At 66.1% G+C, this 55312-nt stretch carries 57 protein-coding genes and 1 riboswitch (1 of these 58 running past the window's edge); of the genes, 32 read left to right on the top strand and 25 right to left on the bottom strand.

Annotated features, from left to right (window positions below):
• From NDB2M1_RS02905 to NDB2M1_RS02890, 4 genes are all read right to left on the bottom strand, one after another.
• A protein-coding gene (locus NDB2M1_RS02905; RefSeq protein WP_072379364.1) for a 2-oxoglutarate dehydrogenase E1 component crosses the window boundary here: on the bottom strand, positions 1 to 1146 show its start. It extends 1695 nt beyond the left edge of the window; only the first 1146 of its 2841 coding nucleotides appear in the window; its start codon is at positions 1144 to 1146; its stop codon lies beyond the left edge, outside the window.
• A 222-nt stretch (positions 1147 to 1368) separates the two neighbouring features.
• A complete protein-coding gene (gene mdh / locus NDB2M1_RS02900; RefSeq protein WP_054120541.1) occupies positions 1369 to 2331 on the bottom strand; it encodes a malate dehydrogenase in 963 nt (320 codons plus the stop codon).
• A gap of 218 nt (positions 2332 to 2549) precedes the next feature.
• Positions 2550 to 2819 carry a hypothetical protein gene (locus tag NDB2M1_RS02895; RefSeq protein ID WP_231624868.1) on the bottom strand — a complete coding sequence of 90 codons (270 nt, stop codon included), beginning with the start codon at positions 2817 to 2819 and terminating at the stop codon, positions 2550 to 2552.
• Positions 2820 to 3115: 296 nt separating this feature from the next.
• Positions 3116 to 4159: a cell wall hydrolase gene (locus NDB2M1_RS02890; protein ID WP_231624867.1), complete on the bottom strand. Its 1044-nt coding sequence runs from the start codon at positions 4157 to 4159 to the stop codon at positions 3116 to 3118.
• A 486-nt stretch (positions 4160 to 4645) separates the two neighbouring features.
• Positions 4646 to 4856: riboswitch (cobalamin riboswitch) on the top strand.
• A 105-nt stretch (positions 4857 to 4961) separates the two neighbouring features.
• Between NDB2M1_RS02890 and NDB2M1_RS02885 the strand changes: the two genes are divergently transcribed.
• The 7 genes from NDB2M1_RS02885 (at position 4962) to NDB2M1_RS02855 (ending at position 14473) form a co-directional block, all read left to right on the top strand.
• Positions 4962 to 6818: a TonB-dependent receptor plug domain-containing protein gene (locus NDB2M1_RS02885; RefSeq protein ID WP_072379357.1), complete on the top strand. Its 1857-nt coding sequence runs from the start codon at positions 4962 to 4964 to the stop codon at positions 6816 to 6818.
• A gap of 89 nt (positions 6819 to 6907) precedes the next feature.
• Positions 6908 to 7882: an ABC transporter substrate-binding protein gene (locus NDB2M1_RS02880; RefSeq protein WP_072379355.1), complete on the top strand. Its 975-nt coding sequence runs from the start codon at positions 6908 to 6910 to the stop codon at positions 7880 to 7882.
• Entirely contained in the window at positions 7879 to 8841 is a 963-nt protein-coding gene (locus NDB2M1_RS02875) for a FecCD family ABC transporter permease (protein ID WP_072379353.1), read from the top strand. Before NDB2M1_RS02880 ends, NDB2M1_RS02875 begins: the two co-directional genes overlap by 4 nt.
• The gene (locus NDB2M1_RS02870) at positions 8838 to 9563 is read left to right on the top strand and encodes an ABC transporter ATP-binding protein (RefSeq protein ID WP_072379351.1); all 726 of its coding nucleotides are present in this window, start codon (positions 8838 to 8840) and stop codon (positions 9561 to 9563) included. Before NDB2M1_RS02875 ends, NDB2M1_RS02870 begins: the two co-directional genes overlap by 4 nt.
• 214 nt (positions 9564 to 9777) lie before the next feature.
• Positions 9778 to 12774 carry an excinuclease ABC subunit UvrA gene (gene uvrA / locus NDB2M1_RS02865; RefSeq protein ID WP_072379349.1) on the top strand — a complete coding sequence of 999 codons (2997 nt, stop codon included), beginning with the start codon at positions 9778 to 9780 and terminating at the stop codon, positions 12772 to 12774.
• Positions 12775 to 12978: 204 nt separating this feature from the next.
• A complete protein-coding gene (locus tag NDB2M1_RS02860) occupies positions 12979 to 13839 on the top strand; it encodes a MipA/OmpV family protein (RefSeq protein WP_072379347.1) in 861 nt (286 codons plus the stop codon).
• 163 nt (positions 13840 to 14002) lie between these two features.
• Positions 14003 to 14473 carry a hypothetical protein gene (locus NDB2M1_RS02855; protein WP_072379345.1) on the top strand — a complete coding sequence of 157 codons (471 nt, stop codon included), beginning with the start codon at positions 14003 to 14005 and terminating at the stop codon, positions 14471 to 14473.
• A gap of 268 nt (positions 14474 to 14741) precedes the next feature.
• Here NDB2M1_RS02855 and NDB2M1_RS21925 read toward each other — a convergent pair whose 3' ends face one another.
• Positions 14742 to 15770 carry an NACHT domain-containing protein gene (locus NDB2M1_RS21925; protein ID WP_143146596.1) on the bottom strand — a complete coding sequence of 343 codons (1029 nt, stop codon included), beginning with the start codon at positions 15768 to 15770 and terminating at the stop codon, positions 14742 to 14744.
• Positions 15673 to 16587, bottom strand: a complete 915-nt coding sequence (locus tag NDB2M1_RS02850) for an NACHT domain-containing protein (protein ID WP_072379343.1) — start codon at positions 16585 to 16587, stop codon at positions 15673 to 15675. The genes NDB2M1_RS21925 and NDB2M1_RS02850 overlap by 98 nt, the downstream gene beginning before the upstream one ends.
• Before the next feature lie 125 nt (positions 16588 to 16712).
• On the opposite strand from NDB2M1_RS02850, the gene NDB2M1_RS02845 reads away from it, so the two are divergent.
• Positions 16713 to 18005, top strand: a complete 1293-nt coding sequence (locus tag NDB2M1_RS02845; RefSeq protein ID WP_143146595.1) for a hypothetical protein — start codon at positions 16713 to 16715, stop codon at positions 18003 to 18005.
• Here the strand turns inward: NDB2M1_RS02845 and NDB2M1_RS02840 are convergent.
• The 12 genes from NDB2M1_RS02840 to NDB2M1_RS02785 all read right to left on the bottom strand — a co-directional run bounded on the left by NDB2M1_RS02840 (position 17959) and on the right by NDB2M1_RS02785 (position 28831).
• Entirely contained in the window at positions 17959 to 18816 is an 858-nt protein-coding gene (locus tag NDB2M1_RS02840) for a type II secretion system minor pseudopilin (protein ID WP_072379339.1), read from the bottom strand. The genes NDB2M1_RS02845 and NDB2M1_RS02840 overlap by 47 nt on opposite strands.
• Entirely contained in the window at positions 18813 to 20873 is a 2061-nt protein-coding gene (gene gspD, locus NDB2M1_RS02835) for a type II secretion system secretin GspD (RefSeq protein ID WP_171955304.1), read from the bottom strand. Before gspD ends, NDB2M1_RS02840 begins: the two co-directional genes overlap by 4 nt.
• Positions 20866 to 21393 carry a hypothetical protein gene (locus NDB2M1_RS22535; RefSeq protein ID WP_072379334.1) on the bottom strand — a complete coding sequence of 176 codons (528 nt, stop codon included), beginning with the start codon at positions 21391 to 21393 and terminating at the stop codon, positions 20866 to 20868. The genes gspD and NDB2M1_RS22535 overlap by 8 nt, the downstream gene beginning before the upstream one ends.
• Positions 21359 to 21904, bottom strand: a complete 546-nt coding sequence (gene gspM / locus NDB2M1_RS02825) for a type II secretion system protein GspM (RefSeq protein WP_072379332.1) — start codon at positions 21902 to 21904, stop codon at positions 21359 to 21361. The genes NDB2M1_RS22535 and gspM overlap by 35 nt, the downstream gene beginning before the upstream one ends.
• A complete protein-coding gene (locus NDB2M1_RS02820) occupies positions 21901 to 22911 on the bottom strand; it encodes a PilN domain-containing protein (RefSeq protein WP_072379330.1) in 1011 nt (336 codons plus the stop codon). The genes gspM and NDB2M1_RS02820 overlap by 4 nt, the downstream gene beginning before the upstream one ends.
• Positions 22908 to 23594 carry a PulJ/GspJ family protein gene (locus tag NDB2M1_RS02815; protein ID WP_072379328.1) on the bottom strand — a complete coding sequence of 229 codons (687 nt, stop codon included), beginning with the start codon at positions 23592 to 23594 and terminating at the stop codon, positions 22908 to 22910. The genes NDB2M1_RS02820 and NDB2M1_RS02815 overlap by 4 nt, the downstream gene beginning before the upstream one ends.
• Positions 23591 to 23962 carry a prepilin-type N-terminal cleavage/methylation domain-containing protein gene (locus NDB2M1_RS02810; protein ID WP_072379326.1) on the bottom strand — a complete coding sequence of 124 codons (372 nt, stop codon included), beginning with the start codon at positions 23960 to 23962 and terminating at the stop codon, positions 23591 to 23593. The genes NDB2M1_RS02815 and NDB2M1_RS02810 overlap by 4 nt, the downstream gene beginning before the upstream one ends.
• 3 nt (positions 23963 to 23965) lie before the next feature.
• Positions 23966 to 24388: a type II secretion system protein gene (locus NDB2M1_RS02805; protein ID WP_072379324.1), complete on the bottom strand. Its 423-nt coding sequence runs from the start codon at positions 24386 to 24388 to the stop codon at positions 23966 to 23968.
• Between the two features lie 3 nt (positions 24389 to 24391).
• On the bottom strand, positions 24392 to 24820 hold the full coding sequence (gspG, locus tag NDB2M1_RS02800) for a type II secretion system major pseudopilin GspG (RefSeq protein ID WP_072379322.1): 429 nt from the start codon (positions 24818 to 24820) through the stop codon (positions 24392 to 24394).
• A complete protein-coding gene (locus NDB2M1_RS02795; RefSeq protein WP_072379320.1) occupies positions 24817 to 26022 on the bottom strand; it encodes a type II secretion system F family protein in 1206 nt (401 codons plus the stop codon). Before NDB2M1_RS02795 ends, gspG begins: the two co-directional genes overlap by 4 nt.
• A gap of 5 nt (positions 26023 to 26027) precedes the next feature.
• The gene (locus NDB2M1_RS02790) at positions 26028 to 27707 is read right to left on the bottom strand and encodes a GspE/PulE family protein (protein WP_072379318.1); all 1680 of its coding nucleotides are present in this window, start codon (positions 27705 to 27707) and stop codon (positions 26028 to 26030) included.
• 419 nt (positions 27708 to 28126) lie between these two features.
• Positions 28127 to 28831: a DsbA family protein gene (locus tag NDB2M1_RS02785; protein WP_072379316.1), complete on the bottom strand. Its 705-nt coding sequence runs from the start codon at positions 28829 to 28831 to the stop codon at positions 28127 to 28129.
• Between the two features lie 128 nt (positions 28832 to 28959).
• On the opposite strand from NDB2M1_RS02785, the gene modA reads away from it, so the two are divergent.
• From modA to NDB2M1_RS02770, 3 genes are read left to right on the top strand one after another with little or no spacing between them, the layout of a single operon-like run.
• Entirely contained in the window at positions 28960 to 29754 is a 795-nt protein-coding gene (modA, locus tag NDB2M1_RS02780) for a molybdate ABC transporter substrate-binding protein (protein WP_083554612.1), read from the top strand.
• A gap of 21 nt (positions 29755 to 29775) precedes the next feature.
• Entirely contained in the window at positions 29776 to 30465 is a 690-nt protein-coding gene (gene modB / locus NDB2M1_RS02775; protein ID WP_143146594.1) for a molybdate ABC transporter permease subunit, read from the top strand.
• Entirely contained in the window at positions 30455 to 31081 is a 627-nt protein-coding gene (locus NDB2M1_RS02770; protein ID WP_072379312.1) for an ATP-binding cassette domain-containing protein, read from the top strand. Before modB ends, NDB2M1_RS02770 begins: the two co-directional genes overlap by 11 nt.
• Here NDB2M1_RS02770 and NDB2M1_RS02765 read toward each other — a convergent pair.
• The 5 genes from NDB2M1_RS02765 to NDB2M1_RS02745 form a co-directional block, all read right to left on the bottom strand.
• A complete protein-coding gene (locus NDB2M1_RS02765; protein ID WP_083554611.1) occupies positions 31078 to 33057 on the bottom strand; it encodes a potassium transporter Kup in 1980 nt (659 codons plus the stop codon). The two genes, NDB2M1_RS02770 and NDB2M1_RS02765, sit on opposite strands and share 4 nt — an antisense overlap.
• Positions 33058 to 33124: 67 nt before the next feature.
• Positions 33125 to 34876 (bottom strand): TolC family protein, encoded by a 1752-nt coding sequence (locus NDB2M1_RS02760; protein WP_253185747.1) that lies wholly within the window; start codon positions 34874 to 34876, stop codon positions 33125 to 33127.
• Between the two features lie 11 nt (positions 34877 to 34887).
• Entirely contained in the window at positions 34888 to 36237 is a 1350-nt protein-coding gene (locus tag NDB2M1_RS02755) for an HlyD family type I secretion periplasmic adaptor subunit (RefSeq protein ID WP_072379308.1), read from the bottom strand.
• A complete protein-coding gene (locus tag NDB2M1_RS02750) occupies positions 36234 to 37958 on the bottom strand; it encodes a type I secretion system permease/ATPase (RefSeq protein ID WP_231624904.1) in 1725 nt (574 codons plus the stop codon). Before NDB2M1_RS02750 ends, NDB2M1_RS02755 begins: the two co-directional genes overlap by 4 nt.
• Positions 37959 to 38265: 307 nt before the next feature.
• Positions 38266 to 38637: a hypothetical protein gene (locus tag NDB2M1_RS02745; RefSeq protein ID WP_054121060.1), complete on the bottom strand. Its 372-nt coding sequence runs from the start codon at positions 38635 to 38637 to the stop codon at positions 38266 to 38268.
• Positions 38638 to 38820: 183 nt separating this feature from the next.
• On the opposite strand from NDB2M1_RS02745, the gene NDB2M1_RS02740 reads away from it, so the two are divergent.
• Both NDB2M1_RS02740 and NDB2M1_RS02735 read left to right on the top strand, forming a co-directional pair.
• Complete coding sequence (locus tag NDB2M1_RS02740; protein WP_072379304.1) at positions 38821 to 39264, top strand: protocatechuate 4,5-dioxygenase subunit alpha; 444 nt, start codon at positions 38821 to 38823, stop codon at positions 39262 to 39264.
• Positions 39264 to 40106, top strand: a complete 843-nt coding sequence (locus NDB2M1_RS02735) for a class III extradiol dioxygenase family protein (protein ID WP_072379302.1) — start codon at positions 39264 to 39266, stop codon at positions 40104 to 40106. Before NDB2M1_RS02740 ends, NDB2M1_RS02735 begins: the two co-directional genes overlap by 1 nt.
• 17 nt (positions 40107 to 40123) lie before the next feature.
• Here NDB2M1_RS02735 and NDB2M1_RS02730 read toward each other — a convergent pair whose 3' ends face one another.
• On the bottom strand, positions 40124 to 40750 hold the full coding sequence (locus NDB2M1_RS02730) for a response regulator (RefSeq protein WP_054121063.1): 627 nt from the start codon (positions 40748 to 40750) through the stop codon (positions 40124 to 40126).
• Positions 40750 to 42390: a sensor histidine kinase gene (locus NDB2M1_RS02725; protein WP_083554610.1), complete on the bottom strand. Its 1641-nt coding sequence runs from the start codon at positions 42388 to 42390 to the stop codon at positions 40750 to 40752. The genes NDB2M1_RS02730 and NDB2M1_RS02725 overlap by 1 nt, the downstream gene beginning before the upstream one ends.
• A 221-nt stretch (positions 42391 to 42611) precedes the next feature.
• Between NDB2M1_RS02725 and NDB2M1_RS02720 the strand changes: the two genes are divergently transcribed.
• The 19 genes from NDB2M1_RS02720 to rpsQ all read left to right on the top strand — a co-directional run bounded on the left by NDB2M1_RS02720 (position 42612) and on the right by rpsQ (position 55296).
• Positions 42612 to 43253 carry a helix-turn-helix domain-containing protein gene (locus NDB2M1_RS02720; protein ID WP_083554661.1) on the top strand — a complete coding sequence of 214 codons (642 nt, stop codon included), beginning with the start codon at positions 42612 to 42614 and terminating at the stop codon, positions 43251 to 43253.
• Positions 43254 to 43325: 72 nt separating this feature from the next.
• Positions 43326 to 43703: a hypothetical protein gene (locus NDB2M1_RS02715; protein ID WP_253185746.1), complete on the top strand. Its 378-nt coding sequence runs from the start codon at positions 43326 to 43328 to the stop codon at positions 43701 to 43703.
• A gap of 38 nt (positions 43704 to 43741) precedes the next feature.
• Entirely contained in the window at positions 43742 to 44188 is a 447-nt protein-coding gene (locus NDB2M1_RS02710; RefSeq protein WP_072379298.1) for a hypothetical protein, read from the top strand.
• Positions 44185 to 44772, top strand: coding sequence for a winged helix DNA-binding protein (locus NDB2M1_RS21685; protein ID WP_253185745.1), 588 nt, complete (start codon positions 44185 to 44187; stop codon positions 44770 to 44772). Before NDB2M1_RS02710 ends, NDB2M1_RS21685 begins: the two co-directional genes overlap by 4 nt.
• 385 nt (positions 44773 to 45157) lie before the next feature.
• Entirely contained in the window at positions 45158 to 45529 is a 372-nt protein-coding gene (gene rpsL / locus NDB2M1_RS02700) for a 30S ribosomal protein S12 (protein WP_054121067.1), read from the top strand.
• 140 nt (positions 45530 to 45669) lie between these two features.
• The gene (rpsG, locus tag NDB2M1_RS02695; RefSeq protein WP_072379296.1) at positions 45670 to 46140 is read left to right on the top strand and encodes a 30S ribosomal protein S7; all 471 of its coding nucleotides are present in this window, start codon (positions 45670 to 45672) and stop codon (positions 46138 to 46140) included.
• Positions 46141 to 46285: 145 nt separating this feature from the next.
• Positions 46286 to 48358 carry an elongation factor G gene (gene fusA / locus NDB2M1_RS02690; RefSeq protein ID WP_054121069.1) on the top strand — a complete coding sequence of 691 codons (2073 nt, stop codon included), beginning with the start codon at positions 46286 to 46288 and terminating at the stop codon, positions 48356 to 48358.
• Positions 48359 to 48513: 155 nt separating this feature from the next.
• Positions 48514 to 49704: an elongation factor Tu gene (gene tuf, locus NDB2M1_RS02685; protein WP_054121070.1), complete on the top strand. Its 1191-nt coding sequence runs from the start codon at positions 48514 to 48516 to the stop codon at positions 49702 to 49704.
• 155 nt (positions 49705 to 49859) lie between these two features.
• Positions 49860 to 50171, top strand: a complete 312-nt coding sequence (gene rpsJ, locus NDB2M1_RS02680; RefSeq protein WP_028639306.1) for a 30S ribosomal protein S10 — start codon at positions 49860 to 49862, stop codon at positions 50169 to 50171.
• Between the two features lie 269 nt (positions 50172 to 50440).
• Positions 50441 to 51202 carry a 50S ribosomal protein L3 gene (gene rplC / locus NDB2M1_RS02675; RefSeq protein ID WP_072380052.1) on the top strand — a complete coding sequence of 254 codons (762 nt, stop codon included), beginning with the start codon at positions 50441 to 50443 and terminating at the stop codon, positions 51200 to 51202.
• 3 nt (positions 51203 to 51205) lie between these two features.
• Complete coding sequence (gene rplD, locus NDB2M1_RS02670; RefSeq protein WP_072379294.1) at positions 51206 to 51835, top strand: 50S ribosomal protein L4; 630 nt, start codon at positions 51206 to 51208, stop codon at positions 51833 to 51835.
• Positions 51828 to 52133, top strand: a complete 306-nt coding sequence (locus NDB2M1_RS02665; RefSeq protein WP_072379292.1) for a 50S ribosomal protein L23 — start codon at positions 51828 to 51830, stop codon at positions 52131 to 52133. The genes rplD and NDB2M1_RS02665 overlap by 8 nt, the downstream gene beginning before the upstream one ends.
• Positions 52134 to 52145: 12 nt before the next feature.
• Entirely contained in the window at positions 52146 to 52982 is an 837-nt protein-coding gene (rplB, locus tag NDB2M1_RS02660; RefSeq protein WP_054121073.1) for a 50S ribosomal protein L2, read from the top strand.
• Positions 52983 to 52988: 6 nt separating this feature from the next.
• Positions 52989 to 53267 carry a 30S ribosomal protein S19 gene (gene rpsS, locus NDB2M1_RS02655; protein ID WP_054121074.1) on the top strand — a complete coding sequence of 93 codons (279 nt, stop codon included), beginning with the start codon at positions 52989 to 52991 and terminating at the stop codon, positions 53265 to 53267.
• Complete coding sequence (gene rplV / locus NDB2M1_RS02650) at positions 53267 to 53653, top strand: 50S ribosomal protein L22 (protein ID WP_054121075.1); 387 nt, start codon at positions 53267 to 53269, stop codon at positions 53651 to 53653. Before rpsS ends, rplV begins: the two co-directional genes overlap by 1 nt.
• A gap of 2 nt (positions 53654 to 53655) precedes the next feature.
• Positions 53656 to 54351 (top strand): 30S ribosomal protein S3, encoded by a 696-nt coding sequence (gene rpsC, locus NDB2M1_RS02645; RefSeq protein WP_054121076.1) that lies wholly within the window; start codon positions 53656 to 53658, stop codon positions 54349 to 54351.
• A 15-nt stretch (positions 54352 to 54366) separates the two neighbouring features.
• Positions 54367 to 54801 (top strand): 50S ribosomal protein L16, encoded by a 435-nt coding sequence (gene rplP, locus NDB2M1_RS02640; RefSeq protein ID WP_054121077.1) that lies wholly within the window; start codon positions 54367 to 54369, stop codon positions 54799 to 54801.
• Positions 54798 to 55016 (top strand): 50S ribosomal protein L29, encoded by a 219-nt coding sequence (gene rpmC, locus NDB2M1_RS02635; RefSeq protein WP_304437615.1) that lies wholly within the window; start codon positions 54798 to 54800, stop codon positions 55014 to 55016. The genes rplP and rpmC overlap by 4 nt, the downstream gene beginning before the upstream one ends.
• 10 nt (positions 55017 to 55026) lie before the next feature.
• On the top strand, positions 55027 to 55296 hold the full coding sequence (rpsQ, locus tag NDB2M1_RS02630) for a 30S ribosomal protein S17 (protein ID WP_072379290.1): 270 nt from the start codon (positions 55027 to 55029) through the stop codon (positions 55294 to 55296).
• Positions 55297 to 55312 lie beyond the last annotated feature (16 nt).

Raw genomic sequence — 55312 nt, 5'->3', positions numbered from 1 at the left:
GTTGATGATGAAGTGCAGGCACCCGCCGGTGTTGTAGCCCTTCACGCCCGAAAAGCCGAGGCACTCCCACACGATGCCTTGCCCTGCGAAAGCCGCATCGCCGTGGATCAGGATGGGCAGCACCTGCTTGTGCTTGCCCGGCCCGATGTCCTCGCGGAACGCCTGCTGCGCGCGCGTCTTGCCCAGCACCACCGGGTCCACCGTTTCCAGATGGCTCGGGTTCGGCTGCAAGCTCATGTGCACCTTGATCCCGTCGAACTCGCGGTCCGTGCTGGTGCCGAGGTGGTACTTCACGTCGCCCGAACCGCCGACATCCTCGGGGTTCGCGCTGCCGCCGGAAAACTCGTGGAAGATCACGCGGTAGGGCTTGGCCAGCACGTTCGCCAGCACGTTGAGCCGCCCGCGGTGCGCCATGCCGTAGATGATCTCGCGCACGCCCAGCTGGCCGCCATACTTGATCACCGCCTCCAGCGCCGGGATCATCGATTCGCCGCCATCCAGGCCAAAGCGCTTGGTGCCGACGTATTTCTTGCCGAGGAACTTCTCGTACTGCTCGCCGCGCACCACCGCCGCGAGGATCGCCTTCTTGCCGTTGGGCGTGAAGTCGATGCTCTTGTCGCCGCCCTCGATGCGGTCCTGCAGGAACTTGCGCTCCTCCACGTCGGAGATGTGCATGTATTCCAGGCCGACCTTGCCGCAGTAGTTCTTCTGCAGCACCGCCACGATCTCGCGCGGGGTGGCCCATTGCAGGCCCAGCACGCCGCCGACGAAGACCTTCTTGTCGAGGTCGGGGCCCACAAAGCCGTGGTATTCGGGGGTGATGTCCGCCGGCAGCTCCTGCCGCGCAAGGCCCAGCGGATCGAGGTCCGCCGCCAGATGCCCGCGCACGCGGTAGGTGCGCACCAGCATCATCGCGCGGATCGAGGCGCCCGCCGCGGCTTCCAGCGCCGCTTCATCGAGCGGTGCACCCGCAGCCTTGGCCGCCTTGGCGATTTCCTGCTTCAGCGCCATCGGATCGAGCGCGCGGGTGAGATCGTCGCCCGCTGCCGGGTCGCTTACCGGCCAGCGCTTCGAAGCCCACGAAGGCCCCGCCTGCGGACCCTCCTGCAGAAGGTCCACCTCGAACGAGCGCTCTTCATAACCCATATGTCACTCCTCTCGCCCCGGGGAGGTTGGGGCTTCGGAAAACCATGCTTTCCCACGGACGGAATGCGCCGCCCGATCCGCTAACCACGCAAACCCCTCAAGACTGGCCGCTTTAACCATGTCTCTGCGAAGGGAGCCCGCACCGGGGCCTGCGTAAAACCACTTATCTGAACGGGGCGCGAACCTGCTGCGGGCAGGCCATCCGCGCCCCGTTCGCCAGAATCACGCCAGCGAGCTGTCGATGCCCTTGCAGGCCACCAGCAGTTCCTTCACCGCGTCGACCGAAACCTGCAGGTTCGCCTTCGCCGTGTCGTCGAGCGCGATCTCGATCACCTTCTCCACGCCGCCCGCGCCGATCATCACCGGCACGCCCACGTAGAGCCCGTCCACGCCATAAGCGCCGTCGACATAGGCCGCGCAGGGCAGGATGCGCTTCTGGTCATTGAGATACGCTTCCGCCATCGCGATGCCCGAAGCGGCCGGCGCATAGAACGCCGAACCGGTCTTGAGCAGGCCGACGATCTCGCCGCCGCCGCTGCGCGTGCGCTGCACGATCGCATCGATCTTTTCCTGCGTCGAGGCGCCCATCTTGATGAGGTCGGGCACCGGAATGCCCGCCACGGTCGAGTATTCGACCACCGGCACCATCGTGTCGCCGTGCCCGCCGAGCACGAACGAGGTCACATCGCGCACCGAAACGCCGAACTCCCAGGCGAGGAAGGTGCTGAAGCGCGCCGAATCCAGCACGCCCGCCATGCCGACGACCTTGTTGTGCGGCAGCCCTGAAAACTCGCGCAGTGCCCACACCATCGCGTCGAGCGGATTGGTGATGCAGATCACGAAGGCGTCGGGCGCGTGGGCCTTGATGCCTTCGCCCACGGCCTTCATCACCGAAAGGTTGATGCCCAGCAGGTCATCGCGGCTCATGCCCGGCTTGCGCGGTACGCCCGCGGTCACGATGATCACGTCCGCGCCGGCGATATCGGCATAGTCGTTGGTGCCGGTGATCTTCGCGTCGAAACCCTCGACCGGGCCGCACTGCGAAAGGTCGAGCGCCTTGCCCTGCGGCACGCCTTCGACCACGTCGAACAGCACGATGTCGCCGAGTTCCTTCTGCGCCGCGAGGTGGGCCAGCGTCCCGCCGATGTTGCCGGCGCCGATCAGCGCGATTTTCTTGCGAGCCATGCCTTTGCAATCCTTTCCCGGATACGCGGGACCTGCGACCCATGCGGGCCGCCCAAGAGCTGCCGCCGTTAGGCCTCCCGCGTCCCGCAATGACGGGAAGGATTCCAGACGGATGGGAGCGACCTAAGCCTGCGGGATGGTGATTGCAAGGCGCAAAAACCCGCACTGCGCGGGTTTTTGTGATAACAGTTCGCAATATCAATAAGAGGGTGGAGGCGTCAAGCTTGCGAGGATGCCCGCGCTGCAAACCGGCGCTGCAGCGCCTTTGCCAGCGGCCCGTCCAGCATGGCGCAGACCGCGATCCACCATTCGGCAGCCGCATTGTCGCCGCCTTCGGCAGCAATCTGCGCCGCCTCGCTCGCACGCTGCGCCGCCGACAGGCCATGCGCGCCAAACAAGCGCAGCGCTGCTTCCAGCAGGGCATCGTCTTGCGCGCTGCCGGGGTTCGTGCCGGCCCTGCGCTTGGTTACAGCATCATTGTCGTTCACCGGTCGCGGCATCCGCAGGGCGCGCGGGCGCACCGCGTTTCGGCTCGGGCCCCAATGCAGGCAAGGCGAAATGATCCCATAACGCGGGGCAAAATGCAGCATGGCGAGCACTCCTCGGTTGGGCGATGCACAGGGTATAGCAGGCGGGAGTGAACAGCGCGTTCGCCCTTAGGGTAAAGGACTCAATAACCCTGCCTAGCGAAGAATAACTATATAAAAAACATAGATTTATAGGAGTTGTGGGTGCCTGCCGAAATGGACCTTTCCGGGCAAACTAACCCCGAATCGGACTAAATCTAGCCACCTGGCTGGGCAATCCACTTGCCCGCATTTTCGTAAGCGGGATTGACCGCCGCACCGCCCGGCAACTGCCCGGCACGATACAGTGCATCGCCGCCGCGCGCCTCGACTGCGGGCGCAAACTTCGGTGCCGCCGCGCGCGGCTGCGTGTAGTCCGGAAGCGGCGTCTGTCCGAACGCGGCGGTATTGCGCCCCGGTGCGGCCTGCGCGGCTTGCATCGATTTCAGGGCCTCGATCCGCCCCGCCTCGAATGCCTTTTCCAGCTGGATCGGATCGGCCACGTCCGCCGCCGCCGGGGTCCATGTGCGCGGATGCGGCGCCGCCACCGGCTCGCCGCCCGCATAGACCGCGTTGAACGCCATGGGCCGCCCGGCCGCGCCGCTCCAGCGATAGAACCGGTGCGCGCCGATCGTGCCGATGAAGCTCAGGCTGTCCGCCCAGTAGGGATGCACCGCGCTGGTGTGGTAATGCGTCGCCAGCCCCACCGGCGCATAGACATAGCCCGCCAGCGCATCCGCCGCCACCCGCCGCGCCCGTTCCCAGAACGCCGCCATTGGCCGCCGCGCCATCGATCCGTCGCAGGCAAAGCTGAACTGGCAGCCCGGCCGCTCCGATCCCTGATAGACCACGCCGCACACCGTCTTGGGCCAGGCCGGATGCGCCACGCGGTTGAGCACCACTTGCGCCACCGCGCGCTGCCCCGCATCGGGCTCGCTCGCCGCTTCATAATAGATCGCCGCCGTCAGGCACTGCAGCGCGCGTCCCTGATCCAGACTCGTCCCCCGGGCGAAAATCGGCCGCGCCGCCGGGCCGCTCCCCGTCACCGGAATGGAATCGTCCCGATGAATCTGCGCATCCCACGCAGTGCGCGCCGCATCGGGCGCCAGCAGCCCCGTGTCATCGTTCGCCAGATAGTAGAACGCCGAGCCGGGAAAGCTGTCGCCCGGCCGCTCGAACGGCTGGAGCCCATCGCGCGCCGCTGCCGTCGGCACTCCCGGCGCGATCCACCCCGGCCCCGCGAGCCACAGCGCAAAGCCCATCACGGCAACACCCGCGATTCCCGCCCAGCGCTTGAAGCTCCCCTTCCGCTCATCCTGAGCCTGTCGAAGGGGGGAGGGGTCTTCCCTATTGCTCCCCTCCCGCTTGCGGGAGGGGTTGGGGGAGGGCCTGTCAACCTCAACATGAGGCCGCTCGACCACCGGCGCAACAGGCACCACCACCCGCCGAGGCGCCAAGGCCTCGGGCGGCAGTTTCACCGGCCGGTAGTCGATAATCAGCGGCATAGCTCAGGCAGACTCACAAGGCGGCCACCCAGCGCTAGACCCTCTCCCTGCGCCCCGCATCCCGCCATTTCACCCCGTCCCGCTAAGGCACACCCCCCTGCGAAGCCGTTAACACCAAACCTGCGGCAGTCTTCCTTCCCTCCCCATTTTTCCCGCAGGGACAAATGGGGAGGTGGCCCGCGAAGCGGGTCGGAGGGGTTCTTCCTTCGCTTCCATCTTGCCCCAAAGTGCAGGTCCCGCTACCAAGCCGGCGACGCCACCGGTGCCCGCGAGAGCGGGCTAAGAGGGAATCCGGACGCCAAGCTGTTCTTGGCAAACCCGGAGCTGCCCCCGCAACTGTGCCCGGATAGCGCCCTGTCCACTATGCCACTGGGCCCGCAAGGGTCTGGGAAGGCGGGCAGGGGGCGATGACCCCGGGCGAGCCAGGAAACCTGCCGGTGTGTGGTCGTTCCGCGGCCGGGCGGGGTGTACCGGGCGCATGCGTGAGATGGCGCGCCATGAAGGCCCCGCGCCCCCTCCCGCCATGGACGGCAACGTCCATGGGCCGTGGAGAACACACGTGAAGTATCTTTATCTCGCCGCCGCAGCGACAAGTCTCGCCGCCACCCCCGCACTCGCCCAGCAGGCCGACCAGATCACCGTCGTCGCCACGGGCAGCCCCCAGCGCATCGACCAGACCGGCCAGCCGATCACCGTCCTCACCGCAGACGACTTGAAGCGCCTGCAGGGCCCCGACATCACCCGCGCACTCGAACAGGTCCCCGGCCTCACGCTCAGCCGCAACGGCGGTCCCGGCGCCTTCACCGGCGTCCGCCTGCGCGGCTCGGATAGCGAGCAGGTCCTCGTCCTCATCGACGGCGTCCGCGTCGAGGATGTCGCTGCCCCCGGCGCCGGCTTCGATTTCGGCACGCTGACGACCGGCGGCATCGAGCGCATCGACGTGCTGCGCGGCTCCAACTCGGTGGCCTGGGGCAGCGCCGCATTGGGCGGCGTCATCGCCATCCAGACCCGCGAGCTCAACGGCCTCGAAGCCAGCGCCGAAGGCGGCAGCCGGGGCAGCTTCGCCGGAGAAGCGTCCGCCGGTCTCGCCACGGACAAATACGCCCTCTCGCTCACCGGCGGCTACACCACCACCGATGGCATCTCTGCCGCCGCCACCGGCACCGAACGCGACGGGTTCCGCCAGTGGCGCCTCGGCGGCAAGGCGCGCCTCGATCTCGTGTCCGGCCTCGCGTTCGTGGCCAATGCCCGCTACGCCGATACCCGCACCGATATCGATGGCTTCCCGCCGCCCAACTACAGCTTCGCCGATACGTCGGAATACCAGATCACCCGCCAGTTCTCCGGCCGCGCGGGCCTGCGCTACGAAGGCGCGTGGCTCACGCTCAACACCGGCTTCGCGCTTTCCGACACCAAGCGCGACTACTACGACCCTACCTTCGGCACCGCGCCGTCTTATGGCTACCGCGGCCGCAGCCACCGCGCCGATCTCACCGGCCGCGCCACGCTGCCTGCAAACTTCGCGCTCGATTTCGGCGCGGACAGCGAATGGACGCGCTATTCCGGCACCTTCGATGCCCGCCAGACCGCGCGCCAGACCAGCGGCCACGCCATGCTCGGCTGGTACACCGATGCCGCCTCGCTCGCCGCCGGTGTCCGCTACGACGACCACAGCCGCTTCGGCAACGCCACCACGCTCGGCGCCAACGGCACGGTCAAGCTGACCCAAAACCTCCGCCTGCGCGCCAGCTACGGCGAGGGCTTCAAGGCCCCCACGCTGTTCCAGCTCCTGTCAGACTTCGGCAACGCCGCACTCCAGCCCGAACGCAGCCGCAGCTACGACGCCGGCCTCGAGTACCGCAGCGGCCCCGTCACCGCCGCCGTCACGCTCTACCGCCGCGACAGCCGCAACCTGATCGCCTTCGTCTCCTGTTTCGGCCAGACGAGCGCGATCTGCACCAATCGCCCCTTCGGTACCTACGACAACGTCGGCAAGGCGCGCGCCGAAGGCGTCGAGGCCGAACTCACCCTGAAGCCGGTCCCCGCCTTCACCCTGCGCAGCCTCTACACCTATACCAAGGCGCGCAATCTGACCCCCGGCAGCGCCCAGTTCGGCAACGATCTCGCCCGCCGCCCGCGCCACGCGCTCACCGTCAGTGGCGATTGGGAAACGCCGCTCGCCGGACTCGCGCTCGGCGCGGACCTGCGCCTCACCAGCACCAGCTTCGACAACGGGTCGAACACCACGAAGCTCCCCGGCGGCCCCGTCGCGACGATCCGCGCCAGCCTGCCGGTCTACCGGAGCGTCTCCCTGTTCGGCCGCGTCGAGAACGTCTTCGACAACCGCCTCCCCACCGCCGCCGGCTACAACGCCCTCGGTCGCGGCGCCTTCGCGGGCCTCAGAGTGAGCTACTGATGCACTGGCCCACCCCCAACCCCTCCCGCAAGCGGGAGGGGAGTAGAAAGCGCTCCTTGCTCCCCTCCCGCTTGCGGGAGGGGTCGGGGGTGGGCCTCGCAACGCTCGCCGCGCTCACCATCCTCACCGCCTGCTCCCCCCAGCCCAAAAGCGAGGCCAGGCGCGACACCACCCACTACCTCCCCACCATCGTCAGCCTGAACCCCTGCGCCGACGCCATCCTCGCCGAAGTCACCCGGCCCGGCCAGCTCCTCGCCCTCTCGCACTACAGCGCCGACCCGCGCGCCGCCTCGATGGACGCGGCCAAGGCAGCACAATACCCTAAGACCCGCGGCACGCTCGAGGAAGTGCTCGCCCTCCATCCCGACGTCGTGGTCGACGGCACCTTCGTTCCTCCCGCCACCGCCGCGGCTTACCAGCGCCTCGGCCTCCGCCTCGAAACCCTTGGCATCGCCGGCACCGTCGAGGAAAGCCGCGCCCAGATCCGTGCATTGGCCGCGCTCGCCGGAAACCCCGCCAAAGGCGAAGCGCTGATCGGGCGCATCGACGCCGCGCTCGCCGCCGCCGCCCCAGCCGATCCCGCCCGGATCCCCGCGCTCGTCTGGGAGCCCGGCGGCATCGTCCCCGGCGACAGCACCCTCATCGCCGAGCTCCTCCGCCGCACCGGCTTCACCAATTTCGCCGCCGCGCGCGGCCTCGGCCAGGCCGACCAGCTCCCCCTCGAACGCGTCCTCGCCGACCCGCCCCGCGTCATCCTCGCCGCCGGCTCCGACCGCGCGCTGAAGCATCCCGCGCTCGCCCACCTCAAGGCCACCACCCGCGCCCCGCTTGATCCGCGCCTGCTCTACTGCGCCGGCCCCACCATCATCCCCGCCGCCACGCGCCTCGCCGAAGTGCGCCGCTCCCTCCAGCCCACCCCCGACCCCTCCCGCAAGCGGGAGGGGAGCCAAGTCGCCCTTTCATCTCCCCTCCCGCTTGCGGCCAGTGTTTCCCTATCTTCCCCCCTCCCGCTTGCGGGAGGGGCTGGGGGTGGGCCGCGGCAAACGCCCCGCCAGCCGCAATGACCCGCCCCATCGCCCTGCTGCTGGCCGCGCTGGCCATCGCCATCCCCCTGTCGCTCCTCGCCGGGCAGGTCTGGCTAAACCCCTTCGCGCCCCAGGCGCCAAATGCGATCACCATCCTCGCCGAACTGCGCGCCCCCCGCGCCGCGCTGGCTCTGGTCATCGGCGCCGGCCTCGGCGGGGCAGGGGCCGCGATGCAGGGCTACTTGCGCAATCCGCTGGCAGACCCCGGCCTGTTCGGCGTCGCCCCCACCGCCGCGTTCGGCGCCGTGCTCAGCCTCGCGCTCGGCCTCGGCGTACTGCTCCCCGTCGCTGCCTTGCTAGGCGCCGCGCTCGCCATGGCCGCACTCGCGCTGATCGCGGGCAATGCCTCCGGCCCCAACAGCACCACCCTGTTCGCGCTCGCCGGCCTCATGCTCGCAAGCCTGTCTGGCGCGCTCACCAGCCTCGTCATCAGCCTCGCGCCCAATCCCTTCGCGCTCAGCGAGATCGTCACCTGGCTGATGGGCAGTCTCGAGAGCCGCAGCTGGCATGATGTGGCGCTCGCCGCGCCCCCCACCGCGCTTGGCCTCACTCTCCTCGCCCGCGCCGCCCCCGCGCTCGATGCGCTCACCTTGGGCGAGGAGACCGCCCGCTCGCTCGGCGTGGACCCCGTCCGCCTGCTCTCGCTGATGGTCCTCGGCACCGGTCTTGTCGTCGGGGCAGGGGTCGCCGCCGCCGGGATCATCGGCTTCGTCGGCCTCGTCGTCCCGCACTTGCTGCGCCCTTGCACCGACCAGCGCCCCTCCAGCCTGATCCTCCCCAGCGCCCTCGGCGGCGCGCTGCTGCTGCTCCTCGCCGATTGTCTCTGCCGCCTGCTTCCCCTCGCGGGCGGAGAGCTGCGCATCGGCATCGCGCTCAGCCTCATCGGCGCACCCTTCTTCTTGGCGCTGCTCCTCCAGCTGCGGAGCGAGCTGGCATGAACCTCTCAGCCCACAGCCTCACTGTCCCCGGCCGCCTGACCGACGTTTCCGTCACCCTCCGCCCCGGCGAACTCACCGCCATCTGCGGCCCCAACGGCGCGGGCAAGACCACCCTCCTGCGCGCACTCGCCGGTCTCGAACCCGCACCCGTCAAGCTTGGCGAAACCGCGCTCGCCGATCTCCCCCCACGCCGCCGGGCACAGGAGATCGGCTACCTCTCGCAGCACGCGCAGCCCGCCTGGAACCTCTCCGCCGAAGCGCTCGTCCGCCTCGGCCGCCTGCCCCACCGCACCTCTCGCAGCGAAGACGAAGCCGCCGCCACCGCCGCGCTCGCAGCCCTCGACCTCGCCCACCTCGCAAGCCGCGGCATCCACACCCTCTCCGGCGGCGAACGCGCCCGCGTCCTCCTCGCCCGCGTCCTCGCCGGGCAGCCGCAGTGGATCCTCGCCGACGAACCCCTCGCCAGCCTCGATCTCGCCCACGCCGCCGCCCTGCTCCGCCATTTCCGTCAGCTCGCCGATCAGGGCAGGGGAGTCGTCCTCGTCGTCCACAGCCTCGCCCACGCGATGAACCACGCCGACCGCGTCATTGTCCTCGACAATGGCCGCCTCGCCGCCGACGGTCCGCCGCAAGTCGCTCTCTCCGAAGAAGTGATCGAACACGTCTGGCGCGTCCGCGCCCAATGGACCGGCCCCGCAACCGCCCGCGCCCTCTCCCTCTGAAGCAAGACCCTCCCCATTTTCCCCTGAGCTTGTCGAAGGGGCAAATGGGGAGGTGGCCCGCCCGCTCATCCTGAGCTTGTCGAAGGAAGGCGGGTCGGAGGGGTTCTTTCTTCCCCTCCCGCCACCTTGCGCTTCTCCGCCCCGCCACCCACGTGTCGCAAAACCTCCGCGCGCCTCTTGCCGGAATCGAACAAATCTGGAACAAACCGCCCCCATGTCCCTCAGCACCATCTCCATTCGCGGCGCGCGTGAGCACAATCTCAAGGGGATCGATGTCGATCTTCCGCGTGACAGCCTGATCGTCATCACCGGCCTCTCGGGCTCGGGCAAGTCGAGCCTCGCGTTCGATACGATCTATGCCGAAGGCCAGCGCCGCTATGTCGAGAGCCTCTCGGCCTATGCGCGCCAGTTTCTCGAGATGATGCAGAAGCCCGATGTCGAACATATCGACGGGCTCTCTCCCGCGATCTCGATCGAGCAGAAGACCACCAGCCGCAACCCGCGCTCCACGGTCGCCACCGTCACCGAGATCTACGACTACATGCGCCTGCTCTGGGCGCGCGTCGGCATTCCCTATTCGCCCGCCACGGGCCTGCCCATCGCGGCGCAGACGGTCACCCAGATGGTCGACCGCGTGCTTGCCCTGCCGGAGGGCACGCGCGCCTATCTGCTCGCCCCGGTCGTGCGCGGCCGCAAGGGCGAATACCGCAAGGAACTCGCCGAATGGCAGCGCGCCGGCTACACCCGCGTGCGCATCAACGGCGATCTCATGGCCATCGAGGACGCCCCCGCGCTCGACAAGAAGCTCAAGCACGACATCGAAGTCGTGGTCGACCGCATCGCAGTCAAGCAGAGCGACGAAGGCTTCCGCACCCGCCTGGCAGACAGCTTCGAACAGGCCCTCAAGCTGGCGGACGGCACCGTCTACCTCGATCTGGCCGACACCACCGTGGAGGCCGTGAGTGGTCCTTCCACAGGCTCAGGACGAGCGGGCGAGGGTGCTGCTCCGGATGAACGGGATAACCCCACATCCGCTCGTCCTGAGCCTGTCGAAGGACGCTCACGCAGCGCCAAGGGCATGAAGAAGACCGGCCTCCCCGCCAACCGCATCGTCTTCAGCGAAAAGTTCGCCTGCCCCGTCAGCGGCTTCACCATCGAGAGCATCGAACCGCGCCTCTTCTCGTTCAACGCCCCCCAAGGCGCCTGTCCGGCCTGCGACGGTCTCGGCGAGAAGCTGCTGTTCGATCCGCAACTCGTCGTCCCCAACGAGGCGCTCAGCCTCAAGCAGGGCGCGGTCGTGCCCTGGGCCAAGTCCAACCCGCCGTCGCCCTATTACATGCAGGTGCTCGCCAGCCTCGCCGGCCATTTCGGCTTCAGCCTTGAAACGCCGTGGGAAAAGCTCCCGGGTGAGGTCAAGGTCGTCATCCTCTATGGCACCGCCGGCAAGGCCGTCCCGCTCACCTTCATTGATGGCAAGAAGTCCTACACCGTCCAGAAAGCCTTCGAAGGCGTCATCGGCAACTTGAACCGCCGCATGCTGCAAACCGAAAGCGCGTGGATGCGCGAAGAGCTCGGCAAGTTCCAGACCGCGCAGCCCTGCGAAACCTGCCAGGGCGCCCGCCTCAAGCCCGAGGCGCTGAGCGTCAAGGTCGCGATGGCAGACATTTCCAGCGTCACCCGCCTCTCGGTTGCCGCCGCGGTTGAATGGTTTGCCAATCTGGACGCGCAGCTCACCCCGCAGCAGAGCCAGATCGCCCGCGCCATCCTCAAGGAAATCAACGAGCGCCTTGGATTCCTGAACAACGTCGGCCTCGATTATCTGAACCTCGACCGGACTTCAGGTACGCTTTCGGGCGGCGAGTCCCAGCGCATCCGCCTCGCCAGCCAGATCGGCTCCGGCCTCTCCGGCGTGCTCTACGTGCTCGACGAGCCCTCCATCGGCCTCCACCAGCGCGACAACGACCGCCTCCTCGAAACGCTCAAGCGCCTCCGCGATCTCGGCAACACCGTCATCGTCGTCGAGCACGATGAAGACGCGATCCGCACCGCCGACCATATCGTCGATCTCGGCCCCGGCGCCGGCGTCCACGGCGGCGAGATCGTGGCCCAGGGCAACCTTGCGGAGATCCTCGGCAACGCGAACAGCCTCACCGGCCAATACCTCACCGGCGCGCGCCGCATCGAAGTGCCGGCCAAGCGCCGCAAGGGCAATGGCCTCAAGATCACCGTCGAAGGTGCCCGCGCCAACAACCTGCGCGATGTCACCGCCTCCATCCCGCTGGGCACCTTCACCTGCATCACCGGCGTCTCCGGCTCGGGCAAAAGCTCCTTCACCATCGACACGCTCCACGCCGTCGCCGCGCGCACCTTGAATGGCGCCCGCGTGATCGCCGGCGCGCATGACAAGGTCACCGGTCTCGAACACTGCGACAAGGTGATCGAGATCGACCAGTCCCCCATCGGCCGCACCCCGCGCTCCAACCCCGCCACCTACACCGGCGCCTTCACCCTCATCCGCGATTGGTTCGCCGGCCTCCCCGAAAGCGCCGCCCGCGGCTACAAGCCCGGCCGCTTCAGCTTCAACGTCAAGGGCGGCCGCTGCGAGAAGTGCCAGGGCGACGGCCTCATCAAGATCGAGATGCACTTCCTGCCCGATGTCTACGTCACCTGCGAGGAATGCGAAGGCCGCCGCTACAACCGCGAAACGCTCGAGGTGAAGTTCAAGGGCCACTCCATCGCCGATGTGCTCGACATGACGATCGAGGACGCCGAGGAGTTCTTCAAGGCCGTCCCCCCGATCCGCGACCGCATGCACATGCTGAACGAAGTCGGCCTCGGCTACGTCAAGGTCGGCCAGCAGGCCACCACCCTCTCCGGGGGTGAGGCGCAGCGCGTCAAGCTCGCCAAGGAGCTCGCCCGCCGCAGCACCGGGCAGACGCTCTACATCCTCGACGAGCCCACCACCGGCCTCCACTTCGAAGACGTGCGCAAGCTCCTCGAAGTGCTCCACCGCCTCGTCGATCAGGGCAACAGCGTCGTCGTCATCGAACACAACCTCGACGTGATCAAGACGGCCGACTGGCTGCTCGATCTCGGCCCCGAAGGCGGGGTGCGCGGCGGCGAACTCGTGGCGGAAGGCACCCCCGAACAGGTCGCCAAGAACCCCCGCAGCTTCACCGGCCACTACCTGAAGCCGCTCCTCACCCGCTGATCGTCATCCCTCCCCATTTTTCCCCTGAGCTTGTCGAAGGGGACAAATGGGGAGGTGGCAGCCCGCAGGGCTGACGGAGGGGTTCTTCCTGCCCCCCAAGCAACAATACGTCACCCCGCAGCAACGCACCCCCGCCACCCTCCTGCTAAGCGCCCTGCAGTCGCAACCCCGCTCCGCAAGACGCAACCGTCAGGATCCGGCCCCATGAACACCGCCCTCCGCGCAGCCCTCGCCGCCGCGCTAACCCTCCTCGCCGCCCCGGCCTTCGCCCAGACCGCCCCCGCAAGCCTCCCGCCCCAGCGCCCCATGGGCCCGCCGCCCACCCCCACGTGGAGCCTCACCGTCGGCGTCGCCCCCATCCTTGCTCCCGCCTGGCAGGGCTCGCGCGATTATGCGCTCTCGGTCTTCCCGGACATCCGCGTCACCTACAAGGATGTCGCCTTCGCCTCGGTGCAGGAAGGCTTCGGCTGGAACGCCATCAACCGCGACGGCTGGAAGATCGGCCCCATCGCCCGCCTCCGCTTCGGCCGGCGCGAGAGCACCGGCGGCTCGCCCTTCCTCATCACCGGCGGCAGCGACGCGCTGCGCGGCTTCGGCAACATCCCCCTCGCGGTCGAATTCGGCGGCTTCGCGCAGTATAGCCCGACCCGCCGCCTAGCCCTGCGCGCCGAAGTCCGCCGCGGCACCGGCGGGCACGAGGGCGTCGTCGCCGAACCCTCGATCCGCTTCGCCGACCGCGCCGGGCCATTTCGCTATTCGCTCGCCCTGCGCAGCACCTTCGCCAGCGCGCGCTACACCCAGGTCTACTTCGGTGTGAGCCCCGAGCAAGCCGCCCGCGCCGGCCTCCCCGCCTACCGCACCGACGGCGGCCTCGTCTCCGCCGGCGTCGGCGGCACGTTCACCCGCCCGCTGGGCAAGCGCGGCCAGCACGGCGCCGTCACTCTCCTCGCCGGGTACGACCGCCTCGGCGATGCCGCCGCCGACAGCACCCTCATCCGCGAGCGCGGCCGCCGCGATCAGTTCACCCTCGGCCTCTCCTACGGCTACCGCTTCACCTGGAAGTGACCGCCATTCCTCCCCATTTTCCCCTGAGCCTGTCGAAGGGGCAAATGGGGAGGTGGCCCGCTCGCTCATCCTGAGCTTGTCGAAGGAAGGCGGGTCGGAGGGGTAACCCCCGCTTAAGCAAATCCGCCTATCCTCCCCCCGCGCGCGGCAAAGGGGGATCTTCATGCGCCTGTGGTACCTGCTCGTTCCTGCCATCGCCATGGGCAGCCTCAACGCCGGCTACTCCGCCTGGCGCGCCAGCCCGCCCAGCAAGCTCACCGAATTCCGCGCCATGTGCTTCGGCAAGGTCGAAGCCGCCGGCCTCTCCCGCAGCGAGAGCATCCCGCTCTGCAACTGCCTGATCGGCAAGGCCCGCTGGTACAAGTGGACCCACTTCGGCGCAGACTACACCCGCGATGTGCACATGAAGCTCAGCCGCGAATGCATCGATCAGGTCGCCGCCGCCTCCGCCGAATCCGCCTCTGGCTGGGGCACCTTCACCAGCGAACCAGCCCGCAGCTCCCGCCCGCTCACCGGCCCCGGCTCCGGCTGGGGCGAAGCACCGAACGACGACGACAGCGCCGACAGCGCCGACCGCTCCTATTCATCCCCCCCCACCAAACAATACGGCGATCCCGGCTACGGCACCGAATAACCCCAAGGCGCCAGCACACCCCCACGTCCCTCTCCATTCCTGCCGCAGGGACAAAGGGGGAGGTGGCCCGCTCGCTCATCCTGAGCTTGTCGAAGGACGGGCAAGGGCCACAGCCCTTGCATCCCCACACACGCCCACTGTCTTGTCATTGCGAGCGGAGCGAAGCAAAACAATCCAGACCGGCGCGAATGATGTGGCCTGCGGAGTTTGGAGATTTAATAAAGTCCTATCGAGAATTATAATTTCTGTAATTCCCAAATATAAATGGCTATCGAGCTGTTATTCGTCTAAGTTTTTCAACACGAGCTTCGATAGTAGCTTTTATAGAAGTAACATCGTTTTTGATATCAAGGAAAACCTGCGGCAAACCAGAGTAAATTAGCCAATCGGCGTCTTTTGGGTATACATCAGGGCATCGGTCGCGAGCATCGAAATCTTGAGAGGCGGCTAATTCGCATTCCGCTCTGAAGGCATCAAAGCTGCCTAATCTTACTTTTTCTGGTAGAGATGACTGTAGTTGGTCAAATGTGGCTAGCTTTGCCTGAAATACACGCCGAGCAAGTGGGCGATTCTCATAAAAATTGTCGATCGTACCCATCCAAGAAGCTCCCTTCGAGCGGGGGAGCATCCCATAGTTTCGAATTTTACCGTCCGGCCCATAGCCCAATGATCCAAATGTATTCTTAAAATAGATGCTCAAGCCACGCTTTGTATCTGGGCGTGATCTTCCGACGGATTCAAGCCATTGGGTGCATTTCCTGACGATCCATACATTTTCAATCAAATCAGGATTCATTTCGAAAATGAGCTCATTTACGTTTCTGTCTCTCAATAACCCTCCAATATTGTCGATGAGCTCGAAAATGTTTGGGCCTCTAAAATTGATACTGAATCTGGCAGCAAAGTACTCCTGAAAGCTTCGATGCACAAAATCATAGATGTTTCCATCCTTGCGAAGAATTGATGTTGATACAAAAGCGTCCAAGAGTACTAATTCTGGATCAATATTCTCCTCACAAAATTCGACGGAAATTCGAAAGTACTTCAAAATTTCTTCATACGAGAATTCAATTTTCGAGTCTCTAAGGGTTGTAAAACAAAAATGGCTAAAAACTCTCTCAAATTTATCAATAGGTAAGCCGGCATGAAGGCCTCTTTTGAAAGCTCCTTTGTGAGAATCGTGCCTGTAATACAGGGCTTCAAAAGCCTCCTTGTAAAAAATGACTTGGTTTTTCAGGTATATCTGCTGTGTTGTCAAACGTAAGCAGCATGATTGTTGCAAGAAGCGGGCTGCCAAGGAAATCCTCTCGCTCTTCAAACAATCCATCTTCAATTTTAGCTATCAGTTTTTCTTTAACGCCAAGATCATAGTCAAGTTTTTTAATAACCTGGACTATCTGATCTTTGTCCATCGGAATAGTTTTAAAAACCAATAACTGGCTAATGCTTTCAAGCTCATCATCTGGACGTGTGGATATTAACATTGAGCATTCTGGAAAGTCGACGACAAATTTTCGAATACCTTCAATGCATTTTTTTCTGTATTGTGGATTGACCTCGTCTACAGCATCTAAAATTATGCAAAAACATCCTTGATGTAACCCCAGCAGAAATTGATCGTAGGTCGATTTATTTGGCGTGGATGACATAAATTCATAAAGAACATGCTCGAGAGGCTTCTCAAAGTATTCACCTTTTAGATATCTTAACTTGATAAATATTGGATATTTTCTATGATGCTGAATGGTTTTAATATGATTGAGTGTCGCCCATTTGACAAACATGGTCTTGCCGTAACCAGCAAATCCAGAAATTAATGTCTTTTGATTATTGTGCAGACGCTTTGACACTGCTGCATCAGTTTCTACACCGACGTTCGTCTTAAACTTTACATTAACATATTTGTCTAATAGATCTACTGGTTCATTCCGATATAAGATATTCTTAATTTTTTGACACTGACCTTCAGCATGGGCAAGATTGTCACGAAAGCAGTCAATAAATGACACGACTAACTTGTTATATGCCGCCTTGGTCATCTTTGAAATTGGGCCCTTCGCACCGTCGGCCGCCGCCTTAAGGCCCGTCACTGCGACTGTCTCACCAAAAGTCATATTACACCTATTAGATGGTCAAGCAGAATTTACGCCGTTTGCATTGAACTGCAATCCATTTTCCTACAAACCCCGACCCATGCCATACCCGCGTTCCCTCTATGTTCCACAGGGAGTCGCACGGCATGAACCAGCACAGCACCAGCACCTTTGGCCGCGGGTGGATCCCCATGGAGCGGGATATCGGCCTCCCCGATGATCAGGATCCCTTCGCGCACCGCCGGGCGGGGCGCGGCCCGGTCCTGAGCGCGGACGGGCTGACCGAATATGTCTACGATGACGAGGCTTACGGCACCTCTCCCTTCCCGCCTGCGGGAGGGGTCGGGGGTGGGCGGAATGCGGGCGCTGCGTTTGACCGCGCCCACCCCAACCCCTCCCGCAAGCGGGAGGGGCTATTCATGTCCCAGCCCTTCACTCTCGCGCGGCGGGTGCGGTTTCTGCATATCCTGGCCACCAGCGGCAATGTCCGCCGCGCTTGCGAGGTGGTCGGGGTCTCGCCGCAGTCGGCCTATGTCCACAAGCGGCGCGATGCCGCCTTTGCGCATGGCTGGGCGGCGGCGCTGCTGCTCGCGCGCGATGCGGCGGAGGAAATGCTGGCCGAGCGTGCGCTCCACGGTGTGCGCGAGACGATCTTCTACCGGGGCGAGGCGGTCGGCAGCCGGGTGCGCCACGATCCGCGCCTGCTGCTCGCCCATCTCGCCCGGCTCGACCGACATGCCGAGCGCGCCGAGACCGCGCAGGACCCCGCGCCGGGCATCGCCGCGCGCTTCGACGATTACCTCGCCGAGCTGGCCGAGGCCGAGGCGCGTGGCTGCGATCCGGTGTTCGAGCCGCCGATCGACGAATTCGATATGCCCCCGCAGTGGACTCCGGCCCACCCCACCCGCGCCGAAGCCCTGCGCGCCGCGCGCGAGGAGGTGCTCCACGATTTCCCCGGCGATGTCGCCGACCTCACGCCCGAAGCCGTCGCCGGCATCGATCTCGACCAGACCGACAGCGAAGACCTCCTCGACGCCGCACTCGCCAAGGCCCAGCTCACCGCCGAAACCGCCGCTGCGCAGGCCTGGGACGCCGACCACACCGCCCGCCTCGCCACGCTGGAAGCCATCTTCGCGGGGGAGCTGCCTTCAGATCCTCCCCGTTTTCGTGAAGCACAAATGGCCGAAGACCCTTCAGATCCTCTCCATTCTTGCGAAGCACAAATGGCCAAAGACCCTTCCAATCCTCCCCATTTTTGCGAAGCACAAATGGGGAGGGGGACCGTCCGCGAAGCGGATGGTGGAGGGGTAACCAGCGCCGCCCCTCCCATCGAAACCAAGTCCCGCCCGTTCCCCCTGAACCCCGTCAACCCCGTCAACTTCAACCCCGCCTTCACGCCCCCCAGCGCAGCACATAGGGTTGGCGTGCGCGTCCTGTGATCTGCACCACCACCCGCCGCTGCGCCTGCGCGCCGCCGGGTCCGCGCGCCACGGCGATCACGGTCACCACGCGGCCGGCCCAGTCCGCCGGGTCCTTGATCGCGAGCGCGGGCCGCTGTCCGGCGATCTCGCGCTGCCGTTCGATCACGTCGACCGCATTGCCGTCGCCGTCGTTCATCACCTGGATCGCCAGCGGGTCGGCATATCGCTTGTCGAACGGGCCGCCGTTCACTTCCACCGTGGCGATGCGCCCGATCCGCTCGACCAGCGCGGGGGTGAAGCCGCGGATGTCGCCCAGTTCCTCGATGCTGAGCGGCGGGCCGTTGCGCGCGGCGTAGCCCCGGCGGCGGTAGTAGCGGGACTCGGCCCCGTCGCGGCGCGGCTCGTCGTCCTGGTCGATCCAGTCGTCGAAGCTGTCGCGCAGCTCGTCCACCTGCCGCTGCGGCAGGCCGAGCGCGGTGGCGAGCCAGCCGACGTTCTCGCCGTCGATGCGGTTGATCATGATCTTGCCCGCCTCGTCCTCGATCCGGATGGCGATGGGCACGCCGCCCAAGCTTGCGGTGTAGGTCCGCCCGTCGATCGCCCACCGCGCGCCGATCCCGGGCCGGGTCAGGTTGGCGAGCGCGATCTGGATGCCCGCGTCCGCCGCGGCGGTGAGGCGGGCGCTGGTGGTCTCGGCCTCCAGCGTATCGAGCCGCGCCGAAGTCGCCGCCGCCGCCCCTGCCGCGAGCGCCGCCATCACGCCGATCCCGGCGACGACGGCCAGCATCGCGTAGCCACGTTCGTGGCGGGGCGGCGGGCGGCGTGTCACGGGATCTTGCCCTTGGTCCTGAACGGCTCGACCGTCTGGATCTTGGCGCGCAGCTCCTCGGTGATCGCGGTGAGGTCGTCGGGGGTGCGCAGCACGTGCGGCTTGATCAGGATGATCAGCTCGGTGCGCTTCTGCGTGTTGTCGTTGTTGCCGAACAGCAGCCCGCCCAGCACCGGCACCCGGCTGAGGATCGGCAGGCCGTTCTTGCCGAAGCTCTTGCTGTCGCGGAACAACCCGCCCAGCGCGATGACCTGCCCGTCCTGCACCGAGACGGTGGTGGCGACGCGGCGGGTGGTGATGGTGGGCGAATTGGCGACGCCGGTCCGGGTCGTCTGCACGTCGCTCACTTCCTGGCTGACGTCGAGCAGCACCCCCCCGCTGGCGTTGACGCGGGGGGTGATCTTGAGGATCACGCCGGTATCCCGGTACTCGACGGTGTTGGCGGAAAGCAGGTTGCCCGTGCTCGCCCCGCCGCCCAGCGGTGTCACCTGCTGCGCCAGCACCGGCACCTGGTCGCCCACCTGCAGCGCGGCGGTCTGGTTGTTGAGCACCATCAGCTTGGGCGCCGAGACGACCTTGACGGTCGTGCGCTGCTCGAGCGCGTTGAGCGTCGCGCTGATGTCGTTGCTGTTGGAGTAGAAATAGGAGAAGCCCGGAAACACCCGCGTCGGCGATGACGTGCTGCCTTCGCCCAGCGCGAAGTTCGATTGGCCGGTCTGGAAGTTCCACTGCACCCCGTAGCGCAGCGCGTCGTTGAGCCCGACTTCGGTGATCGCCGCCTCGATCATCACCTGCACCGGCGGCACATCGAGCTTGCGCAGCGCGTCCTCGAGGATCGCGTAGTCATGTGCCGAGCCGAACACGACGACGGCGTTGTTGAGCTCGTCCGCCGAGATGCGCACCTTGAGGCCGGAGCTGCCGGTGTCCGCCGCGCTTGCGGTCGGCGGCGGGGGCGGCGGCGGAAGCGGGGGCTGGCGGCCCGGTCCTGGCTGCTCCGACGTGCCGCTGCTGCGCGGCTCGGGGGCGAAGGGATCGGAGTTGTCAGACGAGGCGGTGCCGCCGCCGATGCCGAAGGTGGTGTTGATCGTCTTGACCAGATCGCGCGCCCGGCTGTTCTGGACCCGGTAGATGTAGAGCCGCGCCTCGTTGCTGGTGCCTTCGCGGTCGAGCACTTCGACCCAGCGGCGCACATCCTCAAGGTACTGCTTCTGCGCGCTGATCGCGATGACGCCGTTGATCTTGTCCATCCCGATCAGCCGCACCAGCCCCCGCGTCGGCGCGTCGGGCGCGTTGATCAGCTTGTCGAGCTCGGGCACGATCAGGCGGCTGTCGAGGTGCTGGGGGACGTAGAGCGCAAAGGACATCGCGCGCAGCCAGTTGACGTCGAACTGGTCGATCACCTTGTGCACCGCCTTGCGCTGGGCTTCGGTGCCGGCGATCACAAGCGCGTTCTGGGTGGTGTCCAGCGACTGCACCGCGCCAGGCACGACGGTATCGAGCAGGCGCCGCAGCTCGTCGGCATTGGCGTATTGCAGCCGCACCGTCTCGCTGCCGAAGCCGCGGTCGGCGAGGAATTCGGTGCCGCGCGCTTTGGCCGCGTCGACCGTCTGGATGCGGTAGCCGGTGCCTTCCCAGACCATCGCGAGGTTCGCTTTGCGGAGCGAGGCCTCGAACAGATCGAGCAGCTGCTGGCGGCTGACCGGGCCGGCGGTCGTCAGGCCCACATCGACATCGCCCTCGACGCTGACGGTATAGGGAATGCGCAGCGTGTCACGCAGCACGATCTGGGCGAGTGTGCGCACGTCGGCGCTGGGGATGGTGAACTCGATGTTGCCCTTCGGCCCGCTGCGGGTGCTCTCGGCGGCGGGAAGCCCGGGCGCGGGCTGGGTGCCGCCGACGAGCGCGGTCGTCACGCCTTCCGGGCGGACGACGGGTGCGGGCGGGGCGGGGGGCAGGGCGCGTTCGACCGGCTGCACTGCCTTGGGCGCGCAGCCGGCAACGCTGGCCAGCGCGAGGGCCGAGAGAGCGGCCACGGGGATCGTCTTGGGCTTATTCACTGATCGTCTCGCTCTCGCTGGAGGCCGGTTCACTGGCGCCGAAGGCGATGCGCCGGGATGTGCCGTTCTTGAGGAAGCGGGCGCCGTCCGCCTCGATCCGGAGCAGGCGCCAGCCGCGATAGCTTGTGCCCGCCGCCATGCGCAGCACGCGGCCGTTCTCATCGCGCAGCAGCAGCGCCTGCACGCGACCGATTTGCGCGCTGCCCAGAACATAGGTGCCGTCGAGCGGGCCGACCCGGTCCTGCGGTACCAGGCTGACGGAAGTATCCACCTGCGCGCCAAGGACCCGCAGCGGCGAGAACAGCGAGACGCGGCCCGCAAGGTCCGGCGCGGCGACATCGGCTATCGCTGGCAGGCGGCGGTCCGGCGCGCGCCAGACGCCGAGCGCGGGCGGCACCGCTTCGCCCTGTGGCAGGCCAAGCTGCAGTGCCGCGCCCGCCAGCAGGACCAGCGCGAGCCCGGCGGGCAGCAGCGCACCGTTCGCCTTATCGGGCCGGTACGAAAGGAGCCGTTGCTTCAAGTCTGACATCGAGCAGATCCGATTTGGGATTGGTCAGGGCGTCTTCGGCGACGACGGTCAGGCCATCGACCGCGAGTGTGGGTTTCATCCTATTGAGGCGGGCGAGCAGGCCCGCGAGCTGGGTGTGACTGAGCCGCACCTCGAGCGCGGCGCGCGCCCAGCCTTCATCGGCGGGGGGGGCTTCGGAGGTCTTCACGTCGCCGCCCGCCGCGAGGGCCGCCGCCTCGATCCGATCGCGCAAGGCCTCGCCCGCCTCGTCGGCATCGGGGGCCGCCATGAACAGCGCGCGCATTTCGCCCACCTGCCGCTCGGCCTCGGCCTGCAGGGCGCTCAGCGAACCGATGCGCTTCTCGTTCGCATGGAACGTCTGCACCAGCGCGTCCCGCCGCGCGGCGCGCTCGGTAAAGCCAGCTACAAGCGGGCCGATCACCACGGCCAGCACCAGCGAGACTGCCAGCACGAGGATCAGCACGGCGACAAGCTTGCGCTCGCGGGGCGAAAGCGACCTCATTCGCCGTCCCTCCCGCGCGGGGTGAGCACGATATCGAAGGGGCGCCCGGTCTCGCTCTGCGCTTCAGCCTCGGCGCGATTGGCGCGCACGCTGGCGAAGAGGCCCGAGGCCTTGAGCGCGGCGACGACATTGACCCCCGGCGCCGCATAGCCTGCCAGATGCACGGCCTTGCCATCCCATTCGAAGCGCTGGATCCAGGCCTTGTCCGGCAGCACGGTGCCGACCTTGGCCATCAGCCGCAGCGGCTGACCTGCGGTGCGCTTGGCATTGAGCGCCTGCACGATCCGCCCGTTGCCGATCACCCGGTCCTCGATGCGCCGGACGGCCATGAGTGCGGGGGCCTGTGAATCGACAAGCGCCTGCAGGCGGTCCACCTGCTGCTGATCGCGCAGCACTGCCGTGCCGATATTGGCAAGCAGCAGCACGGCCACCACAGCCCACCAGAACCGTGCGACAGCGGGACGCGGGGGCAGCAGGCCAGCCTCGCGCATCGCCGGTGCCAGATCGAAATCGGTCCGCTCGCCCGCTGCATCGAGCGGACCGATGTGCGCGGGGACGACGCCTGCCGCCTGTGCGGCCTCGGCAATCTCGCGCGCGCGGATGATCGCAAGTGCGCCGACTTGCACGCGCACCATGTCAGCCCCGCTGCCGGCTGTGTCGGCAGGCCCCAGCGTGCGGATGCCGATTACCACGCTCTCCGCTGGGACGGGCATGATCCTGTCGGCATCGAGCGCGATCAGCGCCGCGAGATCGGCTTGCGGCAGGCGCGGCAGGGTGAGCGTGCGCACGAGGCACAGTTCGGGCGGGATCACCAGCGTATCGACGCCCTTGCGGCTGGCCGCGATCACGGCGCCCTGCTCGTAGCGGTGCCATGCGGTGAGGCCACTGCTCCTGACCACGCCCGCCGGGAGCAGCTCCGCCAGTTCGTGCAGCCACCAGTCGAAACCGCCGCGCGCAAGCCGCGCCAGCGTCGTCATGTCCGAATTGAGCAGTTCGGAGAGGTTCATGGCGTCTCTGCGCAGTCGAAAGTCTTCCGGCCGCCCTGACAGCCGAGGCGCACCCCGCTGAGCGGCCGCACCATCAGCACCGGCCATGGGCGCGCATCGCCCTTGGCGAAGGCGAGGCGGATGCGCACCAGCTTGGGCGGCTGCGCGCGGGCCTGCCAGCGGCTCTGCCACGCGTCGCGTCCGGTGATCCGGTCGGTGCCGTAGTAGGCGATGTCGAGCCGCTCGACGCCGTCCAGCAGCGGGGCTGCATTCCACCCATCCACCGACGAGGCACCGAGATCGCGGCCCGCCAGCAGCGGCATAGTATACAGAACAAGTTCGCCACGCGGAGTTCGGCGCAAGCGCAGCGCCTGCAACTGGTGCGCGCCATCCGCAGCGAAACCGGGTGCGGTGAAGGTCAGCTCTTCGGGGTAGCCGACCAATGCGATCGTATCGCCCAGCCCGCGCGGATCGACTTGCGTGCGCATCTGTTCGAGCCGCGCGCGCAGCACGGTCTGCACGGAAACGACCTGTTCGAGTGCTGTGGACTGCCGCTGTGCGGAGCCGTCGAGCCGGGCGATCAGGTTCACAACGCCTGCGATCAGGGCCGAGATCATGCCGAACAGCGCGAGCGCGACCAGCATTTCGGCGAGCGTGAAGCCGGCGTCGTGCCGGGCGCGGCGGGGGAGGGCAGCGGCGCTCATTGCCGGGCTTTCAGCGAGGTGAGCCGGGCGAGGGTGCGGCCAGAGGCGGCATCGCTGACTTCGACGCGCACCGTCCGCAGCGCGAGGCCATCCGCCGCCGCCTCCGTATAGGCTTCGCTGGTGATCGCCCAGGCGAGGCGGCCATCGGTGCCGCGCGCCGGGATCGGTGAGCCGGGGCCCGGCACGCTTGCTGCCGCCAGCACCGAGCGCGCCAGCAGGAGCGCCTGCCGCTGATCGGCGGCGACGGTAGCGGTGCGCCCCATCTGCCAGACCGTGTCGTATACCAGCGCCGCCATCAGCGCCGCGATGGCCAGCGCCACCAGCGCTTCGACGAGCAGGAAACCGCGCTCTGTGGGACCTGGTTGCATCGCCTAGACCCCCTTTCCGGCGCCGACACGCGGGATGTCGAAGGTGGTCTGCGCGCGGCCGGTGCCGAGCGTGAGCTGCCCGCCGGTCGAGCTGCCATCGGGGTAGAACTGGATCGACCGGGGCTTCAGCGACAGCGGCTGAGTGGTCGAAACGGCGATCCGGCGCGTACCGGCGATCACCAGCCCCGAGGCGTCTGTGCTCAGTGCCACCGGAACCCCGCTGCGCATGGCGGCAGAACGGGCCGCCGCCAGGCCCGCCGCGACCTGTTCGCGAAGCAGGCGCTGTTGCATGGCCCCGCGCGCCGTCTCGATCCGGGGATAGAGCAGCCCCGCGATCAATCCGGTGATCGCCAGCACCACGAGCATCTCGAGCAGCGTGAAGCCGCGCTCGACAAGTGGGGGAAGGGAGGGAGCGGCGCGGTGCATGGCTTACCAGTTGCCGTGATCCTTGGCCTCGCCGCTGCCGCCTTCGGCATTGTCGGAACCCAGCGTGTAGACGTCGACTTCGCCGTGCTTGCCGGGAACGGCATAGCGATAGGGATTGCCCCAGGGGTCGGTCAGCGCCGCCGCATTGGGCAGGTAAGGCCCGCGCCAGTCGGCCATGCCCGGCGGCTGGGTGACGAGCGCCTGCAGCCCCTCCTGCGCGCTGGGATAGCGCCCGGCATCGAGCCGCAGCAGCTTGAGCGCGGCATCGACGTTCTTGACCTGCACCGCCGCCGTCTCGCTGCGCGAGCTGCCGAGATACTTGATCACTTGCGGCCCGACGATGGCCGCGAGCAGGCCGAGAATGGCCAGCACCACCAGCAGTTCGAGCAGGGTGAAGCCGTTGCGGACGGGGAGACTTTTCCGGATTTTCATTGGGCCACCGCCAGATCGTTGAAGCCGAGAATGGCTGAGAGAATCGAGGCGACAATCGCCGCGACCAGCGCACCGAGCGAGACGACGACAACCGGCGTCGCGATGGCGATCACGCGCTCCAGTTGCATCTTCACCTCGCGGTCGAGCACCGTGCCCAGCCGCGCGAGCATCGGGCCGAGCTGCGAGGTTTCCTCGCCAGTGCGGATGAAGCTGAGTGCCATGGCGGGGAGCACCTGACGTTCGGCCAGCGGCGCAGCCAGGCCGCCGCCTTGCCGGACTATGTCGGTCACTTCGCCAAGGCCCGCATTGATGTGGCGGTTGGCGACCGTGCGGCGGGCAAGCGCCAGCGCGCTGGGCAGCGGCACGCCGCCATCGATCAGCGCACCGAGGCTGCGGGCGAAGCGCACCGTCTCGATATTGCGGACAAGTGCGCCGATCTGCGGGACTTTGAGCATGGTGCGGTCGAGCCAGACTTTGCCGCCTTGTCGGGCGAGCGCGGCGCGAGCTGCGAGGACAACGGCTACAAGCGCGGCGAGGATCAACAGGCCATGTTCGCGCACGAACCGGCTGGCGCCCATCACCGCGAGCGAGGCGGCGGGGAGCTTGCCGGGCGGGGCGGAGGCGAACAGCGCCTCGAACTGGGGGACGACGAACAGGAGCATGAGCAGGATCACGCCGATGGCGATCACGCAGAGGATGAGCGGATAGGTCATCGCGGAGGTGATCTGGCGGCGCTGTTCGTCGGCTTGCTCCAGCATGCCAGCAAGCCGGGCGAGCGCCTCGCCGAGCTTGCCGTTGGCCTCGCCCGCTTCGGTCATTGCCGGGGCGAGGCCGGGGAAGAGATCGGGGTGGGTGGCGAGCGCGGCGGAGAGGGGCTTGCCCTCGCGCACCGCGGCCAGCACATCGGCAAGGCGCGCGCGCAGCGGGGGATGGGTGACGTTGTCGACCGCGATGGCCAGCGCGCGGTCGAGCGGGAGACCCGCCTGCAGCAGCACACCGAGTTCGGCAAAGACATTGGTGACGAAGCGGGCGGGTGTCTTGCCCCGGCGCGCGGTGGTTGTGGATGTGGGTTCGGCGACTTCGATCGGGCGCATGCCGGACTTGCGCAAGGTGGCGATGGCGTCGGCACGGCCCGACGCCTCGATCTGGCCCGAGACGGCGGCGCCATTGGCGGCAAGCGCGCGGTACTGGAAGGTCGTCACGCCGCTCAGTCCTCGCTCGCCACGCGCAGCACTTCCTCGAGCGCGGTGAGGCCAAGGCGGGCCTTGGTGATGCCGTCCGCGCGCAAGCTGCCCGAGCCGGCACGGGCGGCGGCCTCGGCTATGGCGCGGGTGTCGGCGCGGGCGAGGATCAGGGCGCCGAGTTCGCGGTCGATGCGGATGAACTCGAACACGGCCATGCGCCCGGCATAGCCCGAGCCCTTGCACTGCGGGCAGCCGACGGGGTGGTAAAAGGTGTGGCGCTCATGCGGCGCGGCGGCGATGCCGAGCCGGTCCAGCAGCGCCGGGTCCGCCTCATAGGGCTCTCGGCAATGCGGGCAGAGCCGCCGTACCAGCCGCTGCGCGAGGACGCCGGTCAGCACCGAGGACAGCAGGAACGGTTCCACCCCCATGTCGAGCAGGCGGGTGACCGCGCCGGCTGCGGTGTTGGTGTGCAAGGTCGAGAGGATCATGTGGCCGGTGAGCGCGGCCTGTACCGCGATCTGCGCGGTCTCGGTATCGCGGATCTCGCCGACCATCATCACGTCCGGGTCCTGCCGCAGGAAGGACCGCAGGGCGCTGGAGAAGCTGTAGCCGATGGCGGGGTTGATCTGGCTCTGCACGACGCCGGGGAGGCGGTATTCGATCGGGTCCTCGATCGTCATCAGCTTGCGCTCGCGCGCGTTGAGGTGCGCGAGCGCGGCATAGAGCGTTGTGGTCTTGCCCGAACCGGTCGGCCCGGTGACGAGCATGATGCCATGCGGCTGGGCAAGCGCGGCGAGGAACTGCGCGGCAAGCGCTGCATCGAAGCCCAATGCAGCGGGATCGAGCGCGAGGTTGGCGCGGTCGAGGATGCGCATGACGACGCTTTCGCCGTGGATCGAGGGAGCGGTGGCGACACGCAGGTCGATCTCGTGGCCGCGCACGGTGAGGCGCAGGCGGCCATCCTGCGGCAGGCGGCGCTCGGCGATGTTGAGCCCGGCCATGACCTTGATGCGGCTGACCACCGGCGCGCGCATGGCGGGGGGCTTGGCGGGCATGTCGCGCAGCACGCCGTCGATGCGGAAGCGGACGGCGAGGCGGTCCTCGGTCGGTTCGAGATGGATGTCCGAGGCGCGGGCATCGACGGCATCGGCGATGAGGCGGTTGACCGCGCGGATCACCGGCGCGTCGCTGACGAGATCCTTGAGCCGTTCGAGATCGCCTTCGTCGACTTCGTCTTCCACTTCGGTCGGGATGGCGTCGCTGCGGTAGAGCCGGTCGATGGCGGCATCGATATCGCCCCCGCGCGCGACACGCGGCTCGACGCGGCGACCGGTGGCGAAGGCGATGCCGTCCACCGCCTCGCGGTCGAGCGGGTTGGCCATGGCGACGACGACCGCGCCGTCTTCGATGGACAGCGGCAAAGCCCGGCGATCACGCAGGAAGGGGGCGGAGACTTCGGGCACAGCGGCGGTCTCGGCCGGGAACTGGGCCGGCTCGACCAGCGGCAAGCCGAGCGCGTGGGCGAGGGCATCGGCGAGCGCAGCCTCCGAAATCAGGCCCAGCCGCGTGACGATCTTGTCGAGCGTTTCGCCCGTCTCGCCCTCGACCAGCCGCGCGCGGGCGAGCGCTTCCTCCGGCATCCCGGCCTCACGCCGCAGGATGGCCACGAGCGCGACAGAGGGATCGTCGACAGGGTTGCGCATGCCAGGTACTATCATCGCGAGTGGTAAAGGAATTGCCCGGATTTTCCACTCGCCAATGGCCCTCTCGCAGCCGCCGCGAGTGTCTTCTCCATCCCCACCTCGCCCCCCTCGTTGCCGGGTAGCCGGCGCTGTTTCGCGTTGAAACGCAGCGGAAAACGCGGCCTACGTGCTATGTTTACGCCAAGCCGGAGCGCGGCGCGACTCTTTATGTGACCGTAGTTTGACGGATACCCACGTCGCCACGCATCAGACTTTTGCAAAATGCGCATCATTTATTGCGGAGTAGATGCGCGCAAGGCGCTACGAATTCATCCTGTATTAAGGGCTGGGCAGGTAATAGAAATGCATCACTTCCCTGTCGGTAGTGAAGGTTACATCCCAATCCTGGCGGCGGCAGCTTCGGCTTCCGCCGCCGTTTTTCAATCCGCCCCTCGCGCGCCGAGCGTGCGGATCGCGCGGTTGAATTCCTCCAGCGGGATGGCGCCCTCGGTCATGGCCACCCTGCCGGTGCGATTGTCGCGCACGACGATGGCGGGCGTTCCGGTCACTCCTGCGACATTGGCTGCGTTGAATTCCTGTCCGAGCGCCTCGACCGTGCCCGGCGCGTGGACGCAGCCATCGAGCGCGGCGAGGTCGGCGACGCCGGCGGCCTTGGCCAAGGCTTCCACCGTGATCCCGGGCTTTTCCGGAAGACCGGCACCATTGGTGCGGGTCAGTTCCATGTAGCGGTCGAGGAAGCGGTAATAGGCGGGGGCCGATGTCTGCTGGCCGATGCACCGTGCCGTCGCCGCCGCGATCAGGGCAGGGCGCCCATGCATCGGCAAGGGCAGGAGGCGCACCGCCAGATTGACCCGGCCGCCGCTTGCATCGACCACCTTTTCCGGCGTGCGCCCCAACTCCTTGCAATAAGGGCACTCCGGATCGAGCCAGACGATCACGCTGAAATCGCTGGCAGGCTGGCCGTAGACCGGCTCGCGCGCTGCGTCGACCGGCGTGACCGGACCGGCGCCATGCCAGATGGATTGCGCATCACTATCGGCGGCGACGGCTGGTGCAGCGGCGCAGACGGCAAGGGCGGCACCTGCCAGCAGCGGACGAAGCAGGGGATGTCGGAGAAAGTTCATCGGCGCGCCTTCGGCTGAAACGGTGGCAAGGGTATGACAGCGTGAGGATCGCCGACCGTGCGCAGCATAAGCAGCCAATTCGCGCTAGGCAATTTGTGCGAGGACTGTATATCACGGGATATAGCTTGATGGAGCCCGCCTTGCTGTTCCCGTTCCGCCATGTTCGGCATTGTGTCGTGTTCTGCATTCTCTTGTTTGCGGCGATCGCATCGCCAGCGCACGCGCAGGCGCGCGGGCCGCTCGTGCTGGCGGCGGCGAGCTTGCAGGAAGCGCTGACGGCGGCGGCAGACAGCTGGACGAAGAAGGGGCATCCGAGGCCAGTCCTGTCGTTCGCGGCGTCCTCCGCACTTGCCCGGCAGATCGCGGCAAAGGCCCCGGCAGACTTGTTCTTTTCGGCCGATCAGGAGTGGATGGACTACCTCGCCGGTCGCAATCTGATCGTCTCGGCCACGCGTGTCGACCTTCTCGCCAACCGGCTCGTATTCGTCGCGCCGGTCCGCAGCCGGGTGAGCCTGGTGGTACGGCCCGCCTTTCCGCTGGCTGAAGCACTGGGTGGCGGGCGGCTGGCGCTGGCCGATCCCGATGCGGTGCCCGCGGGTCGCTATGCCAAGGAAGCGCTGACCCGGCTCAAGGTCTGGCCGAGCGTGGAGGGCAATATCGCGCGGGCAGAGAACGTGCGCGCCGCCCTGGCACTTGTCTCGCGCGGTGCCGCTCCGCTGGGTATCGTCTATGCAACCGATGCGCGGGCGGACAGCTCGGTGCGTGTCGCGGGGTGGATTCCGGCGAGCACGCATTGGCCGATCGTTTACCCGGTTGCCCGCCTCGCCGCTTCGTCCAATCCGGAAGCGGAGAGCTTCCGCCGCTTCATCGTATCGGCGGAAGGCAAGGCGATCTTCCGCCAATACGGCTTCGGTACGCGCTGAGCGGACGCCTTGGCAATGGGCATGAGCGCCGAGGAATGGGGCATCGTCGTGCTCTCGCTGCAAGTGAGCCTGGCCGCGATTGCCGGCGCGCTGCCGGTGGCGTTCTGCCTCGCGTGGGTGCTCGCGCGGATGCGCTTTCCCGGCAAGATCCTGCTCGACGGGCTTGTCCACCTGCCGCTGGTACTGCCGCCGGTGGTGATCGGCTGGCTGCTGCTGATCGCCTTCGCGCCGGAGGGGCCGGGCGGGCGCTTCCTTGCCTTGTTCGGCGTCAGCGTGCTGTTCCGCTGGACCGGCGCTGCCATCGCCGCTGCCGTGATGGCGCTTCCACTGATGGTGCGCGCAATCCGGCTCAGTCTTGAGGCGGTCGATCCCCGGCTGGAGCAGGCCGCGCGCACGCTGGGAGCGGGGCCCTGGCGCACGTTCGCGACGATCACGCTGCCGCTCGCCGCGCCGGGTGTGCTGGCAGGCGCAGTGCTCGGCTTTGCGCGCTCGCTGGGCGAGTTCGGCGCGACGATCACGTTCGTCTCCAATATCCCGGAGGAGACCCGCACCTTGCCGCTGGCGATTTACGCAGCGCTCCAGCTGCCGGGCGGGGACAGCGCGGTGTGGCGGCTGGCGCTGATGGCGGTGACCTTGTCGCTGGCGGCGCTCGTGGCGTCGGAGACGCTGAGCCGGGCTTCGGGCAGCGGCAGGGGCGGCCATGTCCTTTGAGATCGACCTGACCCTGCGGCGCGGCGAGCGGACGATTGCCTGCCGCCTTTCCGCGCCTGCCGGGATTACCGCACTCGTCGGCGCTTCCGGGGTGGGCAAGTCGAGCGTGCTGGAGGCGATTGCCGGCCTGCTGCGGCCCGAGGCGGGCCGGATCGCGGTGGGCGGCGAAGTGCTGTTCGACAGCGCTGCGGGCGTGAACCTTGCGCCCGAGCAGCGCGCCTGCGGCATGGTGTTTCAGGATCTGCGCCTGTTTCCCCACCGCCGGGTGCGCGACAACCTGCTTTACGGGCACCGGCTCGCGCCGCCCGAACGCCGCTTCCTGAGCCTCGATGAGGCGGCTGCCTTCCTCGATATCGCGCCGCTGCTGGACCGCCGCCCGCGCACGCTGTCCGGCGGGGAGGCGCAGCGTGTGGCCATCGGTCGAGCGCTGCTGGCGGGTCCGCGCTTCCTGCTGATGGACGAGCCGCTGACCGCGCTCGATGATGCGCGGCGCGAGGCGATCATCGCGGTGATCCTGCGCATCCGGGCCGAACTGGCGCTGCCGATCCTGCTGGTGAGCCACGACCGCGGCGACGTCGCGCGGCTGGCGGATACGGTGGTGGAGCTGCGAGCCTAGATCTCCAGCTGGCTGCCCAGCTCGATCACGCGGTTGGTCGGCAGGCGGAAGAACACCATCGCGCTTTCGGCGTTGCGCACCATCCATGCGAAGAGCTTTTCGCGCCAGATCGCCATGCCGGGCCGCTTGGAGGCGATCAGCGTCTGGCGGGCGAGGAAGTAGCTCGTTTCCATCGGCTTGAACGCGCCACCCGCGCGGGTTTCCGCGCCCAGTTCGGCGGGTACGTCGGCCTCGTCCATGAAGCCGATGCGGATGATCATGCGGTAGAAACCGTGGCCGAGGTCTTCCACTTCGCGGCGCTTTTCGGGAGGTACGTGGGGCACGTTCTGCGTCTCCACCGTCAGCACCACCACCCGGTCATGCAGGATGTGGTTGTGCTTGAGGTTGTGCAGCAGCGCGGGCGGAATGCCTTCGGCGTTGGAGGCAAGGAACACCGAGGTGCCCGCCACGCGCCGCACTTTCTGGCAGACGGAACCCAGGAAGATGTCGAACGGCATGGAATCCTCGGCAAGCCGGTCGCGCATGATCCTGCGGCCGGTCGACCAGGTGCTGAGAATCGTGAAAATGATGCAGGCGCCGACCAGCGGGAACCAGCCGCCATCGGGGATCTTGGTCATGTTCGAGGTGAAGTAGGCACCATCGATCAGCAGGAACAGGCAGGTGAAGAAGCCCGCCACCAGCGGCGGCCATTTCCATACCTGGAACACCAGCACGCCGAACATGCACGAGGTGATGAACATCGTGCCCGTGTTGGCAATGCCATAGGCCGAGGCGAGGTTGCCCGAAGTGCGGAAGCCGATCACCAGCATGACCACCAGCGCGAGCAGGGCCCAGTTGATCAGCGGCACATAGATCTGTCCCGCCGCGGTAGCGCTCGTGTGGCGGATGCGGATGCGGGGAAGATAGCCAAGCTGGACGGCCTGCTGCGACACCGAAAAGGCCCCCGAGATCACGGCCTGGCTGGCAATCACCGTCGCCGCCGTCGCAAGCAGCACCAGCGGCAGACGGAGGCCTTCCGGCGCGAGCAGGAAGAAGGGGTTCACCACCGTTTCGGGCCGGTTCATGATCATTGCCGCCTGCCCGAGGTAGTTGAGCAGCAGGCAGGGAAACGCGAAGCCGAGCCAGGCCGTGGTGATTGCAGGGCGGCCGAAGTGGCCCATATCCGCATAAAGCGCTTCCGCCCCGGTCACCGCCAGCACGATCGAGCCGAGCGCGAGGTAAGCCATCAATGGATCGTGTGCGAAGAAGCGGAAGCCATGGAGGGGGTTGAGCGCCCAGAGAATCTCCGGCGCCTCCATGATGCCGATTACGCCCAGCACCGCGATGGTCAGAAAATAGAACATCATCACCGGCCCGAACAGCTTGCCCATGGTTGCCGTCCCGCGGGACTGGATGGCAAACAGGCCGAACAGGATCGCGATCGATATCGGCAGCACCAGATGCTCGAAGCCAGGATGCACCACGGTGAGCCCCTCGACCGCCGAAAGCACCGAGACCGCCGGGGTGATCATGGCATCCCCGAAAAACAGCGCCGTCGCAGTGAGGCCGAACAGGGCCATTACATATGTCCAGCGCTGGCTCGGCAGGCAGCGGCTGACCAGCGCAAGCAGCGCGAGGCTGCCGCCTTCGCCCTTGTTGTCAGCGCGCAGCACCATGAAGAGGTACTTGACCGTCACGATCAGGATCATCGTCCAGAACACGATGCTGAGCACGCCGAACACGTGGGTCTGGTCCACCTTCAGCAAGTGGTGGCCGACAAACGTTTCCTTGAACGAGTAAAGCGGCGAGGTGCCGATATCGCCGAACACCACGCCGATCGCGCCGACAGCGAGCGTGGCAAGACTTTCCTTCTGATGGCCGTGGCCTGTGTGGTGGGACTCGGAAGGAGGCGCCGCCGCTTCGCTGCTGGAAACAGAGCTGTGGTCGGCGGCCGTGCCGTCTGGCGGCACGCCATCCTGAGTCGCGTTTCGGTCCATCGGCGCGCCGCTACTCCTGCCGGGGGTTCCTTGCGAGAACTATTTTGTGGCCCCCGCCGGGCATGGCCTACTTCGGCGGATCGGCAGGGGGCGGGGCCGGGGCGACCAGCTTGTCTGCCGGGACGATCACGACCGGTGCGGCGGTGCGCTCGCCGGTTGGATCGCGCACCGGGCGGGTGGCGGTGCTGCCGATCGCGCCGGCATTCTCGAACGCGCGCAGGATCGGGGTGGCAAGCGGCACATCGCCGTTGTGCCGGACCTTGCGCAAGTGCCGCTCGGCGTCATAGCGCGCGGCATCGGGCATCAGCCACGCCTGCTCGAGCGCGCCCGCCGCCGCAAGCACGCGGGCCTTGGCGACATAGGCGTTGGCGATGGCGGTGTTCGAATTGCTGCGCGCCAGCAGCAGTTCGCGCGCGAGATCGAGCACATCGAGCGTGGTGATCAGCCCGGCACGCTGCTGCAGCACCGCGCCTTCATAGGCCTTGCGCGCGGAATCTTCGGCCGAGCGGAAGCTGGCGATCGCGGCCTGCTGGGCCTGCCAGTCGTTCCATGCGGCGGCAAGCGTGGCGCGGTTTTCGCGAAGGGACGCATCGAGCAGGCGCCAATCAGCGTCGTTCGCGGCCATCGCCTCGCTCACCCGCGCCTTGCGCAGGCCGCTTTCGAAGATCGGCCCGGAAATGATGAACTGCCCCCGCAGATCGCGCTGCCTCAGATCGTCGGTATAGGCGCTTTGCGATCCGTAGCTGGCGCTGCCCTGGAAATCGATGCGCGGCAGGAGATCCGACTTCGCCGCTGCGACACTGGCCCGCGAGACCTTCTCGCGCGCCTGCGCGGCGAGTACGATCGGGCTGTGCAGCTCCGCATAGGCGTAGGCTTCCTCGAGCTGGACAACCGGCAACTGGAGCGGATTGGGCGGCACGAGTTCGCCCGCGGGCACGCCGACCATGCGCAGGAACGCGGCCTCGCTCGAGGCGGCATCGCGCTGCGCGTTGTAGACTTGCGCCTGACCCAGCGACACGCGTGTGGCAATCTGCTGCACATCGGTCGCAGTCACTTCGCGCACCGCGAGCCGCGACTTGTTGTCATCGAGCTGGCGCTGCAGCGCGGCGAGGTTGTCCTTGGCGATTTGCACCGCCGCCCGATCGCGCAGCACGCCGATATAGGTGGCGATGGCATCGAGCAGGGCCTGCTGCTCGGTCGAGCGCAAGACCTGGCGCTGGAATTCGAGCTGCGCCTGCGAGTTGCGCTCCTGCGCGGCATTGCGGCCGAAGGTGAACAGCGGCTGGTTGAGAATGGCCGAGGCTGTCGTGGTCCAGCCGGACAGGTTGAGCGGCGGGCCGCGACGCTGGTCGAAACGGTCGCTCTGGAAGGTCGTGGCGAGGCTGTAGGTGAGCCGCGGCCCGTAGTTCGCCCGCGCCTGCGCGATGCGGTAGTCGAAGCTGCGCACCGTCGCGCGCTGGGCGAGCAGCGTCGGCGAGGTCCAGTAGGCCAACCGCAGCGCGTCGGTAAGCGACGTCACCGGTGTGCCCGAAGCCGCGAGTTCCGCGACATCGGCCGGGGTTCCCTCCGGCAGCTCGGGGCGCACGGCGATGCGGTCGGTTACGTCAGCGGTGTTGTCATCCGCGTCGGCACGATAATCGCCGGGATCGCGCCCGCTGTCCGGATCTTCGGTGCCATAGCTGCTCGCCGAGGCGCCGGTATCGGGCGGGCCCTGAACCGGACGCGCCATCGGGAGTTCTTGCGCAAAAGCCGGGTTCAGCACGGCACAGGCCGCCGAGGCAGCGAGCAGCACAGCGCGAATGTACAGTCGAGGGGCCATTGTCACGCCGCTCAATTGTCGCGGAAGGCGCGCATGAACTGGTCCATGAACGGCTTCGTGAGGTAGGAGAGCATCGAACGGTGGCCGGTCTCGATGTAGACTTCCGCCGGCATGCCGCTGCGCAGCGCGAGGCCTTCCTTCTTCACGGCAGCCAGATCGACTTCGATCCGTACCATGTAGAAGGCCTGCCGGGTTTCCGGGGTCTCGCTGCGGTCAGTCGCGACGTAGATCACCTTGCCGAGGATCTCGGGCGTGGTCGGCCGGTTGAACGAGGTGAACAGCACGCGCGCCTTCTGCCCAACCATCGTCTGGTCGATGTCCGCCGGGCTGACCATCGCCTCGACCACGAAGGTATCGCGATCGGGCACGATTTCCATGATCGGCTCGGCCGGCTTCACGACGTCGCCGACGGCAGCGAACGCGATCTTCTCGATGACCCCGGTGTAGGGCGCGCGGATTTCGCTGCGGTCCTGCTGGTCCGATGCGGCAACGCTGCGCAGTTGCTGCTGGTTGAGCGCGGTATTGATCTGCGCGAGGTCGGTGCCGGCCTGCACCCGCCGCGTCTGCGCGAGCTGGATCGACTGCTGCTGCGCTTCGGTGATGCGGGCGCGGGCCTGCGCGATCTGCGCCTGGAGCGAGCCGACGTTGCCGTCGAGATCGACCGCGGTGCGCTCCAGCTGGTTGAGCCGGTTGATCGTGACGAGCTGCTTGTCCCATAGGTCCTTCACGCCCAGCCGCTCGGGCTCGATCAGCCGGCGCTGCTCCTTGAGCGCGGCGATCTGCGATTCCAGCCCGCGGATCTCCTCGTTGTATTGCTGCACCCGCGCGGCGAGCTGCGCGCGCAGCCCCGCTTCTTCGGTCTGGCGGATCGAGAAGAGGCGGCTCTCGTCAGCCATGGCCTTGGCAGCACTGGGGTTCTTCGAATTGACCAGCTCCGCCGGGAAGACCAGTCGGCCCGAACCGAGCCGCTCTGCTTCGAGCCGCGCCTTCTGCGCCAGCAGCTGTTCGACGGTGAGGTTGGAGTACGTCGCGTCGGCACCGGTCACCCGGTCGTCGAGCCGCATCAGCAGCTGACCTTGCGTGACGTGCTCGCCATTGTGCACATAGATCGCCTTGATCACGCCGCCGGTGGGGTGGGCGATGCGCTTCACGCGCGATTCCATGCCGACCGAGCCGCCGCCGATCACCGCACCGCCCATCGGGATCAGCGCGGCGAGCAGGAGCAGCACGATGAACAGGCCGCCGATAGTGTAGGTCAGTCGCTTGAGCAGGACCGGCGACTTTGCCTTGTCCGCCCCTTCCTCTGCGAACACCGGCAGAAGCTGGCGCGCGGGATCAGGAATGGTGGTGGGCATGTTCATGCTGTGGCTTCCCTGGCCGGATTGCTGCTGGCTTCGGCGCTGACCTGGCCCGGCGCGTTCTGCGCCTGCATGCGTTGCAGCACTTCATCGCGCGGGCCGAAGTCCATCAGTCGTCCGGTGTTGATGACTGCGAGGTGGGTCGCGGGGCCCAGCGTGGCGGGGCGGTGCGTGATCATGATGACAATGCCGCCGCGCGCGCGCATGCCGGCAATGGCATTGGCCAGTGCCGCGTCACCGGCCGCATCGAGGTTGGAATTGGCCTCGTCGAGCACGAGCAGGAACGGATCGCCATAGAGCGCGCGGGCAAGGCCGATGCGCTGGCGCTGTCCCGCGGAAAGCTCGACCGCGCCGGCGGAAACGGGTGTCTCATAGCCGTCGGGGAGGGCGAGGATCACCTCGTGCATCCCGGCAGCCTTGGCCGCCGCCATGATCCCCTCGGACGTCGCATCGGGATCGAACCGTGCGATGTTCTGGCCGATCGTGCCGTCGACGAGGTCCACCGTCTGCGGAACATAGCCGAAATAGCTGCCGAGCGTTTCCTGATCCCACTGGTCGAGCGTTGCGCCGTCGAGCCGCACTTCGCCGCGGTTTGGCTTCCAGATGCCGAGGATCGCGCGCACCAGCGTGGTCTTGCCCGCTGCGCTCGGCCCGATCACGGCGAGCACCTGCCCCGGCGTGAGGTTGAACGAGACGCCCGAGAGCGTGAAGCGCTGCGTGCCCGGCGGCGCGACCCAGATATCGCGCACCGAAAGCTCGCTTGAAGGGCGGTCCAGCACGACACCGCGCGCGGCGGGCTTGCGGAAAGTGGCGACGGCCTGCGTGATGCGGCCCCAGCCCATGCGCGCGGCGACGAGGCTTTTCCAGGTGGCGATCGCCTGATCGACCGGCGCGAGTGCGCGGCCCGAAAGCACCGAGGAGGCAAGGATCACGCCGCCGCTTGCCTTGCCGTCGATCACCAGCAGCGCGCCGACCGAGAGGATCAGCGACTGCAGCAGCATGCGGAATGCCTTGCTCGCGCCGCCGAGCCGGGTGACCGTGCGCGAGAGGTAGGACTGCGCTTCGATGAAATTGCCTTCCCACCCTGCCGTGCGCGCCACCAGCCGTTCCTGCATGCCCATCGCGTAAGCGCTTTCGGCAAAGCGGATTTCGGACAGGGCAGCAGCGGAGCGGCGGCCGGTGATGTTGGCAAGCTCGCGCGAACCGGCATTGGTGCGCCGGTTGGAGATGATGGCGATCCCGGCCATGACGAACACACCGGCCAGTGCGGTGACGCCCAGCCACCAGTGCAGTGCGAACAGCACGATCATGAACATGATCACCCACGGCAGGTCGATCAGTGCAATCGGACCTTGCCCTGCAAGGAAAGTGTGAATGGAATCGAGATCGCGCGTGAACTGCAGGCCGTCGCCCTTGTCCGCGCCTGCGCGCAAGGGGCGGGTGACCGTGGCATAATGCACGGCTTCGAACAGATCGTCGTGAACCCCGTTGGCTATGCCCAGCAGAGCCTCGCCCCGGATTGCCTCGAACACCGACTGGAACACGTAGACCAGCAGCAGCATGCCAAACAGGCCGATCAGCGTCGGCACGCTGCGGCTGGGCAAGACGGAATCGTAAACGAGCAGCATGTAGGCCGAGCCGGCGAAAACCAGCACGTTGAGCATCACGCTGGCCACGGCGACCAGAACAATGCCGCCGCGATAACGCGCTGCAAAAAGCCGCATGAATTGTCTGTCTACGCTCATAGTCCCCCTGCCGTCTTGCGGCTAACCTGATACAACTGCATCGTGCAAGCGCACTTGCATCCCCATCGGCGGAAGACCCGCCTAGGGATGTTGCGTTACTGTAATACGTCTAGGCAACGGGAATGCTAGCCGCGTGCCAGAATGCAATCTGATCGACTCGCAAGTGAGATCAAGGCTGCGACGGCGTGACTGGCGGCTCGAGGGTTGTTCAGGTGACAAGAAACGCCATTAACCGCATGTTAGGTATAGGGAATAGCGCAATCTGTACGGTGAAGCAGGGCCAGGCTCAAGCTTCCCCGGGGACGGCGTAATCGCGTGCGGGAGCAAGGCGCAACGCATCGGAGATTGCGATGACCACGGCGATGGCGCGCGCTTCATCGGCAGTGAGCCCGGCAAAATCGGGGATAAATGCCCGCGCTGCTTGGATCAGATTACCCGGACTTCGCTCCAGTTCGGAGCGATACTCTGCCAGCGACGTGCACCCATCGATTGCGGACCAGTCGATTCCGCCCGGACCCGGCCGTTGGTGAAAGGCCCAGAGCGCCTGCACCGCACGCTCGACCGCCACACGCGCCTGCGCGCCAACGCCATCCGGCGATGCGCGAAGTTTCAGCTTCTGGCGATAGCGACGCTGCCGCTCGGCATTGGTCAGGGCCATGGATCCAAGATTGGCGCCGCGGCGATATGGGCGCAATCCGCATTGTCCGTTACGTAACTTTGCCTAGAAGCAAGCGTTTCACAATTGGCGCGGCGGGATTGACGCCGGTCAATTCGCGGTCGCGTCGGGGTTGCTAGGCAGAGATGCCGGGGCATCCCGGCCTTCCGGCGAGAGAAGTGTCCCATGCCACCTGCATCGTCTCCTGCATCGCGTGATCTGCGCCGCTCGATCCCCGGCACAGCCCTGTTCGATGGTGATCTTGCGATGCGTGGCCTTGCGCTCAACGCCATGTGCTTTTCGTTCAACGACGCAGCCAACCGCGCGGCCTTTGTGGCGGATGAAGACGGCTATTGTCGCAAGTACGGCCTCACCGAGGTGCAACGCGCTGCGGTCGCCGCGCGGGATGTGCCCGCGATGCTCGCGGCTGGCGGCAACGTCTATTACCTCGCCAAGCTGGCCGGCATCCTGGGGCTCAACGTGCAGGATCTGGGTGCGCTCCAGACCGGGCGCAGTGTGGCGGATTTCAAGGCCATGCTGATCGCCGCGCGGGCCGGGGTCGATCCTGAACTCGGCGGATTGCATCTGGGCGGGAGGCTAGCCGCCGACTGCCAGCGGGAGAGCGTGTAATGGCACAGGTCGTCGGCGGTTACTTCACCAGCCATGTTCCGGCCATCGGCGGCGCGATCCAGCGCGGCGATCAGCAGGCGGACTACTGGAAGCCCTTCTTCGACGGGTTTCCGCCGGTGCGGCGGTGGCTTGCCGATGTCCGCCCCGATGTCGCGGTGGTTTTCTACAACGATCACGGCCTGAATTTCTTCCTCGATGCCATGCCCACGTTCGCGGTCGGCGCAGCCGCGCGGTATGACAACGCGGACGAGGGCTGGGGCCTGCCGGTCTACAAGAGCTTCGAGGGCCACCCGAACCTTTCCTGGCATCTGATCGAGACACTGGTCGAGGCCGAATTCGACATCACCACCTGCCAGAAGATGATGGTCGACCATGCGCTCTCGATCCCGTTCGAGCTGGCCTGGCCCGATGCCGAGGCGTGGCCCGTCAAGCTTGTGCCGATCGCGATCAACACGGTGCAGTTCCCGCTGCCCTCACCGCGGCGCTGCCTCGCGCTGGGGCAGGCTGTCGGCCGCGCCTTGCGCAGCTGGCGTGGGGACGAGCGGATCGTGGTGATGGGGACCGGCGGGCTTTCACACCAGCTGGAGGGCGCGCGGGCGGGGTTCATGAACCCGGACTACGACCGCTTCTGCCTCGATCACCTGGCCGATGATCCCGCTGCGCTTACCGGCCAGACGGCCGAGCAAGTGGCCGAACTGGCGGGGACGCAAGGCGTCGAAATCCTCAACTGGATCGCCGCACGCGGAGCGCTGGGCGATGCACCGCAGGCGATGGTGATGCGCAACTACCACCTGCCGATCAGCAATACGGCGGCGGCAACAGTGGTGCTGGAACCGGCCTGAGCGGGCCGGGGCCGGGCTTACTCGCCGGGGTCGTTGACCGCCAGCAGCGCGAGTTCGGTGCGGTTTTCGATGCCCAGCTTCTGGTACATCGCGTGGAGGTAGACCTTCACCGTGCCTTCGCCGATGCCGAGCTCCGCGCCGATATCGCGGTTGCGCATGCCGCGCGCGACGAGGCGGGCGATCCGGCGCTCGCGCTGGTTGAGGCGTTCGAGCGGGCCGCCGGTCTCGACGCTCAACGAGAGATCGAGCGCGCGCTGGAGCAGGGCGGAATCGATCGCCTTGCCGCCCGCGTGGACTTTCTCGAGCACTTCGACGAGGCCGCCTTCGGCGCCGTCCTTGTAGACGATGCCTTCGACCCCCGCGCGCATCACCGCGAGCAGCTGGCGATCGTTGATCCCCGCCGTCAGCAGCACGACCGCGCGCTTGTCCCCCTTCGACCGCAGCGCTTCCAGCGCCTGCACGCCGTTCATTCCGGGCATGTTGATATCGAGCAGGACAATGGACGGATCGTGGGTGCTGATCGCGGCAAGCGTTTCCTCCCCGCTGGCCGTGCCGGCAACGACCTGGAACCGGCTGCCGCGCAGAACGGCTTCGACACCGGCACGAATGAAACCGTGATCATCGGCAACAAGAACGGGAATCATCAGGCAATCCTATTGGGCAAAGCGATATCAAGCACCGCACCGGGGCGATTATGGCAGATCGAGAGAGTTCCGCCCAGAGCCTCGACGCGTTCGCTGATCGATCGGGGGCGATGGATCGGACTGTCGGTGGGGAAGCCTTCGCCGTTGTCGGCGATCCGCAAGGTGAGGCCCGGACCGCCGGTGCTGACCGAGACGGCGACATCGCTGCAACTGCCGTGGCGGGCGGCATTGGCGATCGCCTCGCGCATCAACTGTCGCAATTCGTGGGCAAGGCCGATCGATACCGGCATGGGCCGGATCTGCGCCTCGAGCCGGACGGTGATGTGCCAATGCTGGCTCATTTCTCCCAGCAGTGTTTCCAGTTCCTCGATGAGATCGGTGCGGCGGTCGCCTTCCTCGCCCCGCCGCAGCCGCTGGATCATCGCGCGCAGTTCGCCCTGCTCTCGCCTGAGCGCGGCCTTGAGGTCGTTGATCTCGTCGGTGGGATCCTGCCCCTCGCGGATCCAGCGCGAAAGTGCTTCGAGGCGGAACAGCGTGCCGGCGAGAAATTGCGCCACGCTGTCATGCAGATCGCGCGCGAGCGCGTCACGCAGCGCGGCGGCGGACGCGGCCTGCGCCAGTTCCGCAAGATCTTCGCGGTCGAGTTCGGTGCTGAGGTGGCGGCCGATCGTCTCGACCAGCGGGAGATCGTCGACGCACATGTCCGGAATGCCCCAGATGAGGAGCTGCCCGGGGCCCGCGGCGGTTTCGAAGGTGACGATCATCGCCTCCTTGACCCCGCAATGCTCGGCGAGCGGCGCGTCGACCGGGCCATTCAAGGCGATCGGATAGGAACTGGCGCGGCTGATGATGCGGCGCCCGCGCGTGCGGTCGATCAGGGAGGCCCGGTCCGGCTCGCCGAAGCAGCCCTCCAGCACTTCAGGCCCCAGCCGCTCGACAATCACCGCATAGCCGGAATCGCGCAGCAATTCGGTCCAGGGCTCCTCGCCGTGAGGCACCGCGATGGCTGCACCGCGCGCCTGCAGTGAGACGCGCGCGAAGGTCAGCGTATCCACGAGGATCGCATTGCGCCGCTCGCCGGGCGTGCCGGGGGTGCGCGGCATCGGCGCGGAACGCGGCCCGCGCTGCTCGCCGCTGAGCCAGACCATCATGATCGAGAGGACGCCGAGATACATCAACCGACGGCCGTAGCGGTATGGATCGAACGGGAAGCCGAGGACGAACAGTCCGGTGCCGATCACGAGATTGAGCCCGATCAGTGCGAGCGCTGTCCACGCGACAGCAAACCAGCCCCAGCGCAAGGTCGCGCTGATCAGCAGGAACGCGGTGAGCGCCATGAACGGACTGTTGAAATCCGCCTTGCTGATTTCGGAGAAGTAGACCGCGAAGACAAATGCCAGCGTATCGATCCCGTGAACCCACGGCGCGAGGCGGAACTCCCACCACCAGCTGCGCCAGGCGATCATGATCATCACCGCAGCGCCCGCGAGGTAGGCAGCCAGCATGATGTAAACGCCCGAACCGCCAGGTCCTGGCGTGGTGGGATCAATCAGAAGCGCCACAAGGAACACGAGCGCCATCGCCGCACGGCTGGTTGCGAGAACCTTGCCGGTTCGCCGGGCGAACATCCGCGGCTTCATGCGATCCTTGCTCCGGAGTTAATATCTAATTTAACCTATGTTAGGAGTCATATGATTTTTTGCCACAGTCGGCAATGTCCACTCGTACGATTTGGTCCGAAACAGGTGATGAAGTTGAGTAGTTCTTGCGGTCAAGCCAGTCTTAATCCATTTTTACCGCCGGTTTGGCGATTTCAGGGTCATAACAAGAAATCATGGGAAAGTCGGATCATAAGCTAGCAATGCCGCGCCTGCCGGATGCCGACAAGCCGGCTTGTTCTGCGGCAGCGCAGGCAGTGGCGGACCAGGATGGTACATTACGTTCCGAGTCGACCGAATCGGAGATTGCGCAGGGTATCCTGACAGCTCTTACCGACAAGCAGCGTGCCGTCCTCGACCTCCTGATCGAGCACAAGACCTCCAAGGAGATATCGCGCATCCTGGGTATCTCTCACCATACGGTCGATCAGCGCATCATGCTGGCCCGCGCCAAGCTCGGCGTCGCCACGCGCGGCGAGGTGGCGCAGGCCTATCGTCGTCTTGTTGCCGGTCCCGCGCCCGTTCCAGCCATATACGAACGAGCCGTATATGACTTTTCCGATGTCGCGCCGCTGGCAGATGCGCTGCAGGAACCGATCCGGGAAGACAGGACGGACTGGATACAAAGCCCGCCGAGCCGCCGGGGTTCACTGCCAAGGGCCGTGTACCGCAGCGACGAAGCACTGGCCGAGCCCTACCATCATGTCCTCCCGGAGATGTTCGACGGGCCTTACGGGACCCTACTCCGGCTCGGGACCATTGCGGCCTTCGCCATGTTCCTGATCCTGATCGTCATGGGCGGTCTCGCGATGTTTGCGCAGTTGTCGCAGATCATCGCACACTGAACCGGCGCGAACCTCTCCATCTTGTTGGCAGATGTGGGCCCGGGGGAGGGCTCCGGGCATGGAGAGACAGTGATGACCGCTTTTGCTACCCAGACAGCGCCTGAGATGCCACTTGCCGTGGCGCAGCTGCGGATCGCCCGCGATCTGCATCAGGCCGAAGCAGCGCTCGACGAGGCGCTCGTGCGCCAGGCGCAGCTGCTTCAGACGATGGTTGGTGCCCGCCGTGAAACGGGTGTTGCGCCTTTCCTCGGCCAGGACGCGCTCATGCGTCTGCTCAAGAGCCAGCAGGACCTCCTCGATGCCGGCGGCGAACTCGCCCGCGTCCATGGCCGGCTCAGCACGATCTCGGTCGAGACCTGCGGCGGCAACGATGCCTGTCCGCCGGCTGCACTCCTTGAAGGCGCAGGCATCATCGATGCGGTTCCGGCATCGGTGGCCCAGGCCGCGTGATGTCGATCCAGACCACCGATCGGAAATCCTGACCCGCCATGGTGTGGCTCTGGATACTTCGCATAGCGCTGATCGCCACTGTGTTGTTCGCCGCCCGGAAGGGGGACGAGCCCGAACAACTGGTGGCGACGGTGCTGCTTTCCACATTCGCACTGGATGTGGGCAATCATATGCTGTTCGGCGATCCGGCCTGGTACACGGTCAACCCGGGACACCTGGTGATCGATACCTGGGCATTCTTCACTCTGCTCTGGGTGGCGCTCTACGCCAATCGCGGCTGGCCGCTGTGGGTCTCTGCCTCACAGGTTCTCGTCGTGCTTGGCCATGTCGCAAAGCTCTGGGAAGTGGACATGGTCCGCCGAGCCTATTGGACGATGACGCAAATGCCTTTCCTGTTTCAGCTGATCGTGCTGGCAATCGGCACGGGGGCGCATGTCGAGCGCCAGCGCCGCATTGGCCGCTATCATTCTTGGCGCCTCGTATGAGCTCGCGCATCATCCGCCGCCACGATCGTGGCCGCCGCCGCGCTGCTTTGCGCCGTGCCAATCCGGCTTCGCTGACCGATACGGTAGCCGGGCACGATCCGATGGGGGAGGCGGGCCGCGTTGCTGCGCCCGAAGTGACCGCCGCGGTCGCCGCCGGACTGCACGAGGCCTCGGCACGGATCACGCCCGAAGCGCTGCTGGCCTTTGCCCGCGAGACCTACGCGATCCGCCGCCGCCGTGACCGGCATTTGCCGGGGGACCTGTTCGGCGAGCCGACATGGGACATCCTGCTCGATCTCTATGTCGCGACGCGCGAGGGGCGGCCGGTGCCCACCACGAGTGCCTGCATCGGCGCCAATGTCCCGCCGACCACGGCCTTGCGCTGGCTGCGCATCCTGGAGGCACGGGGGCTGGTCGAGCGCGAGGAAGACGGCCGCGACGGGCGCCGCACGTTCGTCCGCCTGTCGGCGCGGGGACTTGCCGCGATGGACGATTGGCTTCACGTGGCCCTTGCCATGCTGGACCATTCGGTCGGTTCGATCCTGCGCCGGTACAACCCGCCGCTTGCCGAAGCGGCAGAATAGGTCCGGCTCCAAGGCCCGCCGGCGGCTTGATGCTTGACCGGCGGGTGGTTCCGGCCTAAGGGCCCCCGTCCCGAGAGGCCTCAGGCTGATCGGTTCAACAGAGCTGAACATTGCCGGTGCGCGGCAAGTGGGGCCTCGAAGGCGGTTTTGCTGCCATTCGCGGGTCCCTCTTGTGTTTGGTCCAGTCTCCCGAATCGGGAACAGGCCATCCCATGCCGTCAGCCGTCAAAGTAACCCGGTGGCGACTTGCCCCGGGTGGAGTGTTTTCGGCTCATGCAGCATTTCGGCGCAAGGCCCTTGCCGGTCTTGCCCGCCGCTGGATGAGATTTTCCGCAAACCTTCACCTGGTTCCTGCCGCGCCCGCAACCAAGGTGAAGAGTCCTTCATGCCTACGATCAACCAGCTGGTCCGCAAGGGCCGCGAACCGCAGAAGACCAAGTCCAAGGTCCCTGCGATGGAGCAGAACCCGCAGAAGCGTGGCGTTTGCACCCGCGTCTACACGACGACCCCGAAGAAGCCGAACTCGGCGCTGCGCAAGGTGGCCAAGATCCGCCTGACCAACAGCCGCGAAGTCATCTCGTACATCCCGGGCGAGGGCCACAACCTGCAGGAGCACTCGGTCGTGCTCATCCGCGGCGGCCGTGTGCGCGACCTTCCGGGCGTGCGCTACCACGTGCTGCGCGGCGTGCTCGATACCCAGGGTGTCAAGGACCGCAAGCAGTCGCGTTCGAAGTACGGCGCCAAGCGTCCGAAGTAAGTTTCACCAGGGGCCGGCTCCAGTCCGCTTCCCCGCCCGGCTACCCTACGGGTTAGCATCTGGGTGGTCGGGCGGGGGAGCGGGCTGGAGCCGCAAGGCAGACCCGGATGGGGCTGCCGCACTCCGAAGGAGTACATAAAATGTCTCGTCGTCGTCGTCCCGAAAAGCGGGAAATCCTGCCGGATCCGAAGTTCAACGATCAGATCCTGTCGAAGTTCATGAACAACCTCATGCTCGACGGGAAGAAGTCGGTCGCTGAAAGCATCGTCTACGGCGCCATGGAAACGATGCAGGCCCGCGCCAAGGCGGACCCGCTGCAGCTGTTCCACGATGCGCTCAACAACGTGAAGCCGCAGATCGAAGTGCGCAGCCGCCGTGTCGGCGGTGCGACCTATCAGGTCCCCGTCGAAGTGCGTGCCGAGCGTGCGCAGGCGCTGGCCATCCGCTGGCTGATCACCGCCGCGCGCAACCGCAGCGAAACCACGATGTCGGCGCGCCTGTCGTCGGAACTGCTGGATGCCGCCAACAACCGCGGCAACGCGGTCAAGAAGCGTGAAGACACCCACCGCATGGCCGACGCCAACCGCGCCTTCAGCCACTACCGCTGGTAATCTGGCGCTGGTAAGCAGCGGCTTGCCCGAGAGGGTTGCCTGATTGTCACAGGATGATCAGGCAGCCGTCTTGAAACGGTCACGCTAAGCACTCTATGGGGCGGGCCGGAACCATCCGGCCCATCCCGAACCCAAGGAACCTCCCATGGCCCGCAGCCATCCGCTCGAGCGCTATCGCAATTTCGGCATCATGGCGCACATCGACGCCGGCAAGACCACGACGACCGAGCGTATCCTCTACTACACCGGAAAGTCCTACAAGATCGGCGAAGTCCACGACGGCGCCGCGACGATGGACTGGATGGAGCAGGAGCAGGAACGCGGCATCACGATCACGTCGGCCGCGACGACTTGCTTCTGGCGCGATCACCGCCTGAACATCATCGACACCCCCGGCCACGTCGACTTCACCATCGAAGTCGAGCGTTCGCTGCGCGTGCTGGACGGCGCGGTTGCCGCGTTCGACGGCGTTGCCGGCGTCGAGCCGCAGTCGGAAACGGTGTGGCGCCAGGCCGACAAGTACAACGTGCCGCGCATGTGCTTCATCAACAAGCTCGACCGCACCGGTGCGAACTTCAAGTACTGCGTGCAGACGATCATCGATCGCCTCGGCGCGAAGCCTGCGGTGCTTTATCTGCCGATCGGCGCAGAAAGCGATTTCAAGGGCCTCGTCGATCTCGTCGAGAACCGTGCGATCATCTGGAAGGACGAAAGCCTCGGCGCCGAGTTCTTCTATGAGCCGGTCCCGGCCGACATGGCGGACGAAGCGGCTGAATATCGCAACAACCTCATCGAGCTTGCCGTCGAGCAGGACGACGAGGCGATGGAAGCGTACCTCGAAGGCAACGAGCCCGACGTCGCGACGCTCAAGGCGCTGATCCGCAAGGGCACGCTGAACCAGTCGTTCGTGCCGGTGCTGTGCGGTTCGGCGTTCAAGAACAAGGGCGTGCAGCCCCTGCTCGACGCCGTGGTCGACTACCTGCCTTCGCCGCTCGACATCGAAGACGTGCAGGGCATCAACCCCGACACCGACGAGCCGGACAGCCGCGCCACGTCGGACGAGGCACCGTTCTCGGCGCTCGCGTTCAAGATCATGAACGACCCCTTCGTCGGCTCGCTGACCTTCACCCGCATCTATTCGGGCACGCTGACCAAGGGCAGCTACCTGAACTCGGTGAAGAACAAGAAGGAGAAGGTCGGCCGCATGCTGCTGATGCACTCCAACAATCGCGAGGACATCGATGTGGCCTACGCGGGCGACATCGTCGCGCTGGCCGGTCTCAAGGAGACTACCACCGGCGATACGCTGTGCTCGGAAAAGCAGCCGATCATCCTCGAGCGCATGGAATTCCCCGAGCCGGTGATCGAGCTCTCGGTGGAGCCGAAGACCAAGGCCGACCAGGAGAAGATGGGCATCGCGCTCAACCGTCTCTCGGCCGAGGATCCCTCGTTCCGCGTCTCGACCGATCATGAATCGGGCCAGACCATCATCAAGGGCATGGGCGAACTCCACCTCGAAATCCTTGTCGACCGCATGAAGCGTGAGTTCAAGGTCGAGGCGAACGTCGGCGCGCCGCAGGTGGCCTACCGCGAGTACCTCGGCAAGCCCGTGGACATCGACTACACCCACAAGAAGCAGTCGGGCGGTACCGGTCAGTTCGGCCGCGTGAAGGTCAAGGTCACGCCGGGCGAGCGCGGTTCGGGCTTCGTCTTCAAGGACGAGATCAAGGGCGGCAATATTCCGAAGGAATACATCCCCGCCATTGAGAAGGGCTTCCGCGAGACGGCAGAGACCGGTTCGCTGATCGGCTTCCCGATCATCGACTTCGAAGTCCTGCTCTATGACGGCGCCTACCACGACGTCGACTCGTCGGCGCTGGCCTTCGAAATCTGTGCCCGCGGCGCGATGCGCGAAGTGGCCCAGAAGTCGGGGATCAAGCTGCTCGAGCCGATCATGAAGGTCGAGGTGATCACGCCGGAGGAATACCTCGGCGACGTGATCGGCGACATCAACTCGCGGCGCGGCCAGATCCAGGGCACCGACAGCCGGGGCAATGCCCAGGCGGTTGTCGCCATGGTCCCGCTGGCGAACATGTTCGGCTACGTGAACCAGCTGCGCTCGTTCACGCAGGGACGCGCGAACTACTCGATGTTCTTCGATCACTACGATGAAGTCCCGGCAAACGTCGCGACCGAGATCAAGGCGAAGATGGCGTAACACGGCGTTTTCCGGGACTTCGCGCTCCGGCGCGGATTACCGGGGAACGGCGGGCTTGCATAAGCAAGCGGATCAATCTAGGGGCGGCGCCTGATTCAGCGGGCGCCGACCTCGAACCCGCAGTATCTGCAATTTTAGAGAAGAAGGTTTGAGCAATGGCCAAGGCTAAGTTTGAGCGGACCAAGCCGCACTGCAACATCGGCACCATCGGTCACGTCGACCATGGCAAGACCACCCTGACGGCAGCGATCACCAAGGTGCTCGCCGAGACCGGCGGCGCGACGTTCACCGACTACGCGAACATCGACAAGGCTCCAGAAGAGCGCGAGCGCGGCATCACCATCTCGACGGCGCACGTCGAGTACGAGACCGCCAACCGCCACTATGCGCACGTCGACTGCCCGGGCCACGCCGACTACGTGAAGAACATGATCACCGGTGCCGCCCAGATGGACGGCGCGATCCTGGTCGTGAACGCTGCTGACGGCCCGATGCCGCAGACCCGCGAGCACATCCTGCTTGCCCGTCAGGTCGGCGTGCCGGCGCTCGTCGTGTACATGAACAAGGTCGACCAGGTTGACGACGAGGAAATCCTCGAGCTCGTCGAGCTGGAAGTGCGCGAGCTGCTCTCGTCGTACGACTTCCCGGGTGACGATATTCCGATCGTCAAGGGTTCGGCTCTGGCCGCCCTCGAAGGCCGCGACGACGCCATCGGCAAGAACTCGATCAACGAGCTCATGGCCGCTGTCGACAGCTACATCCCGCAGCCGCCGCGCCCGACCGACAAGCCCTTCCTGATGCCCGTCGAAGACGTGTTCTCGATCTCGGGTCGTGGCACCGTCGTGACTGGCCGCGTCGAAACCGGCATCGTCAAGGTTGGTGAAGAAGTCGAGATCGTCGGCCTCAAGAACACCACCAAGACCGTCGTCACCGGCGTCGAAATGTTCCGCAAGCTGCTCGACCAGGGTGAAGCCGGCGACAACATCGGCGCGCTGGTTCGCGGCGTGAAGCGTGAAGAAGTCGAGCGTGGCCAAGTTCTCGCCAAGCCCGGTTCGGTTACGCCGCACACCGAGTTCTCGGCTGAGGTCTACGTGCTGTCGAAGGACGAAGGTGGCCGTCACACGCCGTTCTTCGCCAACTACCGCCCGCAGTTCTACTTCCGCACCACCGACGTGACCGGCGAAGTGATCCTTCCCGAAGGCACCGAAATGGTCATGCCCGGCGACAACCTGACCCTGTCGGTCCGTCTCATCGCGCCGATCGCGATGGACGAAGGTCTGCGCTTCGCGATCCGCGAAGGTGGCCGCACCGTCGGTTCGGGGGTTGTCAGCAAGATCACGAAGTAATATAGGCCGCGCACCGGCGGGAGATTCGCTTCTCCCGCCGGTCCGGTTTTTACGGATCAGCGGCCCGCTTTCTCCTCGCTTCGACAGCTGGGGCAGGGTGAGAGGGTGGAGCGGCTGGTTTTTTTGTTTTCGCTCTTTCGCATCGGTAAACGGACATGGACGCCCAGAATATTCGCATTCGTCTCAAGGCTTTTGATCACCGCGTGCTCGATCAGGCCACTGGCGAAATCGCAGACACCGCACGCCGCACCGGCGCGCTGATCCGGGGCCCCATTCCGCTTCCGACGCGCATCGAGAAGTTCTGCGTCAACCGCGGCCCGCACGTCGACAAGAAGTCGCGCGAGCAGTTCGAGGTTCGCACCTACAAGCGGCTGCTCGACATCGTGCAGCCCAACGCCGCCACCGTGGACGCGCTCATGAAGCTCGACCTCGCAGCTGGCGTCAACGTCGAGATCAAGTTGGCCTAAGGCAGCTTGCCCTGCCCCCGCGAAGGCGGGGGTCGCGTAACAAGTTTCGCCTCTGCTTTGGCAGGGGCAACCAGAGTTTTGGAGGCCAAGCCTCCCGGACAATGGGATACCTCCGGCGCCGCCTCAGCTGAGGCACCTAGCCGGGCAAGCGTCCCCCGTTCGCTCCTGTTCACGCAGGGGCACTCAGCCCGGACGGGGCGCGCTTCACATACGGGCTGAACACGCCTCGCGGGGATGGTCCTCGCAAGGCCTCTGTAAGGAGTATGGTCATGCGCACCGGCGTGATCGCGAAGAAGGTCGGGATGACCCGGCTTTTCCAGGACGACGGACGGCACGTGCCGGTTACCGTCCTGGCGCTTGAAAATTGCCAGGTGGTCTCGGTTCGCACCGAAGAGCGCGACGGTTATGTCGCGGTTCAGCTCGGTGCGGGTCAGGCCAAGCAGAAGAATGTCGCCAAGCCGCAGCGCGAGCATTTCGCGAAGGCTGAAGTCGAACTGAAGATGGAAGTCGCCGAGTTCCGCGTCGCCGAAGACGCGCTGCTCGAAGTCGGCTCGACCATCGCCGCCTCGCACTTCGTGCCCGGCCAGTATGTCGACATCACCGGTCACACCCAGGGCAAGGGCTTTGCTGGCGCGATGAAGCGCTGGGGCTTCGGCGGTATGCGCGCCACCCACGGTGTTTCGATCACCCACCGTGCGCACGGTTCGACGGGTAACCGTCAGGATCCGGGCCGCGTGTTCAAGAACAAGAAGATGGCCGGCCACATGGGCGACCGTCAGCGCACCCAGCAGAACCTCGAGATCGTCCGCACCGACGATGAGCGCGGCCTGATCTTCGTCAAGGGCTCGGTCCCTGGTTCGAAGAACGGCTGGCTGCTCGTCCGCGATGCGGTCAAGCTCGGCCGTCACGCTGAAGCGCCGTATCCGGCCGGTCTCAAGCAGGCTGCCAACAGCAATGACACGGCTGCGGCCGACACGCCGGCGGAAGACACCGCTGCGGTCGAGACCACCGTCGATGGTCAGGAGGGCTAAGTCGTGAAGGTTCAGGTCCTCAATCTCGATGGCACCGCAGCCGGCGAAGCCGAGCTCTCGGATGCCGTGTTCGGCGTCGCTCCGCGCGCTGACATCCTCCACCGCGTTGTCACCTGGCAGCTCGAGAAGCGTCGCGGCACGGCCCGTGGTGCCCGCGAGCGTTCGGATGTGGCGCGCACCGGCAAGAAGCTGGGCAACCAGAAGGGCGGCGGCGGTGCTCGTCACGGCGATCGCGCGGCTCCGATCTTCATCGGCGGCGGCAAGGCCCACGGTCCCCGCGTCCGTGACTTCGATCCCTCGCTCAACAAGAAGATCCGCGCGCTCGGTCTGAAGATGGCGCTCTCGACCAAGGCCCAGTCGGAAGGTCGCGGCCTCGTCGTCGTCGACACGCTCGACACCGACGGCAAGACCGCCACGCTCGCCGCGACGCTCGCCAAGGCGGGCTTCGGCAAGAAGGTGCTGGTGATCGACGGCGAAGCGGTGAACGACAACTTCGCCCGCGCCGCCCGCAACATCATCGGGGTCAATGTGCTCCCGGCGATGGGCGCGAACGTCTACGACATCCTGAAGCATGATACGCTGGTGCTGACGCGCGCTGCGGTCGAAAAGCTGGAGGCGCGTTTCAATGGCTAAGGACGCAATCGACACGCGTCACTACGACGTGATCGTGGCTCCCCACATCACCGAGAAGTCGACGCTGCTCAGCGAGCACAATGCCGTGGTCTTCAAGGTCGCGGACAAGGCGACCAAGCCGCAGATCAAGGCTGCGGTCGAAGCCCTGTTCGGCGTGAAGGTCACCAAGGTGAACACGCTGAACCAGGACGGCAAGACCAAGCGCTGGAAGGGTGCACCCTACAAGCGTTCGGACTTCAAGAAGGCGGTTGTGACGCTGGCTCCGGGCCAGTCGATCGACGTCACCAGCGGTATCTGAGGCGCATAGACCATGGCACTCAAGAACTATAACCCGACCAGCCCCGCCCGGCGCGGCCTGATCCTCGTCGACAAGTCGTCGCTGTGGAAGGGCAAGCCCGTCAAGGCGCTGACCGAGGGCAAGACCAAGACCGGCGGCCGCAACAACAAGGGCCACGTGACCAGCCGCGGCATCGCGGGCGGCCACAAGCAGCGCTACCGGTTCATCGACTTCAAGCGCCGCAAGTGGGACATGCCCGCGACCGTCGAGCGTCTGGAGTATGACCCCAACCGCACCGCGTTCATCGCGCTCGTCAAGTACGAGGACGGTGAGCAGACCTACATCCTCGCGCCGCAGCGTCTCGCGGTCGGTGACCAGGTCGTCGCCGGCGAGAAGACCGACGTGAAGCCGGGCAACGCGATGCTGCTCAGCCAGATGCCGGTCGGCACGATCATCCACAACGTGGAGATGAAGCCGGGCAAGGGCGGTCAGATCGCGCGTTCGGCCGGCACTTATGTCCAGCTCGTCGGTCGTGACCGCGGCATGGTCATCGTCCGCCTGAACTCGGGCGAGCAGCGCTACCTGCGCGGCGATTGCATGGGCACGGTTGGCGCGGTCTCGAACCCCGACAACTCGAACCAGAACCTTGCCAAGGCCGGTCGCGGCCGCTGGCTCGGCCGTCGTCCGCTCACCCGCGGTGTCGCCAAGAACCCGGTCGATCACCCGCACGGCGGTGGTGAAGGCCGCACCTCGGGTGGCCGTCATCCGGTCACGCCGTGGGGCAAGCCGACCAAGGGCGCCCGTACCCGTCACAACAAGCAGACGGACAAGATGATCATCCGTTCGCGTCACGCGAAGAAGAAGAGGTAACACCCCATGGCACGTTCCGTCTGGAAGGGACCCTTCGTCGACCTGCACCTCCTGAAGAAGGCCGAAGTGGCCCAGGATGCTGGTTCGCGTGCAGGTCCGATCAAGACCTGGTCGCGTCGTTCGACCATTCTCCCGCAGTTCGTTGGTCTGACGTTCAACGTCTACAACGGGCACAAGTTCATCCCCGTCTCGGTCAACGAAGAGATGGTCGGCCACAAGCTTGGTGAATTCGCGCCGACGCGCACGTTCCCCGGCCACGCCGCTGACAAGAAGGGCAAGCGCTAATGGGTAAGCCCAAGTCCCCGCGCCGCGTTGCGGACAACGAAGCGCTCTCGGTCGGCACGCAGATCCGCGGCTCGGCCCAGAAGCTGAACCTCGTTGCCGGCCTGATCCGCGGCAAGCGCGCCGAAGACGCGATGAACATCCTCGCCTTCTCGAAGAAGGCGATGGCTGTCGACGCGCGCAAGGTGCTCGCCTCGGCGATCGCCAACGCCGAGAACAACCACAACCTCGATGTCGACGCGCTCGTCGTCGCCGAGGCTTCGGTTGGCAAGTCGATCACGATGAAGCGCTTCCACACCCGTGGTCGCGGCAAGTCCACCCGCATCCTGAAGCCGATCTCGCGCCTGCGGATCGTGGTTCGCGAAGCGGCTACTGGTGAGGAGGCCTGATCATGGGTCACAAGTCGAACCCCATCGGTCTGCGCCTGCAGATCAACCGCACCTGGGATAGCCGCTGGTACGCGGAAGGCCGCAACTACCAGACGCTGCTGCGTGAAGACCTTGCCATGCGCAAGTTCATCATGGAGCACCTGCCGCAGGCAGCGATCTCCAAGGTCGTCATCGAGCGTCCGGCCAAGACCTGCCGCGTGTCGATCTATGCCGCCCGTCCGGGCGTCATCATCGGCAAGAAGGGTGCGGACATCGAGAAGCTGCGCAGCCAGCTCGCCAAGATGACTGCCGGCGACGTGAAGCTGAACATCGTCGAGATCCGCAAGCCGGAGATCGATTCCAAGCTCGTTGCGCAGGGTATTGCCGATCAGCTCGTTCGCCGCGTGGCGTTCCGCCGTGCGATGAAGCGCGCGGTGCAGTCGGCGCTCCGTCTCGGTGCCGAAGGCATCAAGATCACCTGCGGCGGCCGTCTCGGCGGTGCGGAAATCGCCCGCGTCGAGTGGTACCGCGAAGGCCGCGTGCCGCTGCACACGCTGCGTGCGAACATCGATTATGCCGAAGCCGTGGCGCACACCGCCTATGGCGTGATCGGCATCAAGACCTGGATCTTCAAGGGCGAAATCCTTGGCCACGATCCCATGGCGCAGGACCGGCTGATGATGGAGGCTCAAACCTCCGGCGTCCGCCCGGCGCGCTAAGGTAGGTACAGAACCATGCTGCAACCGAAAAAGACCAAGTTCCGCAAGGCCTTCAAGGGCCGGATCAAGGGCGACGCCAAGGGTGGCACGGACCTCAACTTCGGTTCGTACGGCCTCAAGGCGCTCGAACCGGAGCGGGTTACCGCCCGCCAGATCGAAGCGGCCCGCCGTGCGATCACGCGCCACATCAAGCGCCAGGGTCGTCTCTGGATCCGCGTGTTCCCGGATGTGCCGGTCTCGAAGAAGCCTGCCGAAGTCCGTCAGGGCAAGGGCAAGGGTTCGATCGAATACTGGGCAGCCCGCGTGAAGCCGGGTCGCATCCTGTTCGAGCTCGACGGCGTTGCCGGCCCGCTCGCGGCAGAAGCGTTCAGCCGCGCCGCGATGAAGCTGCCGATCAAGACCAAGGTCGTTGCCCGCCTCGGCGACACCTCGCACCTCGGAGGCGAATGATGGCCCAGAGCAAAGCAAAGTTTGAAGATCTGCGCGTCAAGTCTGACGACCAGCTCCAGGCTGACCTTGTCGAACTGAAGCGCGAGCAGTTCAACCTGCGCTTCCAGGCGGCGACCAACCAGCTCGAGCGTCCGGCCCGCATCCGCGAGGTCCGCCGCGACATCGCCCGTATCAAGACGCTGCAGACTGAGCGTTCTCAGTCGGCCAAGGCGTAAGGAAGAGACTATGCCCAAGCGTATTCTGATCGGGACGATCGTCTCGGACAAGACCGACAAGACCGTGGTGGTCAAGGTCGAGCGCAAGGTGAAGCACCCGCTCTACGGGAAGATCATCCGTCGCTCGAAGAAGTACCACGCCCACGACGAGACCAACTCGTTCAAGGCCGGCGAGACCGTGCGCATCGAAGAGACCGCGCCGATCTCGAAGCTGAAGACGTGGAAGGTCGTCGACCGCGTGCAGGCCGGCAAGGCCGCCGCGATCGAAGCCGACGTCTAAAGTCGAAACAGTTTTG

The sequence above is a fragment of the Novosphingobium sp. NDB2Meth1 genome (genome assembly GCF_900117425.1).
Taxonomy (GTDB): domain Bacteria; phylum Pseudomonadota; class Alphaproteobacteria; order Sphingomonadales; family Sphingomonadaceae; genus Novosphingobium.
Note: the sequence above shows the minus strand (reverse complement) of the source record. Positions and strands in the feature narration are given on the sequence as shown.

Excerpts from the sequence above, each read along its gene's own strand:
- mdh (WP_054120541.1), bottom strand. The coding sequence starts at position 2,331 with ATGGCTCGCAAGAAAATCGCGCTGATCGGCGCCGGCAACATCGGCGGG.
- NDB2M1_RS02890 (WP_231624867.1), bottom strand. The coding sequence starts at position 4,159 with ATGGGCTTTGCGCTGTGGCTCGCGGGGCCGGGGTGGATCGCGCCGGGA.
- NDB2M1_RS02875 (WP_072379353.1), top strand. The coding sequence starts at position 7,879 with ATGACCCGCCCCATCGCCCTGCTGCTGGCCGCGCTGGCCATCGCCATC.
- NDB2M1_RS02870 (WP_072379351.1), top strand. The coding sequence starts at position 8,838 with ATGAACCTCTCAGCCCACAGCCTCACTGTCCCCGGCCGCCTGACCGAC.
- uvrA (WP_072379349.1), top strand. The coding sequence starts at position 9,778 with ATGTCCCTCAGCACCATCTCCATTCGCGGCGCGCGTGAGCACAATCTC.
- NDB2M1_RS02860 (WP_072379347.1), top strand. The coding sequence starts at position 12,979 with ATGAACACCGCCCTCCGCGCAGCCCTCGCCGCCGCGCTAACCCTCCTC.
- NDB2M1_RS02855 (WP_072379345.1), top strand. The coding sequence starts at position 14,003 with ATGCGCCTGTGGTACCTGCTCGTTCCTGCCATCGCCATGGGCAGCCTC.
- NDB2M1_RS02850 (WP_072379343.1), bottom strand. The coding sequence starts at position 16,587 with ATGACTTTTGGTGAGACAGTCGCAGTGACGGGCCTTAAGGCGGCGGCC.
- NDB2M1_RS02845 (WP_143146595.1), top strand. The coding sequence starts at position 16,713 with ATGAACCAGCACAGCACCAGCACCTTTGGCCGCGGGTGGATCCCCATG.
- gspM (WP_072379332.1), bottom strand. The coding sequence starts at position 21,904 with ATGAGGTCGCTTTCGCCCCGCGAGCGCAAGCTTGTCGCCGTGCTGATC.
- NDB2M1_RS02820 (WP_072379330.1), bottom strand. The coding sequence starts at position 22,911 with ATGAACCTCTCCGAACTGCTCAATTCGGACATGACGACGCTGGCGCGG.
- NDB2M1_RS02815 (WP_072379328.1), bottom strand. The coding sequence starts at position 23,594 with ATGAGCGCCGCTGCCCTCCCCCGCCGCGCCCGGCACGACGCCGGCTTC.
- NDB2M1_RS02810 (WP_072379326.1), bottom strand. The coding sequence starts at position 23,962 with ATGCAACCAGGTCCCACAGAGCGCGGTTTCCTGCTCGTCGAAGCGCTG.
- NDB2M1_RS02805 (WP_072379324.1), bottom strand. The coding sequence starts at position 24,388 with ATGCACCGCGCCGCTCCCTCCCTTCCCCCACTTGTCGAGCGCGGCTTC.
- gspG (WP_072379322.1), bottom strand. The coding sequence starts at position 24,820 with ATGAAAATCCGGAAAAGTCTCCCCGTCCGCAACGGCTTCACCCTGCTC.
- NDB2M1_RS02790 (WP_072379318.1), bottom strand. The coding sequence starts at position 27,707 with ATGCGCAACCCTGTCGACGATCCCTCTGTCGCGCTCGTGGCCATCCTG.
- NDB2M1_RS02785 (WP_072379316.1), bottom strand. The coding sequence starts at position 28,831 with ATGAACTTTCTCCGACATCCCCTGCTTCGTCCGCTGCTGGCAGGTGCC.
- modA (WP_083554612.1), top strand. The coding sequence starts at position 28,960 with ATGGAGCCCGCCTTGCTGTTCCCGTTCCGCCATGTTCGGCATTGTGTC.
- modB (WP_143146594.1), top strand. The coding sequence starts at position 29,776 with ATGAGCGCCGAGGAATGGGGCATCGTCGTGCTCTCGCTGCAAGTGAGC.
- NDB2M1_RS02770 (WP_072379312.1), top strand. The coding sequence starts at position 30,455 with ATGTCCTTTGAGATCGACCTGACCCTGCGGCGCGGCGAGCGGACGATT.
- NDB2M1_RS02765 (WP_083554611.1), bottom strand. The coding sequence starts at position 33,057 with ATGGACCGAAACGCGACTCAGGATGGCGTGCCGCCAGACGGCACGGCC.
- NDB2M1_RS02760 (WP_253185747.1), bottom strand. The coding sequence starts at position 34,876 with ATGGCCCCTCGACTGTACATTCGCGCTGTGCTGCTCGCTGCCTCGGCG.
- NDB2M1_RS02755 (WP_072379308.1), bottom strand. The coding sequence starts at position 36,237 with ATGAACATGCCCACCACCATTCCTGATCCCGCGCGCCAGCTTCTGCCG.
- NDB2M1_RS02750 (WP_231624904.1), bottom strand. The coding sequence starts at position 37,958 with ATGCGGCTTTTTGCAGCGCGTTATCGCGGCGGCATTGTTCTGGTCGCC.
- NDB2M1_RS02745 (WP_054121060.1), bottom strand. The coding sequence starts at position 38,637 with ATGGCCCTGACCAATGCCGAGCGGCAGCGTCGCTATCGCCAGAAGCTG.
- NDB2M1_RS02740 (WP_072379304.1), top strand. The coding sequence starts at position 38,821 with ATGCCACCTGCATCGTCTCCTGCATCGCGTGATCTGCGCCGCTCGATC.
- NDB2M1_RS02735 (WP_072379302.1), top strand. The coding sequence starts at position 39,264 with ATGGCACAGGTCGTCGGCGGTTACTTCACCAGCCATGTTCCGGCCATC.
- NDB2M1_RS02730 (WP_054121063.1), bottom strand. The coding sequence starts at position 40,750 with ATGATTCCCGTTCTTGTTGCCGATGATCACGGTTTCATTCGTGCCGGT.
- NDB2M1_RS02725 (WP_083554610.1), bottom strand. The coding sequence starts at position 42,390 with ATGAAGCCGCGGATGTTCGCCCGGCGAACCGGCAAGGTTCTCGCAACC.
- NDB2M1_RS02720 (WP_083554661.1), top strand. The coding sequence starts at position 42,612 with ATGCCGCGCCTGCCGGATGCCGACAAGCCGGCTTGTTCTGCGGCAGCG.
- NDB2M1_RS02715 (WP_253185746.1), top strand. The coding sequence starts at position 43,326 with ATGACCGCTTTTGCTACCCAGACAGCGCCTGAGATGCCACTTGCCGTG.
- NDB2M1_RS02710 (WP_072379298.1), top strand. The coding sequence starts at position 43,742 with ATGGTGTGGCTCTGGATACTTCGCATAGCGCTGATCGCCACTGTGTTG.
- NDB2M1_RS21685 (WP_253185745.1), top strand. The coding sequence starts at position 44,185 with ATGAGCTCGCGCATCATCCGCCGCCACGATCGTGGCCGCCGCCGCGCT.
- rpsL (WP_054121067.1), top strand. The coding sequence starts at position 45,158 with ATGCCTACGATCAACCAGCTGGTCCGCAAGGGCCGCGAACCGCAGAAG.
- rpsG (WP_072379296.1), top strand. The coding sequence starts at position 45,670 with ATGTCTCGTCGTCGTCGTCCCGAAAAGCGGGAAATCCTGCCGGATCCG.
- fusA (WP_054121069.1), top strand. The coding sequence starts at position 46,286 with ATGGCCCGCAGCCATCCGCTCGAGCGCTATCGCAATTTCGGCATCATG.
- tuf (WP_054121070.1), top strand. The coding sequence starts at position 48,514 with ATGGCCAAGGCTAAGTTTGAGCGGACCAAGCCGCACTGCAACATCGGC.
- rpsJ (WP_028639306.1), top strand. The coding sequence starts at position 49,860 with ATGGACGCCCAGAATATTCGCATTCGTCTCAAGGCTTTTGATCACCGC.
- rplC (WP_072380052.1), top strand. The coding sequence starts at position 50,441 with ATGCGCACCGGCGTGATCGCGAAGAAGGTCGGGATGACCCGGCTTTTC.
- NDB2M1_RS02665 (WP_072379292.1), top strand. The coding sequence starts at position 51,828 with ATGGCTAAGGACGCAATCGACACGCGTCACTACGACGTGATCGTGGCT.
- rplB (WP_054121073.1), top strand. The coding sequence starts at position 52,146 with ATGGCACTCAAGAACTATAACCCGACCAGCCCCGCCCGGCGCGGCCTG.
- rpsS (WP_054121074.1), top strand. The coding sequence starts at position 52,989 with ATGGCACGTTCCGTCTGGAAGGGACCCTTCGTCGACCTGCACCTCCTG.
- rplV (WP_054121075.1), top strand. The coding sequence starts at position 53,267 with ATGGGTAAGCCCAAGTCCCCGCGCCGCGTTGCGGACAACGAAGCGCTC.
- rpsC (WP_054121076.1), top strand. The coding sequence starts at position 53,656 with ATGGGTCACAAGTCGAACCCCATCGGTCTGCGCCTGCAGATCAACCGC.
- rplP (WP_054121077.1), top strand. The coding sequence starts at position 54,367 with ATGCTGCAACCGAAAAAGACCAAGTTCCGCAAGGCCTTCAAGGGCCGG.
- rpmC (WP_304437615.1), top strand. The coding sequence starts at position 54,798 with ATGATGGCCCAGAGCAAAGCAAAGTTTGAAGATCTGCGCGTCAAGTCT.
- rpsQ (WP_072379290.1), top strand. The coding sequence starts at position 55,027 with ATGCCCAAGCGTATTCTGATCGGGACGATCGTCTCGGACAAGACCGAC.